This is a genomic window from Salinicola aestuarinus (assembly GCF_003206645.1).
Taxonomy (GTDB): Bacteria; Pseudomonadota; Gammaproteobacteria; order Pseudomonadales; family Halomonadaceae; genus Salinicola; species Salinicola aestuarinus.
In genome coordinates, this window is record NZ_PZJP01000001.1 from 1 (window position 1) to 57,671 (window position 57,671).

At 65.1% G+C, this 57,671-nt stretch carries 50 protein-coding genes, 2 tRNA genes and 1 riboswitch (1 of these 53 running past the window's edge); of the genes, 23 read left to right on the plus strand and 29 right to left on the minus strand.

What is annotated here, in order from left to right:
- Positions 1–462: 462 nt before the first annotated feature.
- The gene (locus DOM41_RS00005; RefSeq protein WP_110684800.1) at positions 463–999 is read right to left on the minus strand and encodes a gamma carbonic anhydrase family protein; all 537 of its coding nucleotides are present in this window, start codon (positions 997–999) and stop codon (positions 463–465) included.
- Positions 1,000–1,021: 22 nt separating this feature from the next.
- Positions 1,022–2,362: a sodium-dependent transporter gene (locus DOM41_RS00010; protein ID WP_110684801.1), complete on the minus strand. Its 1,341-nt coding sequence runs from the start codon at positions 2,360–2,362 to the stop codon at positions 1,022–1,024.
- 196 nt (positions 2,363–2,558) lie between these two features.
- Here DOM41_RS00010 and prlC point away from each other — a divergent pair, with 196 nt between their 5' ends.
- On the plus strand, positions 2,559–4,610 hold the full coding sequence (prlC, locus tag DOM41_RS00015) for an oligopeptidase A (protein ID WP_110684802.1): 2,052 nt from the start codon (positions 2,559–2,561) through the stop codon (positions 4,608–4,610).
- Positions 4,611–4,666: 56 nt separating this feature from the next.
- Positions 4,667–4,924, plus strand: a complete 258-nt coding sequence (locus tag DOM41_RS00020; RefSeq protein WP_110684803.1) for a YheV family putative zinc ribbon protein — start codon at positions 4,667–4,669, stop codon at positions 4,922–4,924.
- Positions 4,925–4,993: 69 nt separating this feature from the next.
- Here the strand turns inward: DOM41_RS00020 and DOM41_RS00025 are convergent, their stop codons facing one another.
- From DOM41_RS00025 to metK, 17 genes are all read right to left on the minus strand, one after another.
- Positions 4,994–5,665 carry a haloacid dehalogenase type II gene (locus DOM41_RS00025; protein WP_110684804.1) on the minus strand — a complete coding sequence of 224 codons (672 nt, stop codon included), beginning with the start codon at positions 5,663–5,665 and terminating at the stop codon, positions 4,994–4,996.
- Between the two features lie 115 nt (positions 5,666–5,780).
- The gene (locus tag DOM41_RS00030) at positions 5,781–6,452 is read right to left on the minus strand and encodes a metal-dependent hydrolase (protein ID WP_110684805.1); all 672 of its coding nucleotides are present in this window, start codon (positions 6,450–6,452) and stop codon (positions 5,781–5,783) included.
- 262 nt (positions 6,453–6,714) lie between these two features.
- Positions 6,715–7,242, minus strand: a complete 528-nt coding sequence (sodC, locus tag DOM41_RS00035) for a superoxide dismutase family protein (protein ID WP_110684806.1) — start codon at positions 7,240–7,242, stop codon at positions 6,715–6,717.
- Positions 7,243–7,329: 87 nt separating this feature from the next.
- Positions 7,330–8,334, minus strand: coding sequence for a cation diffusion facilitator family transporter (locus DOM41_RS00040; RefSeq protein ID WP_110684807.1), 1,005 nt, complete (start codon positions 8,332–8,334; stop codon positions 7,330–7,332).
- 70 nt (positions 8,335–8,404) lie between these two features.
- Positions 8,405–8,536 (minus strand): hypothetical protein, encoded by a 132-nt coding sequence (locus DOM41_RS17845; RefSeq protein WP_280951192.1) that lies wholly within the window; start codon positions 8,534–8,536, stop codon positions 8,405–8,407.
- Positions 8,537–9,103: 567 nt separating this feature from the next.
- Positions 9,104–9,199: transfer RNA gene (locus DOM41_RS00045), tRNA-Sec, on the minus strand.
- Between the two features lie 49 nt (positions 9,200–9,248).
- Positions 9,249–11,189 carry a selenocysteine-specific translation elongation factor gene (gene selB, locus DOM41_RS00050; RefSeq protein ID WP_110684808.1) on the minus strand — a complete coding sequence of 647 codons (1,941 nt, stop codon included), beginning with the start codon at positions 11,187–11,189 and terminating at the stop codon, positions 9,249–9,251.
- Positions 11,186–12,631, minus strand: a complete 1,446-nt coding sequence (selA, locus tag DOM41_RS00055; protein WP_110684809.1) for an L-seryl-tRNA(Sec) selenium transferase — start codon at positions 12,629–12,631, stop codon at positions 11,186–11,188. The genes selB and selA overlap by 4 nt, the downstream gene beginning before the upstream one ends.
- Positions 12,632–12,763: 132 nt before the next feature.
- Positions 12,764–13,747 carry a formate dehydrogenase accessory protein FdhE gene (fdhE, locus tag DOM41_RS00060; protein ID WP_157956800.1) on the minus strand — a complete coding sequence of 328 codons (984 nt, stop codon included), beginning with the start codon at positions 13,745–13,747 and terminating at the stop codon, positions 12,764–12,766.
- Complete coding sequence (locus DOM41_RS00065; RefSeq protein WP_110684811.1) at positions 13,734–14,378, minus strand: formate dehydrogenase subunit gamma; 645 nt, start codon at positions 14,376–14,378, stop codon at positions 13,734–13,736. The genes fdhE and DOM41_RS00065 overlap by 14 nt, the downstream gene beginning before the upstream one ends.
- On the minus strand, positions 14,375–15,385 hold the full coding sequence (gene fdxH, locus DOM41_RS00070) for a formate dehydrogenase subunit beta (protein ID WP_110684812.1): 1,011 nt from the start codon (positions 15,383–15,385) through the stop codon (positions 14,375–14,377). The genes DOM41_RS00065 and fdxH overlap by 4 nt, the downstream gene beginning before the upstream one ends.
- 9 nt (positions 15,386–15,394) lie before the next feature.
- Entirely contained in the window at positions 15,395–18,469 is a 3,075-nt protein-coding gene (gene fdnG, locus DOM41_RS00075; RefSeq protein WP_483435962.1) for a formate dehydrogenase-N subunit alpha, read from the minus strand.
- 265 nt (positions 18,470–18,734) lie between these two features.
- Positions 18,735–20,948: a TRAP transporter permease gene (locus DOM41_RS00085; protein WP_110685192.1), complete on the minus strand. Its 2,214-nt coding sequence runs from the start codon at positions 20,946–20,948 to the stop codon at positions 18,735–18,737.
- Between the two features lie 93 nt (positions 20,949–21,041).
- Positions 21,042–21,551: a DUF1850 domain-containing protein gene (locus DOM41_RS00090; protein WP_245391681.1), complete on the minus strand. Its 510-nt coding sequence runs from the start codon at positions 21,549–21,551 to the stop codon at positions 21,042–21,044.
- Positions 21,552–21,588: 37 nt separating this feature from the next.
- The gene (locus tag DOM41_RS00095; protein ID WP_110684814.1) at positions 21,589–23,025 is read right to left on the minus strand and encodes a TAXI family TRAP transporter solute-binding subunit; all 1,437 of its coding nucleotides are present in this window, start codon (positions 23,023–23,025) and stop codon (positions 21,589–21,591) included.
- A 123-nt stretch (positions 23,026–23,148) separates the two neighbouring features.
- On the minus strand, positions 23,149–24,402 hold the full coding sequence (locus DOM41_RS00100; RefSeq protein WP_110684815.1) for a cation:proton antiporter: 1,254 nt from the start codon (positions 24,400–24,402) through the stop codon (positions 23,149–23,151).
- 224 nt (positions 24,403–24,626) lie between these two features.
- Complete coding sequence (metK, locus tag DOM41_RS00105) at positions 24,627–25,847, minus strand: methionine adenosyltransferase (RefSeq protein ID WP_110684816.1); 1,221 nt, start codon at positions 25,845–25,847, stop codon at positions 24,627–24,629.
- 346 nt (positions 25,848–26,193) lie between these two features.
- On the opposite strand from metK, the gene DOM41_RS00110 reads away from it, so the two are divergent.
- From DOM41_RS00110 to DOM41_RS00120, 3 genes are all read left to right on the plus strand, one after another.
- Positions 26,194–27,315, plus strand: a complete 1,122-nt coding sequence (locus DOM41_RS00110) for a Gfo/Idh/MocA family protein (RefSeq protein ID WP_223160890.1) — start codon at positions 26,194–26,196, stop codon at positions 27,313–27,315.
- Positions 27,316–27,518: 203 nt separating this feature from the next.
- The gene (gene tkt / locus DOM41_RS00115; protein ID WP_110684817.1) at positions 27,519–29,513 is read left to right on the plus strand and encodes a transketolase; all 1,995 of its coding nucleotides are present in this window, start codon (positions 27,519–27,521) and stop codon (positions 29,511–29,513) included.
- A 155-nt stretch (positions 29,514–29,668) separates the two neighbouring features.
- Positions 29,669–29,869: riboswitch (FMN riboswitch) on the plus strand.
- Positions 29,870–30,012: 143 nt separating this feature from the next.
- On the plus strand, positions 30,013–30,510 hold the full coding sequence (locus tag DOM41_RS00120) for a 6,7-dimethyl-8-ribityllumazine synthase (protein ID WP_110684818.1): 498 nt from the start codon (positions 30,013–30,015) through the stop codon (positions 30,508–30,510).
- A 191-nt stretch (positions 30,511–30,701) separates the two neighbouring features.
- On the opposite strand, the gene DOM41_RS00125 is transcribed toward DOM41_RS00120, so the two are convergent.
- The 4 genes from DOM41_RS00125 to DOM41_RS00140 all read right to left on the minus strand — a co-directional run bounded on the left by DOM41_RS00125 (position 30,702) and on the right by DOM41_RS00140 (position 35,200).
- The gene (locus DOM41_RS00125) at positions 30,702–32,204 is read right to left on the minus strand and encodes a tripartite tricarboxylate transporter permease (RefSeq protein WP_110684819.1); all 1,503 of its coding nucleotides are present in this window, start codon (positions 32,202–32,204) and stop codon (positions 30,702–30,704) included.
- Positions 32,205–32,222: 18 nt separating this feature from the next.
- Positions 32,223–32,666, minus strand: a complete 444-nt coding sequence (locus tag DOM41_RS00130) for a tripartite tricarboxylate transporter TctB family protein (RefSeq protein WP_110684820.1) — start codon at positions 32,664–32,666, stop codon at positions 32,223–32,225.
- Positions 32,667–32,751: 85 nt separating this feature from the next.
- Positions 32,752–33,804 carry a type 2 periplasmic-binding domain-containing protein gene (locus tag DOM41_RS00135; RefSeq protein ID WP_110684821.1) on the minus strand — a complete coding sequence of 351 codons (1,053 nt, stop codon included), beginning with the start codon at positions 33,802–33,804 and terminating at the stop codon, positions 32,752–32,754.
- A gap of 343 nt (positions 33,805–34,147) precedes the next feature.
- A complete protein-coding gene (locus tag DOM41_RS00140) occupies positions 34,148–35,200 on the minus strand; it encodes a class I fructose-bisphosphate aldolase (protein WP_110684822.1) in 1,053 nt (350 codons plus the stop codon).
- Between the two features lie 503 nt (positions 35,201–35,703).
- Here DOM41_RS00140 and DOM41_RS00145 point away from each other — a divergent pair.
- The 3 genes from DOM41_RS00145 to DOM41_RS00155 all read left to right on the plus strand — a co-directional run bounded on the left by DOM41_RS00145 (position 35,704) and on the right by DOM41_RS00155 (position 37,645).
- Positions 35,704–36,072, plus strand: a complete 369-nt coding sequence (locus DOM41_RS00145) for a CidA/LrgA family protein (RefSeq protein WP_110684823.1) — start codon at positions 35,704–35,706, stop codon at positions 36,070–36,072.
- Positions 36,069–36,797 (plus strand): LrgB family protein, encoded by a 729-nt coding sequence (locus tag DOM41_RS00150; RefSeq protein WP_110684824.1) that lies wholly within the window; start codon positions 36,069–36,071, stop codon positions 36,795–36,797. The genes DOM41_RS00145 and DOM41_RS00150 overlap by 4 nt, the downstream gene beginning before the upstream one ends.
- A gap of 86 nt (positions 36,798–36,883) precedes the next feature.
- Positions 36,884–37,645 carry an alpha/beta fold hydrolase gene (locus DOM41_RS00155; RefSeq protein WP_157956801.1) on the plus strand — a complete coding sequence of 254 codons (762 nt, stop codon included), beginning with the start codon at positions 36,884–36,886 and terminating at the stop codon, positions 37,643–37,645.
- Positions 37,646–37,660: 15 nt separating this feature from the next.
- Here the strand turns inward: DOM41_RS00155 and DOM41_RS00160 are convergent, their stop codons facing one another.
- The gene (locus DOM41_RS00160) at positions 37,661–38,659 is read right to left on the minus strand and encodes an aconitase X (protein WP_110684826.1); all 999 of its coding nucleotides are present in this window, start codon (positions 38,657–38,659) and stop codon (positions 37,661–37,663) included.
- Between the two features lie 135 nt (positions 38,660–38,794).
- On the opposite strand from DOM41_RS00160, the gene DOM41_RS00165 reads away from it, so the two are divergent.
- Positions 38,795–39,847 (plus strand): type I glyceraldehyde-3-phosphate dehydrogenase, encoded by a 1,053-nt coding sequence (locus DOM41_RS00165; RefSeq protein WP_110685195.1) that lies wholly within the window; start codon positions 38,795–38,797, stop codon positions 39,845–39,847.
- Positions 39,844–41,007 (plus strand): phosphoglycerate kinase, encoded by a 1,164-nt coding sequence (locus DOM41_RS00170; protein ID WP_110684827.1) that lies wholly within the window; start codon positions 39,844–39,846, stop codon positions 41,005–41,007. Before DOM41_RS00165 ends, DOM41_RS00170 begins: the two co-directional genes overlap by 4 nt.
- Before the next feature lie 169 nt (positions 41,008–41,176).
- On the opposite strand, the gene DOM41_RS00175 is transcribed toward DOM41_RS00170, so the two are convergent.
- From DOM41_RS00175 to DOM41_RS00185, 3 genes are all read right to left on the minus strand, one after another.
- Positions 41,177–41,266, minus strand: a tRNA-Ser gene (locus tag DOM41_RS00175).
- 181 nt (positions 41,267–41,447) lie between these two features.
- Positions 41,448–42,530, minus strand: coding sequence for an isopenicillin N synthase family dioxygenase (locus tag DOM41_RS00180; protein WP_110684828.1), 1,083 nt, complete (start codon positions 42,528–42,530; stop codon positions 41,448–41,450).
- A gap of 137 nt (positions 42,531–42,667) precedes the next feature.
- Positions 42,668–43,090 (minus strand): thiol-disulfide oxidoreductase DCC family protein, encoded by a 423-nt coding sequence (locus DOM41_RS00185; RefSeq protein ID WP_110684829.1) that lies wholly within the window; start codon positions 43,088–43,090, stop codon positions 42,668–42,670.
- Positions 43,091–43,265: 175 nt separating this feature from the next.
- On the opposite strand from DOM41_RS00185, the gene DOM41_RS00190 reads away from it, so the two are divergent.
- Positions 43,266–44,207, plus strand: a complete 942-nt coding sequence (locus DOM41_RS00190) for an AEC family transporter (RefSeq protein ID WP_245391682.1) — start codon at positions 43,266–43,268, stop codon at positions 44,205–44,207.
- A 60-nt stretch (positions 44,208–44,267) separates the two neighbouring features.
- Here the strand turns inward: DOM41_RS00190 and DOM41_RS00195 are convergent, their stop codons facing one another.
- Entirely contained in the window at positions 44,268–45,077 is an 810-nt protein-coding gene (locus tag DOM41_RS00195) for a sugar phosphate isomerase/epimerase family protein (protein ID WP_110684830.1), read from the minus strand.
- A gap of 150 nt (positions 45,078–45,227) precedes the next feature.
- On the opposite strand from DOM41_RS00195, the gene DOM41_RS00200 reads away from it, so the two are divergent.
- The 12 genes from DOM41_RS00200 (at position 45,228) to DOM41_RS00255 (ending at position 57,059) form a co-directional block, all read left to right on the plus strand.
- The gene (locus tag DOM41_RS00200) at positions 45,228–46,604 is read left to right on the plus strand and encodes an SLC13 family permease (protein ID WP_110684831.1); all 1,377 of its coding nucleotides are present in this window, start codon (positions 45,228–45,230) and stop codon (positions 46,602–46,604) included.
- Positions 46,605–46,723: 119 nt separating this feature from the next.
- A complete protein-coding gene (msrP, locus tag DOM41_RS00205) occupies positions 46,724–47,743 on the plus strand; it encodes a protein-methionine-sulfoxide reductase catalytic subunit MsrP (protein ID WP_110684832.1) in 1,020 nt (339 codons plus the stop codon).
- Positions 47,744–47,853: 110 nt separating this feature from the next.
- Entirely contained in the window at positions 47,854–48,465 is a 612-nt protein-coding gene (msrQ, locus tag DOM41_RS00210; protein WP_245391701.1) for a protein-methionine-sulfoxide reductase heme-binding subunit MsrQ, read from the plus strand.
- A gap of 261 nt (positions 48,466–48,726) precedes the next feature.
- Entirely contained in the window at positions 48,727–49,713 is a 987-nt protein-coding gene (locus DOM41_RS00215) for a 2-hydroxyacid dehydrogenase (protein ID WP_110684834.1), read from the plus strand.
- 211 nt (positions 49,714–49,924) lie between these two features.
- A complete protein-coding gene (locus DOM41_RS00220) occupies positions 49,925–51,013 on the plus strand; it encodes a LacI family DNA-binding transcriptional regulator (protein WP_110684835.1) in 1,089 nt (362 codons plus the stop codon).
- A complete protein-coding gene (locus DOM41_RS00225) occupies positions 51,010–52,011 on the plus strand; it encodes a TRAP transporter substrate-binding protein (RefSeq protein WP_110684836.1) in 1,002 nt (333 codons plus the stop codon). Before DOM41_RS00220 ends, DOM41_RS00225 begins: the two co-directional genes overlap by 4 nt.
- A 10-nt stretch (positions 52,012–52,021) precedes the next feature.
- Positions 52,022–52,639, plus strand: coding sequence for a TRAP transporter small permease (locus DOM41_RS00230; protein ID WP_110684837.1), 618 nt, complete (start codon positions 52,022–52,024; stop codon positions 52,637–52,639).
- Positions 52,636–53,943 carry a TRAP transporter large permease gene (locus tag DOM41_RS00235; RefSeq protein ID WP_110684838.1) on the plus strand — a complete coding sequence of 436 codons (1,308 nt, stop codon included), beginning with the start codon at positions 52,636–52,638 and terminating at the stop codon, positions 53,941–53,943. Before DOM41_RS00230 ends, DOM41_RS00235 begins: the two co-directional genes overlap by 4 nt.
- A gap of 288 nt (positions 53,944–54,231) precedes the next feature.
- Entirely contained in the window at positions 54,232–54,912 is a 681-nt protein-coding gene (locus tag DOM41_RS00240; RefSeq protein WP_110684839.1) for an HAD family hydrolase, read from the plus strand.
- 95 nt (positions 54,913–55,007) lie between these two features.
- Positions 55,008–55,382: a translation initiation factor Sui1 gene (locus tag DOM41_RS00245; RefSeq protein WP_110684840.1), complete on the plus strand. Its 375-nt coding sequence runs from the start codon at positions 55,008–55,010 to the stop codon at positions 55,380–55,382.
- Between the two features lie 113 nt (positions 55,383–55,495).
- The gene (locus DOM41_RS00250) at positions 55,496–55,948 is read left to right on the plus strand and encodes a YbaY family lipoprotein (protein WP_157956802.1); all 453 of its coding nucleotides are present in this window, start codon (positions 55,496–55,498) and stop codon (positions 55,946–55,948) included.
- A 121-nt stretch (positions 55,949–56,069) separates the two neighbouring features.
- On the plus strand, positions 56,070–57,059 hold the full coding sequence (locus DOM41_RS00255) for an aldo/keto reductase (protein WP_110684842.1): 990 nt from the start codon (positions 56,070–56,072) through the stop codon (positions 57,057–57,059).
- Positions 57,060–57,075: 16 nt separating this feature from the next.
- On the opposite strand, the gene DOM41_RS00260 is transcribed toward DOM41_RS00255, so the two are convergent.
- On the minus strand, positions 57,076–57,671 hold the 3' portion of the coding sequence (locus tag DOM41_RS00260) for an NAD-dependent protein deacetylase (protein WP_223160891.1). Its footprint extends 316 nt past the window's final position; the window shows 596 of its 912 coding nt (coding positions 317–912); the start codon falls outside the window, past its right edge — the gene reads right to left on this strand; its stop codon occupies positions 57,076–57,078.

The window sequence follows — 57,671 nt, forward strand, 5'->3', positions numbered from 1 at the left end:
GTACTTTACGGACCCAACGTCGGCTTGGCAAGCGTTGATTTCAACTTTCCGCTGCGCGTTTTCCACCACCCGGCTGACAGCCCCGCCATGGCGGCATCAACAGCCGTTGCGGTGCATTGGCTCCACGGCCTCCCGTCTCTCTATCGGTGCTATATAGAGGCACTGTCAGTGCTTTATAGAGGTACTGTCTTCTATCCAGGAGGGCGGAACTGAAATAGAGCGAGCAGAGAGCCGGCTGCCTGGCGCTGCCCGGACGCGCTATCGGAGAGGCCCCCCCCTCGGCGGCGGTGTGTTGAAACGCATCCCGGTGAAGCCGGGCACGTTCGTCATCGTGCGCTCAGACTCGCGACACCCTCAAGGTCACAGGGTGACGCGATGAGCGTCTCGCTCCCTATCTCTGACGCCGACAGCGAAAGGCTCGAGACGGAAGCACGAAATCCACACGGTTGGGGGGATGGGGCTTCAGGATTCGCCGTCGCGATGTTGATCCTTCACCTTCACATAATTCGCCGCCGAGTAGGCGAAGAACTCGCGCTCGGAGTCCTTGAGCTCGCGCAGGGGCTTGGCGGGATTACCGCCATAAACGTAGCCACTTGCCAGCGTCCGACCCGGCGGGACCAGCGCGCCGGCGGCGACGATCACTTCACGCTCCACGGTCACCCCGTCGAGCAGAATGGCGCCCATGCCGATCAGCACCCGATCGGCGATCGTGCAGCCATGCAGCATTGCCTTGTGCCCTACCGTCACCTCTTCACCGATAGTCAGAGGAAAACCACCGGGATTGAAGTCGCTGGCGTGGGTGACGTGAAGTACCGCGCCATCCTGGATACTGGTGCGGGCACCGATGCGGATGCGGTGAACGTCGCCGCGTATGACGGCCATCGGCCAGACTGAGCTATCGTCGCCGAGCGCAACATCGCCGAGCACCACACTGCTCTCGTCGACGAAGACTCTCTCGCCAAGGCTCGGCGCCACGCCCTGATAGGTTCGAATCGTCATGACTCTCTCTTTCGTTGGGGTGTCAGATCACACTCGACAGTAGCACGACCGCCGTCAGCGGAATCGAGATGTAGCGCACGACGACCTGCCACACCGCGAAGCCAGCGGGGGAGACGCCCAGCGCGGAAGCCGCCGCCTCCTTAGGCATTTGCCAGGCGGCGAAGACCGCGATCAATAGCCCGCCGATCGGCAGGAAAATATCCGGTGGTACTGTCGTCACCAGCGCAAAGAAGTTCATGTCGCCTAACCAGTGCACGTCCTTGAGTGACGAAAACGACAGCACAGAGAGCAGCCCCACCAGCCAGACCAGCGAGCCGATCAGCGCAGCCGCCCGCCCGCGGCGCCAGCCCCGTCCGACCAGCATTGCCACCATGGGCTCGGCGAGATTGATCGACGACGTCCAGGTGGCGACCAGCAACAGCATGAAGAACGCTCCCAGCCAGATCTGGCCACCCGGGAGCTCACTGAAGGCCACCGGCAGCGTGACGAACATCAGGCCTGGCCCTTCGGTGGGGTCGAGGCCGTGACTGAAGACCACCGAAAAGATCGCGATGCCGGACAGCAGCGCCACCGCAATGTCCAACAGCGCCACGGCAAGCACTGCCTTGGGCAGGCTTTGATCAGACGGCATGTAGGCGCCGTAGGCCATCAGGGCACATGCGCCCACCGCCAGCGTGAAGAAGGCGTGCCCCATCGCATTGAGCACCACGGAGAGGTTGATCGCCGAGAGATCCGGGGTGAACAGCCAGCGAATCGCCTCGCCGAAGCCATCGGTCGTGACCGCATAGCCCCCGAGCACCAGCAGGATCAGATAGAGCAGCGGCATCATCACGTTGTTGAGCTTCTCGAGACCGCTTTTGATCCCCACGGCAACCACCGACATCGTGAGTAGCATGAACAACGTGTGATTGAAGGTCATGCGCAGCGGATCGAGCAGGAAGGCATCGAAGCTTGCGCCGATCTGGGGCGCCGACTGGGCGACGAAATCCCCGTTCACCGAGCCGATCAGATACTCGATCGACCACCCCGACACCACCGAGTAGAAAGAGAGAATGAAGAACGTCGTGATGGCACCGAACAGCCCCAGCCAGCGCCAGTGCGGCGTCACCCCCGCCTCCTCGGAGAGAAAGGCCAGTGCCTGCATCGGGCTTCTTCGGCCCGCCCGGCCGATCATGATCTCCGCCATCATCATGGGGAGCCCCAGCAGCAACACGAAAACGATGTAGAGCAGCAGAAATGCCGAGCCGCCGTTCTCGCCGGTCATGTAGGGGAAGCGCCAGATGTTGCCCAATCCCACGGCGGCGCCGGTGACGGCCAGAATGAAAGCGCGGCGAGACTGCCAGCGCTCGAAGGTCTCGTTCATCGTTGGGACGTCTCTCATGAGAATGGTGAATAAAGTAACGAGTGGGTGCGACAACGGGGGATGACGTGATGCGTGCGCGAAACCGCCGGCAGAGCCTAGCAGGGCGGATTTCGCCGGCCAATCCCGCTGGTGTGCATTGAAAGCCGGCACCAGGCCCCCCATCTAGAAGGCACTTATCGACTCGCCAGAGGTGATCATGTCGCACAACCCGCTGCTCGAACATCATACGCTGCCGCCGTTCGAGGCGATCCGTCCCGAACACGTGGTGCCGGCGATCGAGACGATCATCGCCGAGAACCGCCACGCGATCGACGCGCTCACCGCGCAGGACGAGATCAGCTGGGCGACGCTCGCCGCGCCGCTAGAGGCCCTGGACGACCGCCTATCGCAGGCCTTCTCGCCGGTCTCCCATCTCAACTCGACGATGAACAGCGACGCACTGCGCCAAGCCTACCAGCAGTGCCTGGCCATGCTCTCCGAGTACAGCACCTGGGTCGGGCAGAACACCGCGCTGTTTGCGGCATTCGAGCGCCTCAAGGCGAGCGATGAATTCGCCACGCTCGATGAGGGCCAGCGCAAATCGATCGACGATACCCTGCGCAACTTCCGGCTGGCCGGCGTCGACCTGCCGGACGACAAGAAGCGCCGGTATGGTGACATTCAGGCGCGGCTGTCTGAACTGGGTAATACGTTTTCCAATCAGCTGCTCGACGCCACCCAGGCATGGGACAAGTCACTTGATGACGCCACTCGCCTGGAAGGTCTCCCCGAAAGCGCCCTCGAGACGCTCAAGGCCTACGCCGAGGCCAAGGATCAAACCGGCTATCGCATTACGCTGGACGTTCCCAGCTTTCTGCCGGTGATGACGTTCGCCGAGGATCGCGAGCTTCGCCGCGAGGTGTATACCGCCTTCGTCACCCGCGCTTCCGATCAGGGTCCCAACGCGGGTGACAATGACAACGCCCCGATCATCGAGGAGACCCTGGCACTGCGTCAGGAGCTCGCCAGGCTGCTAGGCTTCGAGACCTACGCGGACTACTCGCTGGAAACCAAGATGGCGGACTCGCCACAGCAGGTACTCGGTTTTCTCGATGACCTCGCCGAGCGCGCTCGCCCCCAGGCACGTGACGACGTCGCCGAGCTCAAGGCGTATGCCAGTGACAGTCTCGGCCTCGAGACCCTCGAACCCTGGGACGTGGGGTTCGTGAGCGAAAAACTGCGTCAGGCGCGCTATGCCATCTCTCAGGAGCAGCTACGCCCCTACTTCCCTGCGCCGCGCGCGGTGGATGGACTCTTCAGCGTGGTCGGCCGGCTGTTCGGCGTCACCATGGCCGAAAACCCCGAAGCGCCCCGCTATCACCCAGACGTGCGCTACTTCGATGTGCTCGATAACGGTCAGCCCATCGCCGGTTTCTATCTCGATCTCTACGCCCGGGAAGGCAAGCGCGGCGGTGCCTGGATGGACGTCTGCCGGACCCGCAGACTGCGAGCCGATGGCGAGCTGCAGCTGCCGGTGGCCTATCTCACCTGCAACTTCACGCCCCCGGTGGCGGGCAAGCCGGCCCTGCTCACCCACGAGGAAGTGCTGACGCTGTTCCACGAGTTCGGGCACGGACTGCATCACATGCTCACCCGTCAGACCGTGGCCGACGTGTCCGGCATCAGCGGCGTGGCATGGGATGCCGTGGAGCTGCCGAGCCAGTTCCTGGAGAATTTCTGCTGGGAGCGTGAAGGACTGGATCTGATCGCCGGCCACGTCGACACCGGCGAGAAGATCCCCGATGAGCTGCTGGAGAAACTTCAGGCCGCGCGCAACTTCCAGTCCGCCATGCAGATGATGCGTCAGGTCGAGTTCTCGCTGTTCGACCTGAGACTGCACCACGAGCTGAACGCGCCCAGCGCCAGCGACGTCCAGGCGCTGCTCGATGAGGTGCGCGCGCAGGTCTCGGTGGTGCCAAGCGTCGCGTTCAACCGCTTCCAGAACGGGTTCGGACATATTTTCGCCGGCGGCTACGCGGCGGGCTACTACAGCTACAAGTGGGCTGAAGTCCTCTCGGCGGACGCCTACAGTGCCTTCGAGGAGGCCGGCATCTTCGATGCCGAGACGGGCCAGCGTTTCCGCCAGGAGATCCTTGAACGCGGCGGCTCACGCGAAGCCGCCGCGCTATTCGAGGCGTTCCGCGGCCGGGAACCGAGCATCGAACCGCTACTGCGACACTCGGGCATCGTCTCGCAGGACGCCGCCTAGTATCGCGACAACGCCCGGCAAACGGCGTCAGGCCGGTTGCCGGCATCGAGGAGACCATGACTCAGACCCCCAAACGCTTCATCGCCGGTGCGATCTGCCCCCGCTGCGCCGCCATGGATCGCGTGCGCTCCTGGGAGCAGAACGGCATCCGCTACCGCGACTGCGTCAGTTGCGACTTTTTCGAGCAGCTGCCGGTCGAGGACGAAACGGGCCAGGAGCTACCGACCCGCGTCAATCGCGAGCGAGAGGCTGCCCGCCCGGCCAGTGAGGAGATCTCGCCGGTGCGGATTCTCGATCCCAAGACACGCCACTGATCGGCAGGCGACGTCAGCGAAACGCGACACGCAACGGCGGCGACGCTCACTCGGGAGTCGCCGCCGTTGTCATTCCCTGCTCTCGGTCACGACTCGGCGCATCAGACGCTCAAGGTCGTCGTCGCGCCAGTCGGGAACCCCCTCCACGTCTGAATCCATCGCCTTGCCGGGGCGCGCGATAAAAGCCGTCTTCATCCCAGCGGCGTTCGCCCCCAGCAGATCCCAACCGTGAGCCGCGATCATCACCATCGCTTCGGTCGTCACTCCCCAGTGATCCGCCGCGTGGCGATAGGGCGCCGGGTCCGGCTTGTAGCGCGAGACGCTCTCGACGCTCAGCACGGCATCGAAATGCGCGATCAGCCCCGCCTGGGTGAGCTGGTCCCGGGCGGCGTCGAGCGCACTGTTGGTCAGCGCGGTCAGGGTATGGCCCTCGCGTCCGAGTCTCTCGAGGGTCTCGGCGGCGCCCGCGTGGGCCGGCATCGTCAGCACTCGCTCGACCAGTTCCTCCTCGTCCGCCGCGGTCACCTCGATCCCCCGGGCCGCGCCAAGCTGGCGGAGCGCACGTCGGGCCAGCGTCGCAAAGGGTTCGAAGCGGTCGGTCAGCGTCGTGGTCATCCACGCCTCCTGGAGCGTGAGAAACCACATCGGCCGCAGTGCAGCGTCGCCGAACCGTCGTGAGAAAAGCGGATCGAGTGCCGCCGTGTCGAGCAGCGTTTCGTTGACGTCGAATACCAGATACATCGTCTCGACTCCCTGTCGATGAGCAAGGTCTCTCAGTGTAAGAACGGATGCGGATGCACGCTCGATGACTGACCGTCATGTCCGGCGGAGGGCGCCGGGCATGGCGCGTTGGCGGTCAACGCCACAGGGTCAGCGACTGCGCCAGAACATCACGCAGCACGCTGAACGAAGGCAGCCAGGCGAAGAGATGGACCGAGGTGAGGATCAGCATCAGCGTGCTGCCGGGCGCGTGCCAGTCAAAAGGCTTGAGCGCGGTGCCGAAGGAGCGCTTGAGGCGCGCGCCGGTGAGATCGACACTGTAGAGCTCATCGAGGGTGAGATGGATGAGAAAGCCGAGCGTCAGCGCCAAGCCGTGAAGCCAGGCAAGGGGCGCGGGCTGATGCAGCAGAGTGAAACTCGCCGCCGTGGCGCCAAGCCCGCTCAGCGTCGCCGCCAGCAGCGAGTGCCAGAGACCGCGATGGACGGTGAAGCGCGCGAAGACGGCACTCGCCACATAGCGAACGCCGAGATAGGCCCCGCCGCAGGCGGCGAAGAGCATCGCCGGTGTCACCCGATGCTGTAGCACCAGAACCGTCATCACCACGGCAATCAGGGCGAGTATCTGAAAGATCAGTCGCACCGCCCGGGAGTTGTCGGCATCGATATCCGGCAGAATGCCGCCGAAAGCGATCAGCCCAGCGATGGCGCAGGCCTGCCAGAGCCCATACAGCGACGCTTGCCAACCCGCCTGAGAGACGAGCAGACCGCCGACGCTGGCGACTCCGAAGTGCGTGCGAAAATTGGCCATCGGCGCCAACGCCCCATAACTGGATAAATCAACAGATTATGCGGCCTGCGACTTAGCGAAAACAATAGCTTAGGCAGAACATTCCTGTCGGCGGCGTGCCGTCACCGAACGCGGTGGGTTAACGGCCCCCCCACACTGTCGGACCTGGGAATGCCAGCCTCGTCGACAGGGGCTGGCAACGCCCCTGAAACGCAACGGCCCCGCCAGAAGCGGGGCCGGGAGCGGTGCCGATATCGGCGACCGGCGTCGAGGTGCTGCGAGCTTATCCGAGGGTGCCGCAGGCGACACGACTGCCGCCGCCACCCAGCTTGGGCTCATCCGAGTAGTTGTCGCCGCCTTGATGCACGATGAAGGCGTGCCCAGCGAGATCGTCCTCGGTCAGCCGCGGTGCCAGCACCGGCGTGGTGGCGTTACCGTCGGCGTCGACCATCAGCGCCGGCAGATCGCCGAGGTGGCCGTCATCGCTGTAGGGCCCCTGGTGAGTCTCATTGCCCTGGGGATCGAAGTGGCCCCCGGCGGCCCCGGCCGGTGTAATCTCACCGTCGCTCTCGCTGGGTTCACAGCTGGCGTGGGTGTGCATGTGGAATCCGTGGATGCCGGGCGCGAGACCGGCAAGATCCGGTGTCAGCAACAGACCGTGCTCGGTCTCCTCGGCCGTGACCGTCCCTAGGCTGTCGCCCACGCCATCTTGAGAGACGCTATGCAGTTCGACGGTCGTTTCCGCCTGCGCCAACCCCGATACCGCAAGAAGCAGGCCCGCGCTCAATCCCATCAGTCCATTGCGTTGCATGTGCCATCTCCTTGCATGAGTGTCACGTTTCAACGTAGTCAAACGATGGCTTCCCTGCGATGAGACATTGGCACGGTACGCGCCGCACTAACGCGTCGACGCCTCCGCCTGGCAATCCCCTCCGGTCAGGCAGTGGCGTGTCTCGACCTGGAGCGTCGCGTGATCGATGCCGAATCGTTCGTGAAGCACGGCATAGGCAGCCGTTGTGACGGTATCGTGCTGCCCGGCCTCGCCAATGACCAGATGGGCGCTCAATAGCGGCGCCTGCGGTGTCAGGCCCCAGACGTGCATGTCATGCACGCTCTCGACCCCATCGACGTCGAGCAGTGCGCGACGGATCTCGGCACTATCGACCCCTTCTGGCGTCCCCTCCAGCAGGGTATGCGCCGAGCGACGGACGATCGTCCAGGCGGCACGCAGGATGAGCACCGCCGCCAGCATCGACAGCAGCGGGTCAATTGGCATCCAGCCCGTCAGCAGAATGACGACGGAGGCAGTGATGGCGGCCACCGATCCCAGCAGATCCCCAAGCACGTGAAGCAGCGCCCCGCGCAGGTTGAGGTTCTCCTGATCGCCGCCGTGAAGGATCTTGAACACCACCAGATTCACCACGAGCCCCAGCACGGCGACCGCCATCATCGGTCCCGCCATGACCTCGACCGGCTCGGTGAAACGCCGAATGGCAGCGACCACGATCCAGCCGGCGATCGCGAACAGCATCAGTCCATTGACGAAAGCCGCCAGCACCTGAAAGCGCTGGTAGCCGAACGTTCGACGCCCATCCGGCGACTTGTCGCCCATGGTAAAAGCCAGTAGCGCCAGGCCCAGTGAAAAGCTGTCGCTGAACATGTGTCCCGCGTCGGCGAGCAGCGCCAGCGATCCCGACACCAGACCGCCGATCACCTCCGCGCCCATGAAGCCTGCCGTCAGCAGCATCGCCCACTTGACCCGCTGCACACTATCCGCCGTTACCGTCGGAACGTGGTCGTGGTCGTGGTCGTGGTCGTGGTCGTGGCCGTGGTCGTGGCCGTGGTCGTGGCCGTGGCCGTGGCCATGCGCAGCGTGCGGATCAGAAGCGTGGGGTGAGGACATGATGAGCGTCCAGAAGAAGTGTTATGGCATGGTAGACCACACCCACGACGCTATTGTATTACGTGCGCCGTCATTGACGACGCTGGCGCCAGAGATCCCAGGCGATACCGCTGGCGATACCCGCGCCGATGCCCAGCGCCCACTCGGCCGTTGCTGCCCAGACGCCAAGTCCCACGACGATGCCGATCAACGATCCTTGCACGATCTCTCCCCCCCCCTCTTGCGTGCCCCATGACGACCCCGCCGGACCGCGAGCATGGTACAAAGCCGAAGCGTTGCACTCCTCAGACCTCGTCGGCGCCCGCATGCACTGGACACGCCCAGACGCAGCCGAATCTCAGCGGCAGGACATTAGCCGTCGTGCAGCGGCAGTGACGCGCGGGTGAAGCTGTTGGATAGGTTGCGAGAAGCGAGAAGCGAGAAGCGAGAAGCGACAGGAAGGGTCATTCGAAGGGCCGGCAAGCGCGCGAATCTGGCATGCCGGCAAGTGCCCACTCCCACAATCCCTTGCGGTCGTTGCCTCCTGGCTAAGTGAGCCAGCTCAGAATGGACCGGTGTCTTGACCTGTCCAAGGTTTTTATCGTTATCAAACTATCACTTCTACTTATGGGATGACTTTTTACCGATAGTTCAATGGTTTATAGGTGAATCCGCGTTCAACTACGCCCCAGTTATTTTTGCCTGGCTCCGTTACCCGTGCCTCGCTGGCGCGTCCGGCGCCTCGTGTCCGCCCAGTGGCTGGGGGCGCGGAGACAGATGGCGGAAGAGATGGCGGAAGAGAGTGGGAGTCGAACCCACCAGGGACCGCTGGCAGCCCCTCCAGGAGTTGAAGTCCTGGCGCCCCACCGGGGGACGATTCTCTTCCACTGGCGACACCCGTCGCGCTGACATCTTGCACGAGATGACCCGCGTCTTCAGTCGAACAGCATATCGCCTTGAATCACTCGGTGACCATCGCCGATGCGCCGCGTGAAGCCGATTCGATCGAAAAACTCGAGAATCGCCACCGCCAGTTTGCGCCCGCACCCCACCCGATCGCGAAACGCGGCCGCCGTCGCTCCCTCGGCAAAGGCGGCGTCCAGCTCGCGTATCTTGTCGGCAAACGTCACCACCGTCTCGGTGAGAAAGAAGTGGTCGCGGCGCAACTGATAAACCTCGCCAAGCAGCGCGACGTCACGCAACAGCCGCCGCGTCTCGCCCTCCTCCCAGCCAAGGGTCGTTGCGAGATCGCGTACCCGAGGCGGCTCATGCGGCGACGCCTCGAGCAGCGGCCGCACCCGCCGCCAGCGCCCTGCCTCTTCCTCGCCGAGCGCCGCGCGGTGGTCGGGAAGCGCGATGAAGGGACCGTGCTGAATCATCGCGCCGGCCGCCTTCCAGCGCTCGAGCAGTGGACGAAAGAGCGCGGGCGGGAGTGCCGGCACGCTCATGCGCCGTAGCCGATCGATCTCCACGCCGCGCATGGCGGGTTCCTGCTGATGAATCTCGGCGAGCCGGGCCGTGACCAGGGTTTCGAGCTCGGAGAGTCGCGCCGATGTGAACGCCTGCACCGCCGTGCCGCCAGCGATTACCTGCCACCCTGCGTCGAGCGCCGCCTCTCGCACCGCCTCAAGCTCCAGATCGACGTTGGCCGCCAGCGCGTCGAGAGCCACCCCCTCGGGAGGGTCGATCGTCGGCCACATCCGAGCGAGACGTATCGACGCCGCGCCTTCGGCGGGCAACTGCTCGAGCGCCGCGAGCCAGGCCAGCCGGGGCGGCTTGCGTGCCCCCCGGCGCGGCGGCGAGACGTCGAGCACACGCGCCCCGCCCAGGGTCAGGCGGGCGCCAGGGTCGCGCAGCACGACGGGGTCACCGTGGGCGGCCTGTAGCGGATCATCGAGCACGAGCTGAGCCAGCGCCGACGCACCCGGCCTGAGACTGTCCCCCTCGAGCAGCGAGACACGCCCGGTGACGTGGGCGCTGGCATGATGCAGGTAAACTCGAGTCCAGTGCTTGAGCGGCGACGCTTCGGGCAGCAGCCGCAGGCTGACATCCAGGCGCTGGCGATCAGCGATGCGAGACGCCGCGCCGACCACCCACTCGCCGCGCTCGAGACGCCCGCGCTCGATATCGCTGCCGCTTAGATTGATCGCGCAGCGCTCGCCGCGCCGTGCCGCCGTCACGTCCCGGTTCTGACAGCGAAGACCGCGCACGCGTGCCGCCAGCCCCGAAGGCAACAGGCGCACCCGCTCGCCAAGGCTGATGTGGCCTGCGCGGACCGTGCCGGTGACCACGATCCCGGCGCCGCGCTTGACGAAAACCCGGTCGACGGCAAGACGAAAGCCGCCTTCGGCATCGGCCGGCGCCATCGCCGCGGCGGCCGCCCAGAGCGTGTCACCGAGCGCGCTGACGCCCTCGCCACTGACGCTCGATATGGCAAGGACCGGCGCGCCGGCGAACGGCGTCGCGCTCAGCCAATCGTCGATCTCGCCGCGCACCTCGGCGACCCGTGCCGGCTCGACGCGGTCGATCTTGGTCAGTGCGACCCAGGCCCGCGTCACGCCAAGCAGCTGGAGAATGCGCGTGTGCTCGATCGTCTGCGGCATGATGCCGTCGTCGGCGGCGACGACCAGCAGCATCGCCTGGATGCCAGCCGCGCCGGAGAGCATGTTGGCAATGAAGCGCTCGTGTCCCGGCACGTCGATGAAGCCGAGCGTCACCCCGGCGAGTGCCGGAGGCGGCTCGGGATAGGCATACCCCACTTCGATCGTCAGTCCGCGCGCCTGCTCTTCCTTGAGACGGTCAGTAGAAACGCCGGTGAGTGCATGAATTAGTGCGGTCTTGCCATGATCGACGTGCCCCGCAGTGCCCACGATCATGCCGACGTCCAGCAGCGCGGCAGCGACTCGAGCTGACGGGCGAAGACCGCCTCGTCCGCCTCACTTGCCAGACAGCGCAGATCGAGCCACAGCGCGCCCTCGTGAAGCCGGCCGATGACTGGCCGGTCGAGGGCGCGCAGCGCCCGTTCCAGACGCACCAGGGCCCCGCTATTCGCGGCCCGCAAGACCAGCGCATGACTCTCGAGTCGATCCACCGGCAGCGAACCGCTGCCGAGCTGACTACGACAAGCCCCCACGCTCACCGCGGCAATCCCATCAAGCGCCACCGCGACTGCCGGTCTGAGTCGCTCGGCCTGAGCGGCAATCTCTGCCGCTGGCCGGGTCAACAGGCGCAGTGCCGGAACGTCGCGCTCGGGGGCGTCGCTGTCGCGATAGAGCCTCAGGGTCGCTTCCAGCGCGGCAAGGGTCAGTTTGTCGCAGCGCAGCGCGCGCTTGAGTGGATGCTGCTTGAGCTGAGCGATGGCCTCACGCCTGCCCACTAAGACCCCTGCCTGCGGTCCGCCGAGCAGCTTATCGCCGCTGAAGGTCACCAGGTCCGCTCCGGCAGCGATCGCCTCCGCCGGCTGCGACTCGTGCGGCAGCGCCAGGGCGCGAAAATCGGTCAGCGCCCCGCTACCCAGATCGATCATGAAAGGAATGCCGTGCGCGTGGGCGATCTCGGCAAGTTCGCTCTCGGCAACGCCACTGGTGAAGCCGGTCACCGCGTAGTTGGAGGTGTGGGCCTTGACGATGATGCCGCTCGCCGCGTTCAGCGCCTGGCGAAAATCGCGTGCATGGGTACGGTTGGTGGCGCCGACTTCCACCAGACGGCAACCGGCGGCCGTCATCACATCCGGCATGCGGAAGGCGCCGCCGATCTCGATCATCTCGCCACGGGAGATGATGGCCTCTCGCCCGGCCCCCAACGCGGTCAGCCCAAGCAGCACGGCGGCGGCGTTGTTGTTGACCACGGTGGCCGCCTCGGCGCCGGTCATCTCGACGAGAAGATCTTCCACCAGCCGGTCGCGATCGCCGCGGCGACCGGCCTCGAGGTCGTACTCCAGCGCGATCGGATGGCGTGCCGCCTGCACCACGGCGTCGATTGCGGACTCCGCCAGCGGGGCGCGCCCGAGATTGGTATGGATCACTGTGCCGGTGAGATTGAACACCGCCCGCGCGGCAGGCCGAACCCAGCGATCGACACTGTCCTGGATGCCCCGGATCAGCGCGACCTCATCGAGAGTCTCGGGCGCCGCCGGGGAGGCCAGCCGGCGACGCCACTCGGCTAGCGTCTCGCGAATGGCGCGGGTCAGCACGCGTTCGCCGTGGGCCGAGCGCGTCTGCTGGAGATCGCCATGCGCCAGCAGGGTAGTCACCCCCGGCAGATCGCGACGCAGGTCGGTGCGGGTGGCATCCATCTTGGCAGCATCAGTCTCGGACATGATTGACTCGACAGATCGAGGGAGGGCCGGCGGCGACGCCGAGCGCGACTCGCATCCAGCGTCGCGTGGCCATCGACACAAGAGACCCGAGGTGGTTGGACCTCGGGTCGACGGTGGGCGCGGTCCAGCGCATCAGCCCGGCGCGGGCTCGCCAAGCACGAGCAGCGGGTTAAAGGCGCGCCGCGCCAGGTCGCGGTCGGCGATCATCATGTCCAGCGCCAGACTCGCCAGATCGTCGGCAACCGGGTCGGCGCCGGCCTCCCACTCCCGCTGCACGACCTTGAGATAGCTGTGACAGCGGTCGCAGGTCTCCGCGTTCACCGGCAGTACGCGCTCACCGGAGTCATCCTCCAGGCCGCAGTAGCCCAGCGTCTTGCTGTCACCGCATTCCACGCAGCGGGCGCGCTCGGCGTACCACTCGGTCGCGCAGAGCCCACAGTGAAGATAGCGCACCTTGGAGCGTGCCATGCCGATCTGGATGACGCTTGCCACCGCCGGCGAACCGCAGCAGGGGCAGAACCGGCGCATTGTCTCGCCGGGGCGCCCCGGCGGGCGAGGCAGCATCCGCGCCTGCCGGGTCCAGGCCACCTGCAGCGCCGCCCCTACCAGCGGCGCCATCGCCATCGATTCGGCGTCGAGCGCACGCCCTTCGAAGATCGCGGTGACGAGTTCGCGACGCGCTGCCAGTGGCCGCGACTTCAAGCCCTCGAACCAGCTCCGCTGGGGCTCACCAATGCGCGCGTCGAGTTCGCCGATCAGCGCGTCCAGATCCTCGTTCCACGACAGGTCGCGCCAAAGCCCGTCGACCGCGAGCGGTGGCACGCCGTGCTGGATCGCCACCTCGGCGCTATCGATCATCGAAGGGCGCGACTGCATCGCGACCCGATGCTGGGCCTCGACCACTCCGGCCATGAAGCGCAGGTAATCCGCCATCGCCGGCAGTCGCTCGGCGAGTTGATGGAGCCGCTGCGCGCGCTCGACGAACCGCTTGCGCTCCGCCAGCACCACCATCGGCGGGGCACCGGGTGACGGTGGCGCTTCGCCGAAGGCATGCTCGCCGGTGGCGTCGACGGTCGCGTGCGGGATATCGCGAGAGCTATCGTCAGTGTCGTTCACGGCGCTCGTTTTCCTCCTTCTCGCGGGCCCAGAGGCCATGGTGGTGACGGGCCCAGGCGCGGGTGACCCAGCCCCTTGTCATCGCGCGCACGGAGCCCTTGACCCACAGCGCGGCGTAGATGTGCACGACGATGGTGACGATGGCGACAAACGCCGACAGCGCGTGAAGCAGACTGGCAAAGCGGATCAGCGGAATCGGAAAGTATCCCGCGAACCAGGGCCGCCACATGATCACACCGCTGATCAGCAGTACGGCGATGGAGACCACCAGCGCCCAGTAGACCAGCTTCTGGCCGGGGTTGTACTTGCCGATCTCGGGCAGCTTGTCGTCCCGGTTGTTGAGCACGTCACCAATCTGGCGCATCCACTGCACGTCATTCCCGCCGAGCAGGTTGTTACGCACGTGGCGTACGGCCATGGCGTAGAACAGCAGCACCAGCACCACCCCGATGAAGGGGTGGAGAATGCGCGCCCAGACGGGACCGCCGAGGGTATGCGTCAAGAAGAAGAACGCCGGATGGAAAAACGCCAGCCCAGAGAGGGCGAGCAGCAGAAACGCCATCGCCATGGTCCAGTGGTTGGCCCGATCCAGCGGCGAATAGCGCTGCAGGCGGTTGTGCGAGGTTTTCATCGGTCACCCCCGGGCGGGTGGCGCTGCGCATCGCTGGACGATCGCGAGGAACGCGTCGCATCGTAGCCGAGTGAGTGCGGGTCGGCGCCGGAGGAGGCGTCATGCCCGGCGTCCCCACCGCGATTCGCCGGCGGAGTCGCGTCGTCCGGCGCCTCCTCCGGCTCCTCTTTCGGTCCCTTGGTGACGTAGTGGATCACCCCGGCGAAGGCGGTGATGCCGATGATCGCGGACATGATCGGCTTGGTGATCCCTTTCCACGCCCCGACGAGCGGCGAGATGCGAGGATCCTTCGGGAGTCCCGCATAGCGGTTGGGGTCGTCGGCGTGGTGCAGCACGTACATCACGTGGGTGCCGCCGACCCCTGCCGGATCGTAGATTCCCGCATCGCGGAACCCCCGCGCCTTGAGATCGCCGACACGCTTCTCCGCCCGCGCCAGCATGTCCTTCTTGCTACCGAATTCGATGCAGTTGGTCGGGCAGGTCTTGACGCAGGCAGGTTCCATCCCCGCGTTGACCCGATCCGAGCAGAGCGTGCACTTGTAGGACTTGTTGTCCTTCGGCGAGATCCGCGGGATGTCGAAGGGGCAGCCGGTGATGCAGTAGCCGCAGCCGATGCAGTGGTTGGAGTCGAAGTCGACGATGCCGTTAGCGTACTGCACGATCGCCCCCGGTGCCGGACAGGCCGTGAGGCAGCCAGGCTCCGCGCAGTGCATGCAGCCATCCTTGCGAATCAACCACTCCAGATCGCCGTCGCTCGACTCGTACTCGGTGAAACGCATCACGGTCCACGACTCCGCAGTGAGATCCCGCGGATTGTCGTACGTGCCGTGGCAGTCGCCGACGTCGTCGCGAAGATCGTTCCACTCCATGCACGCGACCTGGCACGCCTTGCAGCCGATGCACTTGGAGACATCGATCAGCTTGGCCACCTCTTCGACATCGTTGCGCACCTGCGGCGGCGGGGTCGTGGTGGCGGAGCGGGCGATGATGTTCTGGGAATTATTCATAGGCCCTCCTCACGCCTTCTCGACGCGAACGGTGAACGACTTGTACTCCGGCGTCTGGGTATTGGCGTCACCGACGAAGGGGGTCAGCGCATTGACCAGATACCCCTTCTTGGCGACCCCGGTGAACCCCCAGTGCAGCGGAATGCCAACGTGATGGACCTGCTTGTCGCCGATCATCATCGGCCGCATTCGCTTGGTGACGACCGCCACCGCCTTGATGAAGCCGCGGTTGGAAATCACCTTGACCCAGTCACCCGCCACCACACCGATGTCGGCGGCGAGCCCTTCACCGATCTCGACGAACTGCTGCGGTTGCACGATGGCATTGAGCTCGGCGTGCTTGGTCCAGTAGTGGAAGTGCTCGGTCAGGCGATAGGTCGTCGCCGCATGCGGGAAATCCTCCGGTCTGCCAAGCGCAGCCCGGTCGCCGTCGAAGATCCGCGCCGCGGGATTGTTGCGCGCGCGCTCCTTGCCCGGATGGAGCAGGTTCTGCGGCACCGGCGATTCGAACGGTTCGTAGTGCTCGGGGAAAGGCCCGTCGACCATGCTCTGGGCGGCGAAGAGGTGCCCCACCCCCTCGGGCTGCATGATGAACGGCATTTGCCCACGGGACGGCGGCGACTGAACCGGGAAGTCCGGCACGTCGGCGCCGATCCAGCGGCTCTGTTCGCTGCTCCACCAGATGAACGCCTTGTTCGGCCCCCAGGGGCGACCCTGCACGTCGGCGCTGGCCCGGTTGTAGAGCACGCGCCGATTCATCGGCCATGCCCAGGCCCAGCCCAATGTGTTGCCGGTCCCGTAGGGGTCCGAGTTGTCGCGCCGCGCCATCAGGTTGCCGTCTTCGGTCCAGCAGCCGGTAAAGATCCAGCAGCCGGCCGCCGTCTTGCCATCGGCGGTCAGCTCGGCGAAGCCGGGAAGCTGCTCGTTGGCGCGCCGGGTGACATTGCCCTCCTCGTCGGTCAGGTCCTCGAGCGCCCGACCGTTGAACTCGCGGGCAAGCTCCTCCGCCTTCGGCTCACTGGGAATCCTGTAATCCCAGGTCAGGTTGACGATGGGGTCCGGGAAGACACCGCCCTCATCGAGATAGAGCTGCCTCACCTTCATGAACAGCTCGCCCATGATCCGGGTATCCGGTCGCGCCTCGCCCGGGGGCGGCTGCGCGGCCCAGTGCCACTGCAGCCAGCGAGCGCTGTTGACGATGGAGCCATCGTCCTCGGCGAAGCAGCAGGTCGGCAGCCGGAAGACTTCGGTATCGATCTGGCTCGGATCGACATCGTTGTATTCGCCGTAGTTCTTCCAGAACTCGCTGGTCTCGGTATTGAGGGGGTCCATCACCACCAGGTACTTCAGCGATGACAGCGCGCGGGTCACCTTGGCGCGATCCGGAAACGACGCCAGGGGATTGAAGCCCTGACAGAAGTAGCCGTTGAGTTCGCCCTTGGACATCCGCTCGAATGTATCGAGCACGTCATAGAGCGGGCGCTCGAGCTTCGGCAACCACTCGTAGCACCAGTCGTTGCCCTCGGTCGCGGCATCGCCGTACCAGGACTTCATCAGACTGACGTGGAACTTCTCGTAGTGCTGCCAGTAGGAGATCTGCCCTTCGACGGTGGGCTGCTTGGCCCGCTTGTCGATGTAGGCGGCGTAATCCTGCTCCTTGGCATTGGCAAGCGACATGTAGCCCGGCAACAGCTGCGAGAGCAGACCAAGGTCGGTCAGCCCCTGAATGTTGGAGTGTCCGCGCAGTGCGTTGACGCCCCCGCCCGGCAGTCCCATGTTGCCCAGCAGCAGCTGGACCATCGCCGCGGCGCGAATGATCTGCGAGCCAATGGAGTGCTGCGTCCAGCCGAGCGCATAGAGGATCGTCATGGTGCGATCCGGCACGGCGGTGGCGGCGATCTTTCTCCAGATGCGATCGATAGTGTCCACCGGAATACCGGTGATGCTGGAGACCATGTCGGGCGTGTAGCGGGCGTAGTGCTCGCGGACCAGCTGATACACGCAGCGTGGATTCTGGAGCGACTCGTCGCGACGCGCGAAACCGTCGTCGCCCATTTCGTACATCCAGGACTGCTTGTCGTAGCTGCGCGCCGACTCGTCGTAGCCGGAGAAGATACCGTCCTCGAAGCCGAAATCCGCACGCACGACCAGGGCCGCGTCGGTGTAGTTCAGGACGTACTCGTGCTGGATCTGGTCGGTCTCGATCAGAAAGCTGATCAGCCCGCCGAGAAAGGCGATATCGGTGCCGGTGCGGATGAACGCCTTGTCCTGCGCCACGGCGCCGGTGCGCGTGAAGCGCGGGTCGATGGTGATCAACTCGGCATTATTGTGCTCGATCGCCTCCGTCACCCAGCGGAAACCCACGGGATGCGCTTCGGCGGAGTTGCCACCCATCGAAAGAATCAGATTGGCATTGCGGATGTCGACCCAGTGATTGGTCATCGCACCGCGACCGAATGTTGGGGCAAGACCTGCCACCGTCGGTCCGTGTCAGACGCGCGCCTGGTTATCGAACGCTACCATGCCGAGATTGCGCACCACCTTGTGAGTGATGTAGCCGGCTTCGTTGGAGGAGCCGGAGGCCGCGAGAAAGCCGGTCGTGGTCCAGTGGTTGACCGTCTCACCCTGCGAGTTGCGCTGGACGAAGTTGGCGTCGCGGTCGTCCTTGATGTGGCGGGCGATGCGATTCAGTGCTTCATCCCAGGTGACACGCTGCCATTGATCGCTGCCGGCGGCGCGAATCTGGGGATACTCGAGGCGCCCCTTGCTGTGGACGAAGTCGAGCAGACCGGCGCCCTTGGGGCAGAGCGAGCCGCGAGAGACCGGATGATCCGGATCGCCCTCGATGTGGAAGACGTTCTGCTCGACGTTTCTCGCGCCATCCCCGTTGCTGTAGATCAGGATGCCGCAGCCGACCGAACAGTAGGTGCAGGTATTGCGGGTCTCTTTGGCGTGGGTCAGCTTGAACTGACGAATCGACGCCTCGGCGGGTTCGGGCGCAAAGCCCATCATCGCCAGGCTCGATGACGCGAGTCCCGCTCCGCCCAGTTTGAAAAACTGGCGCCGCGTGACATTGATAGCCATGGTCGCTCCTCGTTGGTCTTCTTCTCATGGACACCTCATTCGAGCCGGGCGCCCTAGTTTCGTTATAGCAAACCGTCACGCCCGCTGCCTTACCTGGGGACGCCTAATTCCGCTTGTGGGACCAAAGTCGCATGGGCATCCGTTCGCGCTGCCCCCGCCGACGCTTGCCGCGGAACGATCTGTTGCCTCAACGAAACGACGCCCGCCTCAATCGAGGCGGGCGTCGAAAAATCGCTGACGAAGACCCTTCGTCGACGAGCTGGCGCTAGCCGTGACGCGCCGTGGGAGTCGGGTCTTCGGGTGAGGATTTGGCTTTGGCTTTGGCTTTGGCCAACCCGAAGAGCACCAGCGTGATGGCGCCACCGATGATGTCACTGGTCAGACCCGGGAAGATCAGCGTCAGCGCCCCGACTGCCGCCAGCAGACGCCAGAACGGATTCAGCGGTCGACGCAGATACCCCTCGACCGCGATCGCCAACAGCAGCACCCCGACCACGCCAGTGACGATGACCCAGAGTGTATTGCCGAGGGTGGCATCGATCATCAGCATGCTGTGGGCGAAGACGAACATGTAGGGCACCACGAACCCGGCTACCGCGAGCTTCATCGCCTGAAAGCCCGTGGCGTTGGGCGAACCGCCGCTGATACCGGCACCGGCGTAGGCGGCCAGCGCCACTGGCGGCGTCAGGTTGGCAAAGAGCCCGAAGTAGAAGACGAACATGTGCGCCACGAAGATCGCCGTCTCGCTGCTGCCGGCGAGTTCGCGGAACAGCGGCAGGTTGAGCAGGATCGGCGCGGCCATGGTGCTGGTAATGATGTAGGTCGGGATGCTGGGCAGCCCCATGCCGAGCACGATCGACGCGACCATGGTCAACGCCAGCGTCACCACCAGCTGGAGCATCGGAATGGGAATCTGCTGGCCGAGTGTCACCACCGCGTCCGCCGCCTCCAGCGCCACGCCGGTCAGCGTGGCGACGCCCACGATGATCCCCACCGCGCCGCAGGCCACGGCGACCGGAATCGCGTTGCGCACGCCGTCTACCATGGCATCGCGACAGTCACCGACATCCATCTTTTCCGCCACCATGCCGAGCTTCGCCCGCAGGGCGTTGATGATCACCGGCAGCGCGATGATCGCGAACAGCGTCCAACGCCAGGTCGGGAAGTTGGGCAGCGGGTTACCGCCAATCAGTGCGCGAAGTTGCGGCTCCAGAATCAGAAGGACCAGTGCCACGCTCAGCCCCAGGGTGACGCGACGTGTCCCGCAGATCAGTACGGTGGCGGCGATCGACCAGAAGGCGGCGAAGAACGGGGCGCGACCGTCGAACAGCAGCCATAGCAGCACCGCCATAGGCACCAGCAGGTGCCCACGCTTGAGCATGACCTCCTTGAGCGGAGTGAGCTGCGAGCGGGGAATGCCCTCGAGCCCGTTACGCATGGCGCGCAGGTGCACCTGGAACAGCACGCCGAGGTAGTAAAGCAGTGCCGGAATGATCCCCGCCAGGATCACCTGGGTATAGGGCACGGCCAGCACCTCCGCCATGATGAACGCCGCCGCTCCCATGATCGGCGGCAGAATCTGCCCGCCGACGCTCGCCGACGCTTCCACCGCCCCGGCGAAATTGGGCTTGTAGCCGGTCCGCTTCATCAACGGAATGGTGAAGGCACCCGTGGTCACGACGTTGGCAATCGCCGAGCCGTTGATCGACCCGAGGAAGCCACTGGCGATAACGGCGACCTTGGCCGGGCCGCCACGAGAGTGCCCGGCAATCGCCAGCGCCAGATCGTTGAAGAGCTGGCCAAGCCCCGACTTGCCCAGAAAGGCACCGAACAGAATGAACAGAATGATGTAGCTGGCCGACACGCCGATGGCGGTGCCCAACAGCCCCTCGGTGATAAACACGAGGTGGGAGACGATCTGCCGGCAGGTGGCCAGCACGATCGCCTCGTTGATCTGCGGGTAGAACGAGAGCTTGGCGTAGAAGCCGTAGAGCAGGAACAGCGTCGCCAGAATCGTCAGGCCCCAGCCGGTAACGCGGCGCGTGGCATCGAGCACCAGGGCGATGGCGACGAAACCCACGATCATGTCGGTCTGGTTGATGCGCCCCGCCGACGCGATGACGCGATCGGAGACGACGAGCATGTAGAGGCCGATACCGAAGGCGATGAGGGCGATCAGCGCATCGCCCCAGGGCACCCGATCGCGCGCCCCCTTGCGAGTCAGCGGGTAGAGAATGAAGGCCAGCCCCAGCAGCGTGTAGAGGTGGATGCTGCGCTGGGCAACGTCGACCAGCGGCCCGGAAAAAGAGGTATAGAGATGGAAGAGCGCCAGCGCGACACTCAGCACCGTCACGAACTGGATCACCGCCTTCGGCAGGCGATCTCTGACCAGACTCTCACGGTCGAACTTCTCCAACGCCTGCTTCACCGCCGGATCTTCCGATCCGTCGGCTGCAAGCGTCACTGTCTTCTCTGTCATTTCGATGTCATCCATCGGTAGGTTTGCGATCACACCGGGGCGCGGGCGATCGCGGTTGTTGTTATGGCTGGCTTGCCGACTCGGCCGAACGCCTCAGCGTCCCGCGAGCCAAGTTCGCATCAATGCCGGTGTCGCGCGCCAGAGCGGGGCACGCACGACGACGAATTCAAGAATCGGGGGGGGCGCAGAATGCGACAGCGGTATGACGCGGCCGTTGTGAATCAGTCGATAGTGCTCGGCGGCAGCGGCCTGAACCAGCAGCGGGTCGACGATGCGGTCGATCCCCGTCATCACGACCCAGCCGTCCGCCAGATGCGTCTCGGTGCCGGCGCTGGCCGGCACGCCTGCGCCGAAGGTCTTGAACCGGGTGCCGGTGATCTCGATGGCCCCCGCGTCAGTGACCGAGAACCACTCTTCCCAGTCCTCTTTCTCGACCGAGTGCATCCAGCGCAGCGTGAACTGGGTGCCGCTACCACCGGGCAACGCCAGACGCCAGGCGGATCCCTCTTTCACCACCAGCCAGGGCAGTGGATAGACGACGACAGCCGCGATGATGACGAGCATCACCACGACTGCCAGGGTCTTGCCTTTGAAACGCTTCACAACGACGCTTTATACCCACGCGCGGTCATCACGGCCCTCAGGACTGGGGATCTTCATCCTGAGCGTTCTCTTCACCGTCATCTCCCTCGACATCGACGTTGTCTTCAGGGGTATCGGCGCTAGTCGCTTTCTCCGGCTCGGCCGTTGCACCGTCGGCAGCGGTCGTCGCCGCCTCGGCATTGGCTTCGCTGGAGGGCTCGGCGCCGGTGCCATCGGTACCGCCCTGATTGGCGTCTTCCACCGCGTTCACGTCGGCGGCACCGGCCGCCTCGCCGCTGTCGCCGGCGGCTGTCATCTCGCCTGCAGCGTCATCCGCGGCAGCATCGTCTTCGGCCGCCTCCGGCAGCGTGGCGTAGAAGGACTCGGCGCCCGGATTCAGCGGCACCACGAGATGAGTCCCCATCGTGCTCGGATCGAACTGACGCAGCGCGCCGACGGAGACCTTGTCGGACTCCAGATAATCGTGGAAACGGTGGGTCAGATCCTCGGCAACGTCTTCACGCATGTCGCCGCTGACGATCAGCAGGTTACGAATCGCCACGGTATTCACCGCCGTGTCGAGGTCATAGCGCTCGGCCGCATCGGCGGGGATTTCGTAGGTCTCGTAGTAGGGGTACTTCTCGAGCAGCGTGTCGGCGACATCGCCCGCCACCGGCACGAAGGTCACGTCGGTGCTCTGCATCAGCCCGGTAATGCTGGAGTTGGGCACGCCGGAGGTGAAGAAGGCGGCATCGAGGTTGCCGTTACTCATCTCGGTGACGCTGTCGGCGTAGCCGGTGTGGCTCACCTGCGCGAGATCGTCGTAGCTCAGCCCGGCGGATTCGATCACCTTGGCTGCGCTCTGTTCGACGCCCGAGCCCACCTTACCGACGCCAACGCGCTTGCCGGCGAGATCATCGATGCTGTCGATGCCGCTGTCGGCGGTCGCCACCACCTGCACCACATTGGGATAGAGTCCCGCCAGTGCCTGGATGTCGGCCGGATTACCGTCGAACTGGTTCTGCCCTTTCACCGCATCATAGGCGACATCGCTCATCACGATGGCGATCTGGTTAAGACCATCGGTGATGTTGTTGATGTTCTGCACCGAGGCGCCGGTCGCCACGACCTGCACGCCGCCGACCACGTCGCTCGCCTCGAAGACGCCCTTCAGCGCACCGCCGATCGGATAGTAGCTCCCCCCCGTGCCCCCGGTACCGAAGATGAGGTTGACCTGCTCGGCGGCCGCCTCGCCGCCGCTCGCCATCGACTCGTCTTCTTCAGCCGACGCGTCCGCGGTGTCGCTCTGTGCGACGTCATCGGATGACGACTCGCTGCCCCCGGCGCTGGTGTTCTCGCCGCTGCTCTGCTCGGCGCTCTGGGTCTGCGCCTGCGTCTCTTCCTGAGCCTGCTCGTCGTTATCGTCACCACAGCCTGCCAGCAGTGCGCCGGAAAGGCCCAGGGCCGCGACCGTCATTGTCGTGCGTAGCTTCATGTTCACCTCGTCTGACCACTCGTATTATTCGTGGATCCGGCGACGCGCGCCGGATCGAGTGCACCAAGAGTAAGGAACGGCCACCCGTGATACCACGGCCAACCCGACAACTAAGACTAAAGTCTAACCTTCTGGAGTGGCCGCTCCCGCATCGCCGGGCACGACCCGCCGGACCAGCGCGCCGATGGTCAACCCCTGAGTCACGATCGAAAACAGCACGATGAGATAGGTGACATTGAGCAGAATGTCACGGGATTCGCCGGCCGGCATCGACAGTGCCAGCGCGACCGAGATCCCGCCGCGCAGGCCGCCCCAGGTCAGTACGCGGATGGAGCCGGTTCGAAAGTGCGAGCGTGCCAGCAGCGCCGGTCCCGAGACGACGAGGCCGCGCACCGCCAGCAGCAGCGCGATCAGCGGTAGCGCCACCAGCAGATAGTTCCAGTCGAACGGCAGCACCAGCAGTTCGAGCCCGATGATCACGAACAGCAGCGCGTTGAGGATCTCGTCGATCAGCTCCCAGAAGTCATTGAGATGTTCGCGGGTACGGCTCGACATGGCGTGCGTCCAGGCGTGGTTGCCCACCACCAGACCCGCCACCACCATCGCGATCGGGCCGGAGACATGCAGATGCGTCGCCAGGGTGTAACCGCCCAGCACCATCGCCAGCGACAGCAGGACCTCGACCTGATACTGGTCCACCCGGCTCATCAGCAGATGGACGCCGTAGCCGAGCACCAGCCCGAAGAGCGCGCCGCCGCCGGCCTCCTCCGCGAACAGGGTGATGGCGTGCCAGCCCGCCAGCGACTCACCGCTCTCGGCGGCGCCGACCAGCAGCGTGAAGAGCACGACCGCCACGCCATCGTTGAACAGCGACTCGCCGACGATCCGCACCTCCATGTCCTCCGGTGCCCCGGCGCCGCGCAGGATACCCAACACCGCTACCGGATCGGTCGGCGATATCAGTGCCCCGAAGACCAGGCACCAGGGCAGCGCGACGGGCGCCCCCATCACGTCCAGAAGCCAGTGTGACGCGAAGCCGATCAGCAGCGTACTGACGAGGACCCCGAGCGTGGCGAGCAGCCCGATCGACAACCAGTAGCGCTTGAGCTTCTTGACGTCGACGTGCAGCGCCCCGGCGAAGAGTAGAAACGAGAGCATGCCGTTCATCAGCAGGCTGTCGAAGTCGAGCGCTTCGACCCAGCCACGGGTGACGGCAGCCGGCGCCCCCAGCCCCAACCCGGCGAGTCCCTGGATCGCCAGCGAGAGTAGCAGCGCGATTACCATGACTCCGATTGTCGCGGGCAGGTGGACGTAGCGTTCGTTGAACCAGGCCAGACAGGCGGTCAGGGTCAGAACGATGGCAGCGAGTTCGAGCAAGTCACTCTCCTTGTGGGTAACGGATGTGGGTAGCTGACAATGTGGGTGGCTGAGAATGTGGGTGGCATCTGGGGGCCTGACTCCGGGGACTGGCGTGAGTCACGAGAGAGCGCCACTGTGGCGGATCATCGGCGGCTAGCCGGAGGCATCGCGGATTGGCCAGACCCCAGACGCAAAAGGACCCGCCTGAGCGGGTCCGTTCAACGCGACATGGCGCGGCGACTTCAGAGGCCGGCGGCGGCTCTCAGCGACTCGGCCCGATCCGTCTTCTCCCACGGGAAGGCGGTAAAGGTCTCGGTCTGGGTCTCGCCGTTGACGTCGGTCCAGGTATAGCTCGACTCGAACGGCTCGCGACCGAAGTGGCCGTAGGCCGCCGTCAGCCGATACATCGGATGAAGCAGATCCAGCATCCGGGTGATCGCGTGCGGGCGCAGGTCGAAGTGCTCGCGCACCAGATCGATGATCCGTGCTTCGTCGATCTTGGCGGTGCCGAACGTGTTGATCGATACCGAGGTCGGCTCGGCGACACCGATCGCATAAGACACCTGGATCTCGCACTTGTCGGCGAGGCCGGCGGCGACCAGATTCTTGGCAACGTAGCGCCCGGCGTAGGCCGCGCTACGATCCACCTTGGAGGGGTCCTTGCCGGAGAAGGCGCCACCACCGTGCCGCGCCATGCCGCCGTAGGTATCGACAATGATCTTGCGCCCGGTCAGGCCGCAATCCCCGACCGGGCCACCGATGACGAACTGGCCGGTCGGGTTGATATGGAATCGGGTGCCTTCGTGAAGCCACTGGGCCGGCAGCACGTCACGGATGATCAGGTCCTCGACCGCCTTGCGCAGGTCTTCCTGCGAGATGTCAGGGTCGTGCTGGGTAGAGAGCACCACGGCATCGACGCCGGTGGGCTGGCCGGCTTCGTCGTAGGTAAAGGTGATCTGACTCTTGGCGTCAGGACGCAGCCAGGAGAGCGTGCCGTTCTTGCGCAGCTCGGCCTGGCGCTCGACCAGACGGTGCGAATAGTGGATCGGCGCCGGCATGAAGGAGTCGGTTTCGTTGGTGGCGTAGCCGAACATCAGGCCCTGGTCACCCGCGCCCTGATCCTCGGGCTTGGCGCGATCCACGCCCTGCGCGATATCCACGCTCTGCTTGCCGATCAGGTTGATCACGCCGCAGGTCTCGCCATCGAAGCCGACTTCCGACGAGGTGTAGCCGATATCGAGAATGACCCGGCGCACCAGATCTTCCAGATCAACCCAGGCGCGGGTCGAGATCTCGCCGGCAACGATGGCGACGCCGGTTTTCACCAGCGTCTCGCACGCCACTCGCGCCTGCTTGTCCCGCGCAATGATTGCATCCAGCACCGCATCGGAGATCTGGTCGGCGATCTTGTCGGGGTGCCCCTCGGAAACGGATTCAGACGTGAATAGAGAGTATTCGCTCATGGCGTACGGAAGTCCCTTACGTTCTCTGGTGGCGACTCGCGACGGCGACCCGCAAGGCATTCGACGCGCCGGCGCCGGGAAAAACACGGTGAGTCAACGGCGACGGGCGTCCGCGCGACGGTCGCCGGGCGGGGCGGAAATTCTACACAGTCCATCGCTGACTGCCTATCGTCCAGACCGAGGGTGAGCGATGCCCGGCGTTGCCGTTACTTCATCGGCTGTCCGGCATCAGATCTTGAACTAGCCTTGGTGAGGATCCCGATCGCCGAGAGGTAGCGGCTCTGACAGTCAGTCCGTCTGAGCGAGCTTGTCGGCGGCCAGCGAATTGCGTTTCAGGAGACACGACATGACACAGTCACACGACATGGCACGGTCAAAGGTGCGTTATGCGGTGGTGGGTGGCGGCGAGATCTCGCAGCGCGCCTTCATGCCGGGTATCGCTCGCAGCGAGATCTCCGAGATGACCGCCCTGGTCACCGGTGACCCGAAAAAAGCCGAGGTGCTGGGCGAGCGCTATGGCCTCAAGGTCTACGGCTACGACGACTACGATACGCTGCTTCGCTCCGGCGAGATCGACGCCGTCTATGTCGCCACGCCCAACTTTCGCCACCACGACGACAGCATCCCGGCACTCGAGGCGGGGATTCACGTGCTGCTCGAAAAACCGATGGCGACATCGGTCGCCGACGGCGAGGCGATGATCGAAGCCGCCGAGCGCGGCGGCGCCAAACTGATGATCGCCTACCGCCTCCACCACGAGCCGGGCACGCTCGAGATGATCGACCATATGCGCCGCGGCACCATCGGCGCGCCGCTGGCGTTCTCGTCGCAGCTAACCCAGGACCTGCATCCTGCGAACCACCGCGCCAAGCACGGCTACTGGGCCGGGCCGGTACCGGACATGGGCGCCTATCCGATCAACGCGGTTCGCCACCTCTTCGGCCAGGAACCGATCGAAGTCAGCGCCATGGGGGACGATCGTCCCGGGCGCGACTACGACTGCACCGACAGTGTCAGCGTCAGCCTGCGCTTCCCCGAGGGCCGTCTGGCGCAGTTTTTCGTCAGCTACTCCGCCAGCGGGCTCAACGCCCTGAACGTCGTCGGCGAGAAAGGCACACTCTTTTCCCGGCCCTGTTACGCCTTCGGCCCCGATGTCTCGATTACCTACGAACTCAGCGTCGACGGTCAGACCCAGTCGCACTCGGCAGGCGCCGTGGAACAGTTCGGCGGTCAGATCGACTACTTCTCGCAGTGCATTCTCGACGGCGTCGAGCCCGAAGCCGACGGTATCGAAGGTCTTCGCGACATGCGGATTCTCGAAGCGATCGAACGCGCGCTGGACAGCGGCCAGCCACAGCCCCTGGAACCGCTGGCCTACCGCGACCGCATGCGCCCGGACCAGGTGAGACGGTTCGCAACGGTCGAGCGCCCCGAGGTGGTCAGCGTCGCGACCATCACCGGCGACTGAGCCGACACGGCTACCGGCGGTTGGAGAGCAGCCCTGTATCCGCTGCCTGACGGTGCTTATACTGACCCCAAGTATGGCGTCCCGCCGATGTGCCAGCGGGTCGCGCCAGCCGCGTTCGCGCCGCCGACTTCATTGCCCGGTTCGAGGTAACGGTGCCGGGCGCAACGCGGTCATTCATTCCGATTCAGGAGATCCGATAGCCAATGCCATCTCGTCGTCAGTTAGCCAACGCCATCCGCGCGCTCTCCATGGACGCCGTCCAGCAAGCCAACTCCGGCCATCCCGGCATGCCGATGGGCATGGCCGACATCGCCGAAGTGCTCTGGAACGACCATCTGAAGCACAACCCGGGCAACCCGGACTGGGAAGATCGCGACCGCTTTATTCTCTCCAACGGCCACGGTTCGATGCTGCACTACTCGCTGCTGCATCTCACCGGCTACGACCTGCCACTGGAAGAGCTCAAGAACTTCCGCCAGGTCGGCTCGAAGACGCCCGGCCACCCCGAGCATGGTTTGACCCCCGGCATCGAGACCACCACCGGCCCGCTCGGCCAGGGTCTCGCCAACGGCGTCGGCATGGCGGTCGCCGAGCGCGCGCTCGCCGCCCAGTTCAACCGTGAGGGACACGAGATCGTCGATCACCGGGTCTGGGTCTTCGCGGGCGATGGCTGCCTGATGGAAGGCGTCAGCCACGAAGCGTCCTCGCTGGCGGGCACGCTCGGGCTCGGCAACCTCACCGTGTTCTATGACGACAACGGCATCTCCATCGACGGCGAGGTCGAGGGCTGGTTCACCGATGACACCGCCAAGCGTTTCGAAGCTTACGACTGGCACGTGGTACGCGACGTCGACGGCCACGACGCCGAACAGATTAGCCGCGCGATCGAAGAAGCCAAGTCGGTGACCGACAAGCCCTCGCTGATTATGTGCAAGACCGTCATCGGCTTCGGTTCCCCCAACAAGGCAGGCAAGGAAGAGAGCCACGGTGCCGCCCTGGGTGAAGACGAAGTCGCGGCGGCGCGCAAGGAGCTCGGCTGGGAGTCCCCCGCGTTCACGATCCCCGACGAGTACTACCAGGCGTGGAATGCCCATGAGCGCGGCCAGAAACTCGAGGCCGAGTATGACGCCAAGCTCGCCGCCTATGAGAAGGCCCACCCCGAACTCGCCCAGGAGCTGAAGCGTCGCTACAGCGGTGCACTACCGGAGAGCTTCGATGGTGATGCCCTGGTCAAGCGCGCCCAGGAGAAGTCCGAGAAGCTCGCCTCGCGCAAGGCGTCTCTCGCCGTGCTCAACGAACTCGGCCCGGATCTGCCGGAGCTGTTTGGCGGCAGCGCGGATCTCGCGCCTTCGAACCTGACGCTGTGGAAAGGCGCCAAGGCGATCAGCAAGGAGGACTTTGACGGCGACTATCTACACTACGGCGTGCGTGAGTTCGGCATGGGCGCCATTGCCAACGGCATCGCGACCCACGGCGGATTCATCCCCTACGACGCCACTTTCCTAGTGTTCATGGAATACATGCACAACGCCGTGCGCATGTCGGCGCTGTCGCACACCCGGATCATTCACGTCTACACGCACGACTCCATCGGCGTGGGCGAGGACGGACCGACCCACCAGCCGATCGAGCAGCTTGCCGATCTGCGCAACCTGCCGGGGCTGGCGACCTGGCGCCCCTGCGACGCCACCGAGACGGCGGCGGCCTGGGTCGAGGGCCTCAAGCGTGAGACCGGGCCGACCGCGCTGATCTTCTCGCGTCAGGATCTGCCGGCGCAGTCCCGCGACGACGAGCAGCTCAAGCAGATTCGCCGCGGCGGCTACGTCCTCAAGGACGCCGAGGGCGGCAAGCCCGAGCTGATCCTGATCGCCACCGGCTCAGAAGTGGGTCTGGCAATGGACGCGGCAGCGGAACTCGAGGGCAAGGGCCGCAAGGTCCGTGTCGTTTCCATGCCCTGCACCACTGAGTTCGATCAGCAGGACGCCGGCTACCGCGAATCCGTGCTGCCGAGCAGCGTGCGCCAGCGGCTGGCGATCGAAGCCGCGATCCCCTCGACCTGGTACAAGTACGTGGGCCTTGACGGCGACGTCATGGGCATGACCACCTACGGCGAGTCCGGCAAGGGTGGCGATCTGTTCAAGCACTTCGGCTTTACCGTCGATAACGTTGTCGAGCGCGCCGAGAAGCTGCTGGGCTGATCCCCGCTGGGGCTTTCGCGCTGAACCTAACGCCCGGCTTCCTGCCGGGCGTTTTGCGTTTCGTGCCTGCCCCGCATCGCGACCGTTCTTGGAAAGCTAGTTTCTCACTGCCAGCGACCGTAAACTGGCCAGGTGTCGCCAGATTCGATCTGGCGACGCGTTCTCAGGGCGGGGTGAAAGTCCCCACCGGCGGTGATGACGCGAGACTTTCGGAAGGATATCCGGGCCTGGCTCGAGATGACGACCTGGATGATCGCGTTGAAGCCCGCGAGCGCTCGAGGCCACAGGCCACGAGGTCAGCAGATTCGGTGTGACTCCGAAGCCGACGGTTAAAGTCCGGATGAAAGAGAACGGTTTTCTCAGCCAGCGACGACGCGGCCAGTCGCCGAGCACACTCGCGAGTCAGCGGGCTCGACGACGCCCTATCCCGCCCCGCCGAGCGGACCGAAGCCCTGATTCTGGTTCCCGTGACGACTGTCACCGACTCAAGGAAACGACCATGAATCAGCCCAGTCCCCTAACGCTATCCGCATCGCCCCGCGGCGCGCGTATTGCCTTCATCCGCGCCGACTGGCACGGCGATATCGTCGAAAATTGCCACGCGAGCTTTCTCGCCACCCTCGCCGAGCACGGTTTTCCCACCGATCAGGTCGAGACGTTCACTGTCCCGGGCGTGTTCGAAATCCCGCTGCAGGCGAAGCTGCTGGCGAAAAGCGGGCGCTATGGCGCCATCGTCGCGTCGGGTTTTATCGTCGACGGTGGTATCTACCGCCACGACTTCGTCTCCACTGCCGTCATCGATGCCATGATGGCGCTGCAGATGGAGCAGGAAGTGCCGGTCATTTCCGCCGTACTGACACCGCATCACTTCCACGAGCACGACGCCCACCTGCAGTTCTTCCGTGACCATTTCCTCAGCAAGGGCCGCGAAGCCGGCGAGGCGTGTCTGAAGACGCTGGAAAACCTGGCTCAGGTGCGCAAGCTCAGCGCGGATTGAGCGACACCGCGCTGGACGTTGTGTCACGAGTGGACAAAGAGAAGCCCCCGCCATCGATGATGGCGGGGGCTTTTTCCTATCGGACGCCGGGTGTCAGCGACGTCCTGCAGCCAGGGTGCGGAGCCATGGCCAAACCGGCTGTGGACAAGATAAGCCGGATTGCGCTTTCGCCTTAGCGCCTCTCGGCTTGCCTAGCTCTGCATACTGGCATGGCGGCGATTTCGAATATTGACGTAGATCGCGAAGGCCAGCGACATGGCGATCAGCACCCAAAGCATCATCGCAATCGGGCTCTTGGTGAAGAAGATCGAGAAGTTGCCGTAGGACTCGAGACTCTTCACGAAGTAGATCTCTGCCGACTTGCCGAGGATGAAGCCGATAATCAGCGGCACCGTTTCCAGTCCGATCTTGTGGGCGACCCAGCCGAAAATCCCGAACAGCAACAGCGTCCACACGTCGAACATGATGCCGTAGTTGATCGCGTAAGCCCCCACCACACACATCATGATGATCAGCGGGTAAAGAATGTACTTGGGTACCTCGATCACCTTGGCGATGGGCTTGATCGCCAGGTACATGATGGCAAACATCAGCAGGTTGGCGGCCAGCAGACCGATGATGATGAGATACCAGGTATCCATGTTGTTGCCGATGAACAGCGGCCCGACCTGGATCCCCTGCAGGGTGAAGGCACCGATCAAAATCGCGGTAGTCGAATCCCCCGGTATCCCCAGCGATAGCAGCGGCACCAGCGCACCGCCGGTCAGTGCATTGTTGGAGGCTTCTGAAGAAACGATACCCTGCGGCGCGCCCTTGCCCATCTGGGAGGAGTCCCGCGAGAAATTCTTCTCCTGGCTGTAAGCCAGCACCGAGGCTGCGCTACCGCCGACACCGGGCAGCATGCCCACAAAGGTGCCGATGCTCGACGAGCGCACCAGATTGATGAACTGACCCTTGAAGACGGTGAAGGAGAACTTCTTGCCGTTCTTTAGTGAGATACGGCCCTGGTTCGAGTCATTCTTGAAGCTCTTTTCCGCGTCCAGCAACACCGTCGTCAGACCGAAGATCCCGATCAGTACCGGCAGCAGTGAGAAGCCATCGATCAGGTAGTACTCCATCCAGTCGAACATCAGGCGTGTTTCGCCGTTGCCGCCATCCATGATCGAGTAGGTGCCGATCAGGCTCAACCAGACGCCGAGCACGCCGCTGAAGATCCCCATCAACAGGTTGGAACAGAGCGAGGCGATGACCGTCAGCGCCAGCAGGATGATCAGGAATTTCTCGACGTTGGAGAACTTGATCGCGAAGTCGGCGAGGATCGGCGCAAAGAAAAACAGCACCGCGGCACTGAAGAGACCGCCGAAGATCGATGCAACGATACCGGTCTTTAGCGCGCGCTCGCCCTCGCCGCGCTGTGCCATGGGATAGCCGTCGAACGTGGTGGTAATCGACGACGGCGTCCCGGGAATGTTGAGCAGAACCGCCGGTACCATGCCGCCGGAAATCCCCCCGACGTAAAGACCCAGCAGAAGTGCAACGCCGTTCTCGAGACCGAAGGCATAGGTCAGCGGCAGACACACCGCCACCGCCATGGTAGCCGTCATGCCAGGGATCGCGCCGAAGATGATGCCAACCAGCGTACCGGCGGCGATCAGGCCGAAAAACATCGGCGTGAGGTGAGACAGAATGTCCATCGTGTACGTCTCCGAAGATCAGGGCAACGTGATGCGAAACAGTTGCGCCAGCACGTACCATGCAAGCGTCGGCGCGATCAGCGCGTTCAGAACGACGATCAGCAGCAGTCGTCGCGAGAAGTGATCGATATAGAGCAGCGACAGGGCCAGCACGAAGACGATCGAACAGATCAGAAAGCTGTAGCCGGTGTTGGGAAAGACATCGCTGAGCTCGCCCATCATGTAGAAATAGATCGTGGTCAACACGATCGTGCCGAAGAAGCGCTTGCGATCGAACTCGCCGCTGCGGCCGGCCAGAACCCGCCCGGCGTTCTTGATGCCGGGCACCACATGGCGATAGCGCGTAAGCAGGATCACGCCCAGCAGGACCACCAGAATCCAGGTCACGATGCGCGGAAAAAAGAGATTCGACTGTCCGAAGTCAATGCTGACATCGAACAGAGATAACCAGTGGCTTTCCATGGAAAGCGTCTCCTACGTCGACACCTCGTCGACAGCAGCAGGGAAAGAAGGGGCGTCGGCCGGTAGGTAGCCGACGCCGAACGGATCAACCCTGAAGGTTGTCGATGATGGCTTCGTACTCGTCGTTTTTCTGCTTGATCGACTCGACGGCCTCGGCGGCAGGCTTGAAGTCAGGCACGAAGAACGCGCGCTTGAGCTGCTCGTTGACTTCGCCTTCCTCAAAGACTTCGGACAGCGCGGTGTCGATGCAGTCGACGGCGGCCTGATCCATGTCCTTGTTGTAGAGGAAGAAGAACTCTTTATCGAAGGTGAAGCTGTCGTCGCTGTCAGCGCTCATCGGCATGTTGACGCCGGCGTACTGCGTCAGCTGTTCGCGAGTCGTGTCACCCATGCCTTCTTCGTTGGTCTGGGCGATGGTCTCTTCCGGCGAGGTCAGCCAGATGAAACGCATGGATTTCTGATCGTCTTCGGGCAGGTTGGTGTACTGCTCGTTGGCCTGTACCGATCCGTTGATCACATCCACCGCGCCGTCGAACAACAGCTGGTTCTTGTCGGCCTGCGAACCGGTGTTGACTGCGACGATGTTGCCTTCCTGACCCGGATGCTCGAGGCGAACCGCGTTCTTGAGCGCGGAGAAGCCCAGCTCGGAGACGCCGCCCGGCTGAATCGCCACGCGAATCCGCTCACCGTTGCCGGCGGCTTCGATGATGTCGTCCATCGTCTGATAGTCAGAGCCCTTGGGCACCAGGTAGGCATTGCCCGGGTTGATGGCGAAGGTGGGGCCGACGGTATAGTTCTCGAAGATATCGGGATAACCGTTCACGCCGTAGAGGTTGCCGAGGTAGCTGCCATCGTGGAAGACCATGATGGTGTTACCGCGACGGTCGCGCTCGAGCGCGCGGAAGGCGCCCATGACGCCCACGGCATCGACCTTGGCGTTGATGTCGAGGTGGTCGGCGAGCTGGTCGACGACGATGCTGGATGCCTGATAGGTGTCGCCGCCGGTCGAGGTCGAACCGATGACCACTCGCAGATTGCTCGGCAGCGGGCAGTCGTCCTGCGCTTGAGCGGTCGCGGTCACGCCGAGTGCGGCAGTGGTCAGAGCAACGACGCAGGCCTTGCTGAAAATCGTAGTCATGATACGTCTTCCTTCACCGTGGTCTCGCTTCAGTGCGCAGACGGCCGCATCGAAGCGAATTGGAATGATAGCGTTATCATCAGTCTCGTCAGCGAAGGTAATGAAGGCGACTTTGTCAGACAATTCAACTTAGGTCTGCAGACTAAAGTCTTACAACAAAAAAAGGACGCCAGGCAGACACCTAGCGGTAATCATCGGCAGAACGGCGGGAAGATCAAGGGCAAAAAATTGAAGTTGATGAGAATCGGTGCCGCGGACACCGGGCGGGCAAAAAAAGAGCCCGCTGTCGCGGGCTCTCGGATCGACTCGACGCCACTTGTCGTCGACCTGCCTGACATCACCCTTAGGCGATCGTCACGTCCTTGGAGAGATAGACGTCCTGGACCGCATTGAGCAGTTCGACGCCTTCGTTCATCGGTTTCTGGAACGCCTTGCGTCCGGAGATCAGGCCCATGCCGCCGGCACGCTTGTTGATCACCGCCGTGCGCACCGCTTCGCCAAGATCGGAATGCCCCTTGGAGCCACCGCCGGAGTTGATGAGGCCCGCACGCCCCATGAAGGAGTTGGCCACCTGGTAGCGCGCCAGATCGATCGGGTTGTCGCTGGTCAGCTCGCTGTAGACCTTGTCGTGGGTGTGACCGAAACCGATCGCCTTGTAGCCGCCGTTGTTCTCCGGCAGCTTCTGTTTGACGATATCGGCCTTGATCGTCGCCGCCAGGTGCACCGCCTGACTCGTGAGGTCGGAAGAGACGTGGTAGTCGGTCCCGTCCTTCTTGAACTCCGGGTTGCGCAGGTAGGACCAGAGCACCGTCACCATGCCCAGCTCGTGGGCGCGTTCGAAGGCCTCGCTCACCTCCTGGATCTGACGGCGGCTATCTTCCGAGCCGAAGTAGATCGTCGCCCCCACCGCGATGCAGCCCATGTCGTGAGCCTGTTCGATCTGCGCGAACATGGTCTGCTCGTACATCGCCGGCAGTGTGAGGCTCTCGTTGTGATTGAGCTTGAGCATCATCGGGATCTTGTGCGCGTAGCGCCGCGCCACCGAAGAGAGCACGCCCAGGGTCGAACAAGCGCAGTTGCAACCGCCCTGCACCGCCAGTTCCAGAATGTTCTTGGGGTCGAAATACTGCGGATTCGGCGCGAACGACGCGCCGGCCGAGTGCTCGATGCCCTGGTCCACTGGCAGGATGCTGAGATAGCCGGTGCCGCCAAGGCGACCGTGATTGAACAGTGTCTGCAAGTTACGCATGACGTGGGGGCTGCGATCGGAGTCGGAGAAGACACGATCGACGAAGTCCGGGCCGGGCAGGTAGAGATCTTCTTTCTTGAAGCCGGTACAGCTATGGCTCAACAGCGTCTCGGCTTCGGCGCCCAGCAGCTTGGCGATATCGGTCATGATGCGGTTCCTCTCTTCTCAAGATGGCGAGTCCGCGCGAGATAGCGTGCTCGTGCGAACGTCCTGTACGTTCTGATGACGTCTTGCGCGCCACTGACGGATCAAAGTGTGCGCGACTGAATGTTCACGTCTCGAGACGCGTCATCGCGCAGTCTCGAAAAAGGTCGTGAGGGGCCGCCCACGCCGCCCGAAGCCTCAGGTGACGCTGGGCACGCCGACAATCGACGGGTGCCGAGGCAGGGTTCGACCGAGACCTGCCGTTGCCGTTCCACGCCCTGGCGTGCGACGGCGCCGCCCAAGAATAAGCGACATTGCGCCGCAGTTCACCCACTCCCGGCGCGACGTTACGTCATCGCAACACAGCGTCCGGATCGGAAAGCCTGCCACGAATCGGCAGTGGGATACGGTTGAAAATCGTCAGCGAAAGGTGTCCATCCTGCGTGGCGACCCTGACCCGCTCGGCTTTGTTAAGATGCAGGACTCGTCATTTCAAGGGGTGACTCATGCAGGTGCTGCGCGGTTTTCTCTGGCTGCTGGTCGGCCTGCTGTTCGGCCAGAGCGTAGTGCCATGGCTTCCGGTCGCCCTCCCCGCGGGCGTGGTGGGGATGCTCGCGCTCACCCTCGTCTTCTTGCTGCGTGGCGGTATCGACGCCGACATCGCCGCCGTCAGCCAGCCGCTGATCGGCATGCTGGCGCTCCTCATCATGCCGGGGGTCGTCGAGATCTTCTTCGTGGCCGGCCGCTTCGCCGATCAGGCCGCAGCAATCCTCGTCGCCCTGCTCGTCGGGACGCTGGCGAGCGTCGCCTCCACCCTGTGGCTGCTCAAGCGCTGCCTGCCCGCCACCGAGGCCGACACGAGTACGGCGCCATGAACGACGCCGTGATCACCCTCACCGAGCTGCTCACGCGCTGGTTCGACACGCCGATCGCGGCGATCGCGCTGACTCTTGCCGCCTATTTTCTCGGCATGCAGGTGTTCAAACTGCTGGGCCGCCCCAACTGGTGTCCGGCGATGCTGATCGCTGCGCTGCTCATCGCCGCCGTGATCGCCTTGCTGCCCGTGGGAATCGACGACTACCAGCGCGGCGCGGCCTGGCTGATGCTGCTGCTCGGGCCGGCGACAGTGGCCCTCGCCGTGCCGCTCTATCAGCAGCTGGGCCAGATCCGTGCGCTGTGGAAGCCAATCGTGATGACGCTGCCGCTGTCCGCCACGCTGGCGTCCCTCTATGCGGTGCTGATCGCCTGGGCGATGGGCGCGCCTCCCGAAGTACTCGCCTCGCTGGCGCCGAAGTCGGTCACGTCGCCGATCGCGCTTAGCCTGACCGAAGAGCTCGGCGGCTCGACGGCCTTGCTGATGGGCGCACTGATGCTGACCGGTCTCACCGCGATCTTCGCCGTCGAGTGGCTATGCCGGTTGATGGCGATTCGCGATCACCGCCTGATCGGTCTGGCGCTGGGCATCAACGGCCACGCGCTGGGGACCGTGCGCGCCTTCGAGATCAGCCACCAGGCCGGCGCCTTCGCCTCTCTGGGGCTGAGTCTCACCGGGGTATTCACCGCCATCGTGCTGCCGGTGGCGTGGCATCTGCTGTTCTAGACCGCCCTCGCCTCCCGATGTCATGCACTACGCTGAAGGCTGATCCGACGGAAGATTCCGATTTTCGATGGCCAGGAGGCCGCTACATGACGATTGCCAGCGACAGCGGACAGGGCAGGCCCACTCTGGTACTGATGCATTTTTTCGGCAGTTCCCACCATGAGTGGCAAGAAGTGATCGACGATCTCGAACCTGACATCCGTGTCGTCACGCTGGACATGCCGGGGTTTGGCGCTGCCAGTGACGTGCCGGGGTTCGACGGCGTGTCGATGACCCGCCACGTCATCACGCACATCGAAGCCGCGGGGCTTACCGACGTGGTGCTGGTAGGCCACTCCTTTTCCGGCCGCATCGCCATGACCGTCGCCGCCGAACAGCCGGACTGGCTGCGGGCACTGGTACTGATCGCTCCCTCGCCGCCCGGGCCCCAGCCGGTGAGCGACGAGGAGCAGCGCTTTCAGCTCGATTTCGACTTCAGCGAGGCCCAGGCCAGGGAATTCATCGACGGCGCCTGCCGCGTAGCGCTCGATCCAGCGCGCCACCGGCAGGCCGTCGAGGATGCAGTCAACGCCAACCCGTCGGCGTGGCGCGCCTGGCCCAGCGAGACCTACGCCGAGGACTGGCGCGAACGCGTGGGCCAGCTGAGTCTCCCGAGCTGGGTACTGGTCGGGGACGGTGATCCGTCGCTGCCACCCTCGGTGCAGCGCGAGTCCGTCATGCCACACCTGAGCAACGGCTCTCTCGAGATCTACCCCGGTTACGGCCATCTGCTGCCGATGGAGATGCCGGAAACCCTGGCCGAGCGCCTCAACGCCATCGCCGCCCAGGCCGCTTCCGGCCGCGTCTGACCCGGCGCCGGCGACCTAACTCGCCGGCGATACGGCGGCCCGGATCATCGGCGCCCGTCCCGTGAGCGCCGCACAAAGGCCGAACCATTCGGGTACCTCGTACCACAAAGCGCCGTCGCCATCCTCCAGGCGCAGCCAGGCCCCGCCGCCGTCAGGTAACGTGGGCGATCTCTCCCTGACCGCACCGAATGCCGCCAGCGCAGTCGATCTCGTCTCGCCAGCCGCGCCGTCGAATGTCGTCGGTACCGCAACCCGAGCGCCGAGCGCCGCCAGCCGCGATAGCGCCGTCTGGCTGCCTTGCCCCGCGGTCTCACCGCCGGGAACGCTCTCACCGAGATGCACCCCAAGCACGTCGACGAGATGCCCCACATCATGCAGCGCCGCCAGACGTATCAGGATCTCCATCGCCGCCCGCGTCCCGGCGCCTTCGTTACCGTCCAGTCGGTCACGGTCGCGTGACGACAGCGTCACCGCATCGTTGGCGGCCTCTCGCGCCGCCGACTCGAACGCCAGCGCCCCGCCGCCGGTGACGTTGGCGAGCCCGGCGAGCCGGGGACCGGTGAGTATCAGCCGTGCATCCGCCTCTAGCGTTAGCGTGTGGGAAGAGGCCGCCAGCGCGAAGTGCAGGGAATCGAGCACCACCAGAGCCGGGCCCCGTTCGCGCAATGTGCGCGCAACCAGTACCGCCAGCGCGATCGACAGATCGATGCGGTCGAGCACGATCAGCGCCGGTGCCACATCTGACTCGATCAGGTCGAGCAGCGCCGCGGTGACGGCGTCCGCCTCTGCCGCAAGCGCCTCTCCCCCCGCGCCGGCAGCGATCAACAGCGCCCGCTGCGCGAGCGTCTCGCCGAAGGCGACGTGGTGTGGCGCGCTCACCCGAGCCGAGCGCCGATCGACCTGCGTCGAGAGATCCAGCCGGGACACGCTCAAGGTGCGTCCGGTGGCGTGCACGACCACGCCCCGCCCCGAAGCCGGTGGCGTGAGCATCAGTGATTCGAGACGGCGTGTCACGATGGGGCTTCCTTGATTCAGTCGTCGGCGATGTCGCTTCCGCCAGGAGCGTCACGCATCGGCGCACGCAGCCTGCGGCAATCTCAACGATACGCTAGCATGCGTCGTCTTCTAGCACTCGAACGGGGGAGCGACATGACCTACCGCGTCGCCATCAACGGCTATGGCCGCATCGGCCAGAGCGTACTGCGGGCGCTGGTCGAGCGACCGGAACTGCCACTCGAAGTCGTCGCCATCAATGAGCTCGCCGATCTCGATACCCTCGCCTACCTGACCCGCCACGATACGACCCACGGCCGCTTCCCAGGCCGCGTCGAGACCCGGGAAGGCAAGCTTGAGATCGACGGCCGACCGATATCGGTGTTCGCCGCCGCCGAGCCCGCAGACCTCGACTGGCAGGCAGCCGGGGTCGACCTGGTGCTCGAGTGCTCCGGCAGTTTCAAGGATCGCGCCACCGCCGAACATCATCTGGCGGCGGGTGCGCCACGCCTGCTCTTCTCGCAGCCGGCCGAGGCGGACGTCGATGCCACCGTGGTCCATGGCGTCAATCACGACGTGCTTCGCCCCGAGATGCGCATCGTCTCGGCGGCCTCCTGCACCACCAACGCACTGATCCCGATTCTCACGGCGCTCGACGCGGCGTTTGGCGTCGAGCACGGCGTCACCACCACCATCCACTCGGCGATGAACGACCAGCCGGTGATCGACGCCTACCACCACAGCGACCGGCGGCTGACCCGCTCGGCGCTGCAGTCGATCATTCCGGTGGATTCCGGACTCGCCCGCGGCATCGGCCGGCTGATGCCGCATCTCGCCGAGCGTTTCGAGTGCCTGCACGTGCGGGTGCCGACGATCAATGTCTCCGCCATGGACCTGGCGATCACCCTGGGCCGCGACGTGACCGCCGCCGAGGTCAACGCCTGCCTGCGCCGGGCCAGCCTTGCCGGCTTCGCCGGGGTGCTCGGCTACACTGACGAGCCGATGGTCTCGGTCGACTTCAACCACGATTCACGCTCGGGTATCGTTGATGCTACCCAGACCCGCGTGGCCGGCGGCCGCCTGCTCAAGGCGCTCTGCTGGTTCGACAACGAGTGGGGGTTCGCCAACCGCATGCTCGACGTCGCCCGCCACTGGCTCGAACTCCCGTCGCCCTCCGTCCCACTCCATCGCAAGGAAAGGATCTTATGACCGTAAGCAAGATGACCGAGCTGGACCTCTCGGGAAAGCGCGTGCTGATTCGCGAGGATCTCAACGTCCCCGTCAAGGATGGCAAAGTCACCAGCGACGCGCGCATTCGCGCCTGTCTGCCGACCATTCGCGCCGCGCTCGACGCCGGCGCCCGCGTGCTGCTGATGAGCCACCTGGGCCGCCCCACCGAGGGCGAGCCGGCGGACGAATTCACCCTTGCCCCGGTCGCGGAACACCTGGCGACGCTGCTCGGCCAACCCGTGCGTCTGGAGAAGGACTACCTCGACGGCAACGTCGACGTGAGTGATGGCGACGTCGTGCTGCTGGAGAACGTGCGCTACAACAGCGGCGAGAAAAAGGACGACGAGGCGCTCGCCAAGACCTACGCCAAGCTCTGCGACGTCTTCGTGATGGATGCCTTCGGCACCGCCCACCGCGCCCAGGCCTCGACCCACGGTGTTGCCCGCTTCGCCGACAAGGCCTGCGCCGGCCCGCTGCTCGCCGGCGAGCTCGAGGCGCTGGAGAAGGCGCTCAGCGCCCCGGCGCGACCGATGGCCGCGATCGTCGGCGGCTCCAAGGTCTCGACCAAGCTCGACGTGCTCGAGGCGCTTTCGCAGAAGTGCGATCAGCTGATCGTCGGCGGCGGCATCGCCAACACCTTCATCGCCGCTGCCGGTCACAACGTCGGCAAGTCGCTCTATGAAGCCGATCTCGTCGACAAGGCGAAGGAGCTGATGGGCCGGGTAAAGATCCCGCTGCCCACCGACGTGGTCGTGGCCACCGAGTTCTCCGAATCCGCCGAGGCGACGGTCAAACCGGTCGATCAGGTCAACGACGACGAGATGATTCTGGATATCGGGCCGGAAACCGCGCAACACCTCGCCAGCCTGCTCAAGACCGCCGGCACCATTCTCTGGAACGGCCCGGTGGGCGTGTTCGAGATCGACCAGTTCGGCAAGGGCACCGAGACGATCTCTCGGGCGATCGCCGAGAGCCCGGCGTTCTCCATCGCCGGCGGTGGCGACACCCTGGCGGCGATCGACAAGTATGGCATCGACGAGGAGGTCTCCTATATCTCCACCGGCGGCGGCGCCTTCCTCGAGTATGTCGAAGGCAAGACCCTGCCCGCCGTGGCGGCGCTGGAAGCGGCGTCGCACTGACGTCGGCCAGCACATCGGGGCGATTCGGCGGGGCCCTGCCGAATCGCCCGGTCGACGCCCCGCAGCGCCCCTGACTCGGCCGCCGCGCTGGGACGACACAGACGCGTCGAGCAGACACAAAACGAGCAGGCACAAAAAAGCCGGCCCCTGGGGCCGGCTTTTCCGAATCTGGCGGAGAGGGAGGGATTTGAACCCTCGATACCCGCGAAGGTATGCCGCATTTCGAGTGCGGTGCATTCGACCACTCTGCCACCTCTCCGAATCACGATCCGCGTCGTCGCGTTCTCCCGTGGTGGTGACCACTACCGGGTCAACCCGACGCCGCATCGCGCGGCGTACTATACAGAAAACGCCCCCGGATTGGGAAGGCGTGATCGTGTTCGACATCGACGCGAGCGACCGATGCCACCTGGCAACCGCCCCTCTCGCGCCGGGCAGGCTCAGCCCGGGTCCATTCCCTCGTGCCGACCCTCGCGCAGATGCGCATAACTCGCCGCGTAGCGGGCGAACTTGTGCGCCCCGCTGACGTAAGGGGCATAGCGCGGCGGGTCGTCATCGCGAGTGCAGATCGGCAGCACCTCGACAACGGCGTCATAGTCGAGATCGAAGAAGAACGGCAGCGAGTAGCGCTCGCGACCGCTGGCGTTGACCACCCGATGCAGCGTCGACACGTAGCGGTCGTTGGTCAGCGTCTGCACAAGGTCGCCGATATTGACGACGAAGGCTCCCTCGATCGGTGGCGCACTGATCCAGCCGCCGTCGCGATGGCGAATCTGCAGCCCGCCCACGGCGTCCTGAGCGAGAATGGTCAACAGCCCATAGTCGGTGTGCGCACCGATGCCGATCTCCTCTTCTTCGATCACGCCCGCCTGAGAGGGATAGTGCAGCAGCCGCTGGATCGCCATGGGCCGTTGCTGGTGGGCGGCGAAATGGTCTTCCGCCAGGCCGAGACTCAGTGCGATGGCCCCCACCAGACGATGCCCCAGCGTGAGCATCTCGGCATGGTAGCGCTCGAACACTGCCTGGAACGCCTCGGGCTTCGCCGGCATGCGGTTGGGACCGAAGAACGGCGACACCTCGGTCTCGTCGCCCCCCAGATCGAAGCACTCCTTGAAGTCGCGACTCTTGTCGGGGTCGACGTTTTCTCCGAAAAGTGGGGTATAGCCGCGCAGCGCGAGTCCCGAACCCACGATGTGGAGTGCGTCCTTCTCCGCCAAGGGCCGCGCGAAGAATCGGGCCGCCATCTCGAACGCTCTGGCCACAAGCTGCGGATCGACCCCATGCCCCCGAACGTAGAAAAACCCGGTCCGCTCGCAGGCGTTGCCGATCGCGTCGGCCACCCCCATCGGATCGCTGCGATCGATCAACGGACCGATATCGATGACGGGGATGTCCGCCGGAGGCAAGACTCGGCTCGTCAACGCCGGCGCCAGCGTCGACGCCGCGCCAGCGCTCGCCTCATCGACGTCTGCGTGATCCCGCCAACCCGCCCGATCGTCGAGGGGCGATAGGTCGCCGCACATAAACGGGGTCCTTGTTATCGATGCCGAAAAAAACCACCGCGCCGGACAGCGACGCGTCAGACCCGTCGCTGGCGGGGGAAGACGATCGCTCGGACGTCACTTCGCCTAGCGGTCGATCTGACTGCCGCGGTGACCGCTCAGTCGGCACGCCGCGATGGTTTCTCACCCACCGCGCATTGACCGCCTTCACAGGGCGCGCAGCGCTGACGACCCGTCAGCCAGCCGGAAATCCGATAGCGGCGCGGCGCGAACCAGCGATAGACGCGATCCGCCACCGGCCGGATCAGCGGCCAGCGCAGCGGCGCGGTGAGCCAGCCGCGCCCCACCAGCGACCAGGCACGGTGGGTCACATCCAGCCCCTGCAGCGCTTCGCCGCGGTAGTATCCCTGCAGAATTGCGCTCGCCTGCTCACGATCGACATCCGGCCAGCGGTGACTGAAATCCTCGGCCTGGATATCCTCGAAGCGGATACGCCGGTGGCGGTCCAGACGCCGCAGATGCGTGATCTCGTGGACACAGAGCGGGCAGGCGCCGTCATAGAACAGGGTGAGGTCGGTCATGGACTCCTCCGTCGCGGGATTGTCGGTGCGTTCAAGCGCTGCGCGTCAGGTCGACGAGGCTTGCCGCGAACGGCCGCCAGCGTCATGCTATTGGGCGAAAGTCTAACCTCGACGCCGCGCCTCACGGGCCCCAGCGTCGTTCAACGCTCTTCGCCACCCAAAGCGTAACGTCCTCTTGAGCACCATTCTCGGCGCCATCGTACCCATCTTTCTGGTCATCGGCATCGGCTATCTGGCCGTGCTCAAGCGCGTGGTCGACAAATCCCATATTCAGGGGATGGGCCGCTACGTCATCAACATCGCGCTGCCGGCGCTGGTGATCCAGGCGCTGCTCGCTCGCCCGCTCGACGAGGTTTTCAACGTCCCCTACCTGCTGGTCTACGGCCTGGGCTCGGGCGTTGCGTTTGCCGCGATGTTCGCCTGGTTGAGCGTGCGCTCGGCGCGGTCGCTGGTTCAGCGCGCGATGTTCTCGCTCGGCGTGTCGGCCTCCAACAGCGGCTTCATCGGCTATCCCGTGGCCGTGCTGGTGATCGGCCCCACCGCGGGCATCGCGATGGCGCTCAACATGCTGATCGAGAACCTGCTGGTGATCCCCACGGCGCTGGTACTGGCCGAACTGAGCAAAGGAGCGAGGGGCGGTATCTGGAAGACAATGAAGCCGGTGGCGCTGCGCATCCTGCGCCACCCGCTGATCCTCGCCATCGTCGTGGGAACGCTGCTCGCCGCCCTCGATCTGCATCCGCCCGGCCCGTTGGAGAAGATGCTCGACATGCTCGCCGCCTCCTCCTCTCCGGTGGCACTGTTCGTGATCGGCGGCACGCTCTGCGGGCTTCGCGTGCGCGGCATGGCCAAGGCGGTGTCGCAGATCGCGCTAACCAAGCTGATACTGCACCCGCTCTGCGTGATCGGGATGATTCTGCTGGTACCGGGGATCGATCCGGTCTTCGCCGCCGCGGCGATCCTGTTCGCCTGCGCCCCGATGCTCTCGATGTATCCGCTGCTGGGCCAGCGCTACGGCTTCGCCGAGATGGGGACGGCGGCGATGGTCATGGCAACCGTGCTCTCGTCACTGACACTGGCCGTTGGCATCTGGCTCTCTCACGCCTGGCTCCTGTAACGCGAGGTGCCGTGAGGCACCCGCGCCGCTGACAATAGGCCGCAGCCAAGCGTCACGCCATCACCCCTGCTCGCCCAGCACGCGGTCGAGCTTCTCCTTCCCCTCGAGGGCCGACATGCCCGTCGGCATCACACTGAGAATATCGCTGAAGATCTCCAGCGAGATCGGCCCGGCGTAGCCGGTAACCGCCAGCGCCGTGAGAAAGCCGGGCACGTCGAGCGCGCCGTCTCCCGGAAAGGCGCGACGGTGCCGGCTGAGATTCTGTAGATCCTCTCCTTTGGGGTCTGGCGCATCGGCCAGCTGCACCAGGCCGATCTTGTGCGCGGGAATACCCGAGAGGGTCTCGAGCTCGAGCCCCATGGCCAGCACGTGGAAGCTGTCCAGCACCAGCGTGAGCGCGGGGTGATCGACACGCTCGACGACCTCCCAGGCGGTGCGGTAGTCGTCGATGTAACGGCCCCAGGCGAGCGCCTCGTAGGCCACGCTCATCTGCCGCGTCGTCGCAAGCTCGGCGAGATCGTGCAGCGTGTCCGCGGCTGCCGCGGGGGAAGGATCGGCGGAGGCCAGCGTGGTGCTGCAGGCCAGCAGCCGCGTGCCACCGAGCTCGGCGAGCCGGTCGAAGTGGCGCTCCGCTTCACCCAGCATTTTGCGGTGGGCGTCGCGGCGCTGCGACTCGGCGTCGCGGAAGGGCTGTAGCGCAACCACGTCGAGCCCGAGATCACGACAGTGCTCGCCGATGCGCCGCGGCGAGTGGCTGTCCGCCATCAGATCGTCGAGGAAGATCTCGACGCCGCCAAACCCCGCCCGGGCGATCGCCTCCAGCTTGGGCATCAGTTCGCCGCTCAGACAGAGCGTTGCCATCGCGCGCATGGGGGTCTCCTCTTCGAATGGCGATACGCGTTCAAGCGTAGACGCTACGCGCGCCGGTGCCTCCCGCGGCCCCTGGAGACCCGAAGGCGCCCTGCTATACTCCGCAGCCTTGCGATCCGCGCCTTTCACCGTTCGATACGAGGGTTTCCGATGCCGTTTTGCGCGTTCTCTCTGCCCTGGCGCCAGGCCGCTTCGCTCGTCGCCACCGGGACGGCGCTCGCGCTGCTGCTACTGATCCCCGCCGGCTCGTTTCTCCAGACCGGCGTGATCGTCGCCCTCGGCATTGGACTCTGGGCAACGGGCTGGCTGCCGCAGTGGCTGACGGCGCTGATCTTCTTCACGCTCTGCATGGTGGCGAAGGTCGCGCCGGCCTCGGTGATTTTTGCCGGCTTCGAGTCGGCGGCGACCTGGCTGGTCTTCTCGGGCATGGTGATCGGCGCGGCGATCCATCACACCGGGCTCGGCGATCGCGTGGCCGCCACGCTCGGCCCACGGCTCGCCACCGGCTATCCCCAGGCGGTGATCGGCGCCGGACTGCTGGGTCTCATCGCCGCGTTCTTCATGCCATCGGCGATGGGCCGGATCGTGCTACTGGTGCCGGTACTGCTGACGCTCATCGGGCGCCTCGGCTATGCGGAAAACGATCCGGGCCGCCACGGCATCCTGCTCGCCGGCATCATGTCCTGCTTTCTGCCGACCTTCACCATCCTGCCCGCCAATGTGCCCAACAACGTCCTGATGGGCGCCAGCGAAGCCGTGCTCGGTTACTCGCCGAGCTATGGAGAATATCTATTGCTCCACTTTCCGATTCTCGGACTCCTCAAGTGGATGCTGATGATGGCCGTGATCCTGTGGCAGTTCCGCGGCGGCCCACCGACGTCGATCCCGCCGGCGCGCGCAGGCCATCGGCCACCAGAGGTCGCCACCATGGCGGCACTTCTCGCTTTCGCCGTGGGCATGTGGATGACCGATGCCTGGCACGGCATCTCACCGGCGTGGATCGGCATGCTGGTGGCACTGGTGTGTCTCTTTCCCGGTAGCCGCCTGATGCCGGAGAAGCCGCTGTCGACCATGAGCCTTGAACCGTTCGTCTACGTGGCGGGGATCGTCAGCCTTGGCGCACTGGCCCACGAAAGCGGCCTCGGTGAAGCGCTGGCCGGGCGGCTGGTCGAGGTGCTGCCACTCGCCGACGGCGCCGATGCCGGCAACTTCGCCTGGCTTGCCGTGATCGCAACGACCCTGGGCCTGCTGGTGACGCTGCCCGGCGTCCCCGCCGTGCTGACGCCGCTGGCCCCGCAGCTCGCCGACGTCACCGGCTGGTCCGCCGAGGCGACGGTGATGTCGCAGGTGCTCGGCTTCTCGACCGTCGTGCTTCCTTATCAGTCGCCGCCGCTGGTCATCGGTCTGCTCACTTCCGGACTGAGCATGCGTCATGCCGTCCGGGTGACCCTGCCGTTGGCGTTGATCACCGTCGGACTGCTATGGCCACTGGACTATCTATGGTGGCAATGGCTCGGCGTCATCTAGGCTACTAGCCACAGGGGGGCGCCTGGATCTGCGCGGCCTCGCGTGGCACCGTCGCATCCAGCGGCCGGCGCCGGGCGTATCACGCTCCGGCTACCGGCGAAGACGAAGGGGAGAGACCCATGTTGATCAAGATCACCCGACCCAGCGACCTGCGCGAAAGCGACGTCACGCCGGAGTCGGTCTACCTGACCCGCCGGCGTTTCATGGGCGGGCTTGCCGGTATCGGCGCAGGGCTCGCGTTGACGGGGCGGGCGCGCGCCGCCACGGCCGACTACGCCGACGTTCCCGCAGGCAGCCCGCCCGATTGGCTCGCGCCGAAGCTCGCCGATGCCGAGCCACGGGTCGTAGCCCCCGCCGACCCCGAGCTCGACAAGCTCACCCCGTTCGACGATGCCTCGAACTACAACAACTTCTACGAGTTCGGCACCGGCAAGAGCGACCCGTCACGGCGCGCCGATCGTCTGGAGACCCAGCCCTGGAGCGTGGTGATCGACGGCGAGGTCAACAATGGCGGCCGATTCGCGCTGGAGGACCTCGTGACCCCGTCCCGGGTGGAAGAGCGCATCTATCGGCTGCGCTGCGTCGAGGCGTGGTCGATGGTCATTCCGTGGCTCGGCATCTCGCTGGGTGACGTGATCCAGCGTGCCGACCCCACCTCGAGGGCGAAGTACGTGCGTTTCGAGACCCTGGTGCGCCCTGAACAAATGCCGGGCCAGGACTCGTCTTTCGCATTGATCGACTGGCCCTACGTCGAGGGACTACGACTCGACGAGGCGATGCATCCGCTGGCGATTCTCGGGGTCGGCATGTATGGCCGTGAGCTGCCCAACCAGAATGGCGCGCCGTTTCGGCTCGTGGTGCCGTGGAAGTACGGCTTTAAGAGCATCAAGTCGATCGTGCGTATCTCGCTGGTGGAGCAACCCCCGGTGAACTCGTGGCAGGCGATCGCGCCCAACGAGTATGGCTTCTATGCCAACGTCAATCCGAATGTCGACCACCCGCGCTGGAGCCAGGCCACCGAACGGCGTCTGCCCAACAGCCTCTTCAGCCCCAACATCATCGACACCCGGATGTTCAACGGGTACGAAGAGGAGGTCGGCAGCCTCTACGCCGGCATGGACCTGACGAAGCAGTACTGATGGCACAGGTATCGAGGGAGAGCGACGTGAGCGTGACGGAAGCGCCGACAGCGGGACGGACGTCCACCCGGCGGTCGACGTCGAAATCCGCCAGGGCAAGGCGACAGCCGCTGCTGACGCTGTGGCGCCTGCTCGTCTTCGCCGTCGCACTGACACCACTCGCCTACTGGTCCGCCCAGGTGGCACTCGGCAATGCCGGGCCGGAGCCGGGTCGGTACCTGCTGCTCAACATCGGCCAGGCGACGCTCTGGATGCTCTTTGCCACGCTGTCGCTGACGCCGCTGACGAAGCTCACCCGCTGGAAGGGCTTCGCCCTCATCCGCCGTCAGCTCGGGCTCTGGACGCTCGCCTACGCGGTGTCCCACCTGCTCTGCTATGCCTTGTTCATTCTCGGTCTCGATCTCTCGCGGCTTGGCAGCGAGATTATCCGCCGGCCTTATATCATCGTCGGCATGCTGGCTCTCACCGGCCTCGTCGTCATGGGCGTGACCTCCAATCAGTGGTCGATGCGCCGGCTGGGCAAGCGCTGGAAGACGCTGCACAAGCTGGTCTACCCGGTATTGGCGCTCGGGCTGCTGCACTTCTTCTGGGTGGTGCGTGCCGACATGGAGCAGTGGAGCCTCTATGCCGCCACCGGCGCCCTGTTGATGATCCTGCGCTTGCCGGTCGTGGCTCGGCAGCTGCCGAGACTGCGCCAGCGCACCCAGCGGCGCCCGGCCTGAACCCGCGCCGCGCGTCGGCTCGACAGACCGGCTCGTCGAAAGCCCCTTGGATGGAAAGCCCCTGTCGACTGACCGCCCTGCGTTGACCGTTCGCGCTTTCCACTGCCCCCCCCTCCTTTCTCCTCATCGCTCGAGAGCCGCTAGACTTTCGTCGATGGGCACGGCGCCTGACCCGCGCCGTCGGTTACGCTCGTCCCCCCCCCCTATCGGGATCGATGTCACGGTCCTCGGGGTTCCTTTGCACGCAGCCGGAGAATTGTCATGAGCAAGCGTATCCTCGCTTACCGCCGTCTCGACGATCAGCAGCTCGAGCAGCTTCGCGAGAAGTATCACGTCGACTATTTCGGCAAACTCGAATCCCCCGACGACCCGGCGTTTCTCGAAGCGCTCGGCGAAGCCCACGGGCTGATCGGCGCCGGGGTCAAGATCACCCCCGAACTGCTCGACGCCGCACCCCATCTGGAGGCGATCGCGAGCATCTCGGTGGGCGTGGACAGCTATCCCGTCGACGAGCTGACCCGCCGCGGCGTGCTGCTCTGCAACACCCCGGACGTGCTCACCGAGACCACGGCCGACACCGGCTTCTCGTTGATCATGGCCAGTGCACGGCGCGTGGTGGAGCTGGCAAACAGGGTCAAACGCGGCGAGTGGCAGGCGAGCATCGGTCCGGAACTCTTCGGCAGCGACGTCCATGGCAAGACCCTGGGCATGGTCGGTTTCGGCCGGATCGGCCAGGCGATCGCCCGACGCGGCGCGCTGGGTTTCGGCATGCAGGTGCTCTACTCGAACGCCTCGCCCAAACCGGAGATCGAGCAGGAACTTGGCGCGCGGCGCTGCGAATTCGAGACGCTGCTGGAGAGTGCCGACTTCGTCTGTACCATCGTGCCGCTGACCGACGAGACTCATCACCTCATCGGTGCCGAGGCGTTCGCACGGATGAAACAGAGTGCGATCTTCATCAACCTCGCCCGCGGTGCAGTAGTCGACGAGCCGGCGATGATCGAGGCGCTGCAGAGCGGACAGATCCGCGCCGCCGGGCTCGACGTCTTCGAGCAGGAGCCGCTGCCGTCGTCATCGCCGCTCACGCAGATGGAGAACGTCGTGGCGCTGCCGCACATCGGCTCGGCCACCATGGAGACGCGCACCGCCATGGCCCAGCGCGCCGTCGACAACATTCTGCTCGCCCTCGACGGTCAGCGTCCGCTCAGCCCCTTCAACGTCGAAGCCTGGGGTAAGCGTCTGACATGAGTCGCGACCGCCCATCATGGGTGGCGGGAGCCACGCCATCGTGCCAGGCGCGGGGCCTCGCTAAGGTCGGCGAGGCGACGCTGAGGTCGGTTCAGAGCGCTTGCTGTAGTTTCCCTACACTCTCTTCCACCAAAGGCGGATAGGCGCCGACGCCTGACGGGACTAGTCTCGGCGGATTCTTTTGGATCGATCCAAATCAGGGAATCCGCCGATGTCTCAGGAACGCGATGCTGACCGGTCGCCCGCCCTACCGCGTACCGAGCGCTGGCACACTCGCGTCACGCTCAAGGAGATCGCCGCTCACGCCGGCGTTTCCCGCTCGACCGTGTCGCTGGTCATGCAGGAGAGCCCTCTGGTAGCGGAGACGACACGGCAACGGGTTCGCGAGAGCGCCGAGACACTGGGCTACGTCTACAACCGGGGCGCGGCGACGCTGAGAAGTGCGCGGACCGCGACCGTTGGCGTCATCGTTCACGACGTCGCCAACCCCTTCTTCGGCGCCCTGGTTGCGGGCATCGACGAGGTGCTGGAACCCGCAGGTTACGTGCCCTTTCTTGCCAACAGCGACGACAGCCAGGAACGTCAGGCAAGGTTCTTGAGTCGCCTGCGCGAACAGCGGGTCGACGCGCTGCTGCTCTGTCCCGCCGAACACACGCCCGCCGCGCTGATCGACCAGCTCGGCGAGTGGCAGCTGCCCTGCGTACAGATCATGCGCCACGTGGGAGAGACGCCTCTAGGCGACTATGTGGGCGCCGATATTCGCCGCGGCGTGGGCGAGGCGGTCGCTCATCTGGTGACTCTCGGCCACCGGCGCATCGCCCTGCTCGCCGGCGAGAGCGATCACTCCGCCGATCGCGAGCGTCTCGATGGTTATCGCCAGGCCATGCGGGCCGCGGAACTCGACGCCAACCTGATGCTCTCCCGCGGCGGACTCTCCCGCCGTGCCGGACGCGAGCGGACGCTCGCGCTGTTCGCGCAGACGCCGGCACCGACCGCTCTGATCTGCCATAACGACCTGGTCGCGCTCGGCGCGCTCCTCGCGCTGCGCCATCTTGGCCTGCATCCCGGCATCGACTGCGCCGTGGTGGGTATCGACGACGTCGAAGAAGCCACGCTGACCGAGCCGGCACTCACCAGCATCGCCACGCAGCCGAGAGCCTGCGGCCGTGCCGCTGCCGAGCTCGCGCTCACTCGGATCGCGTCGCCCCTCGGGGCCCCGCGCCAGATCGTGCTACCGGCCACACTGCACGTTCGCGAAACCACCGCTGTCCCGCCTGTCGACGCCAAGGAGTCTTCATGAGTCAACGCTCACTTACCTTTCAGCTCCTGCAAATCGCGCGGTTCGCCACAGTGACGCTATTCCTGGCGAGCGCTGCGGCACCGACGGCGATGGCCCGCGAGCTGATCTTCGCCCACGGCGCCACCGAAGAGACCGCCTATCACTTGAGCGCGATGCGCTTCGCCGAGCTGCTGGAAACGAAGAGCGACGGCGACCTCACCGTGGGGCTCTACAGCAACGGCGTGCTCGGCCACGAGACGGAGATGTTCGAGCAGCAGACCGCCGGCGCACTGGACCTCTCCATCGTCAATCCCGGGCTGATCTCGGAGTTTTCGCACACCGCCAGCATCTTCTCGATCCCGTTTCTGTATCGCGACATCGACCACTGGGAGCACGTGCTCGACGGAGAGGCGGGCCGCGAGATCGCCGAGCGCATCGAGGCGGAAACCGGGGTCAAAGTGCTCGCTTACTACGGCGGCAGCACGCGCCAGATCGTCAGTACCCGGCCGCTGGAGACGCTCGACGATCTCGAGGGCATGAAGCTTCGTACCAACCCGACTCGTCCCACCGTCACCGCCTGGGCGGCGCTCGGCACGCAGCCCACGGTGATGGCCTACCGCGAGATCTATACCGGGCTTCAGCTCGGCGCCATCGACGGTCTGCTCAACGAAGCCGAGTGGATCCTGCGCATGCGCTTTCACGAGGTGGCGCCGCACATCGGGCTCTCCGGCCACGACATCACCGTGCGCCTGCTGACCCTGTCCGGGGAGACCTGGGCATCGCTGACCCCGGCGCAGCAGCAGGCCGTGCAGGCTGCCGCCGACGAGAGCGAGCAGTACGCCCGCGACCTGCAGATCCGGCTCGACCGGGAGTCGCGGGCGCAACTGAAAGCCGAGGGCGCCACCTTCTACCCCATGGATCGCGAGCGGATGCAGACGCTCGTCGCCGCGCCGCTGGGTGAGGTCATCGATGACATGGGATTGCGTGACATCTACCGCCTGATCGTCGAGACGGAGTGAGGAGAGAGCCATGACATTCGCAACGGCGCTGGGCCGTATCAACCGACAGCTGGAACGAGCGCTCAACGTCGTGCTGCTGTTTCTGCTGGCCAGCTTCATCGTGCTGATCGTCTATCAGATCGTCAGCCGCAACCTAGGCTTCTTGCCGCGGATCTACTGGACTGAAGAGCTCAGCCGCTTCGCCTTCCAGTGGATGATCCTGCTCGGCACCGCCATCGGCGTGCTGCATGCCGATCACTTCGTGCTGGAGGCCTTTCCCCGCGGTTCGCGGGCGGATCGCCTCACCCGTGTCATTCGTGACGTCGCCTGCTGCGTCGTCGGGGCGATCTTCGTCCTCTTCGGCTTCGACTTTCTGCTCTCCGGCTTCCAGCGAACCGCCAGCGCGTCGCAGCTGCCGATGGTCGTGACCTACTCGGCGTTCTTCGTCTGCGGACTGCTGATCGTCTCCTTCAGTCTGCAGCGCCTTCTGCTCACCGCCGCTCATGGCGTCGACTCCATGCAGCGCGAGCTGGACACGCCGTCCGAGATCGACGAACTCGGCACGGCGCCGCCGACCCAGGAGCTCACCACCGCCTCGACGACCCGTTCCCCGCGCAAGCCCCATTCCCCGCAGGAGTCCCAGCCATGATGCCCACCGACTGGTTGCCGCTGCTGCCGTGGCTGCTGTTCGCGCTGCTCGGCGTTCTGATCGTCGCTGGCGTGCCGATCGCGATGTCGCTGGTGCTGACGTCGTTTTCGATCATCCTGCTCGACCCGCGCCTGACGCCCTGGATCCTTTTCCAGCGCATGTACTACGGTATGGATTCGTTCGTGCTGCTGGCGGTGCCGCTGTTTCTGCTCGCTGGCAACCTGATGAACGCCGCACGTATTACCGACCGGTTGATCACGCTCTGCCTGCATCTGGTCGGCCACGTCAAAGGCGCGCTCGCCCACGTCAACGTGCTGGTGAGCATGCTCTTCGCCGGCGTCTCCGGCTCCTCCACCGCCGACAGCGCGGGGATCGGCACGGTGCTGATCCCGGCGATGAAAAAGGAGGGCTACCCGGCGCACTTCAGCGTCGCGGTGACCGCCGCCTCGTCCGTCATGGGGATCATCATCCCGCCGTCGATCAACATGATCGTCTGGGGGGCGCTCACCAGCACCTCCATCGCCGGGCTGTTTCTGGGGGGGATCGTCCCCGGCATCCTGATCGCCGCCGCTCAGCTCGCCATGAATCTCGGCTACGTGCGCCGCTACGACGTGCCGACGCGAAAGCGCGCCACGCTCAGACAGCTTGCCAGCTCCGGCAAGGATGGCCTGCTGGCTGCCGGTATCCCGGTGCTGATCATCGGCGGCATCACACTCGGTCTGGCCACCCCCACGGAGGCGGCGGTGATGGCGGTGCTCTATGCGCTGCTGCTCGGCTCGATCGTCTACCGTGAACTGACCTTCAAGAGCGTGCTCGACGCCTCCACCGATACCGTCAGACTCTGTTCGCTGTCACTGTTCAGCCTGGTGGGCGCGGCGATCTTCGGCTATCTGATCAGCTTCTATCGCATCCCGCCGCAGCTGATGTCGGGCGTGGCGATCACCGATCCCACGACCCTGCTGATCGTCGCCACCATTGTCATGCTGCTGGTCGGCACCTTCATGGACTCGCTGCCGGCAATGGCGATCCTCGCGCCGATTTTCCAGCCGCTGGCCGCGCAGGCCGGGGTCGACCCGCTGCAGTTCGGCGTGATCAGTGTGATGGCCCTGGGTCTGGGGTTGATCACGCCGCCCTACGGCCTCTGCCTGATGATTTCCGCCAAGATCGGCGGGATCCCGCTGTTCAAGGCACTGGGGACGACGATGATCTATCTGGTGGTGATGCTCGCGGTAATCGCCTTGCTGATCTTCTTCCCCGACCTGATTCTCTACCTGCCGCAGACCTTCGGTCCGGATGCCGGCTGATCATGAGCTCGCTGCCGCCACACCCCGGCTGCCTCGCTCGGGTTGGCGGCCAAAAGCCCCGGGAGGCGCGAATGTGACGAGGAAAATGGCGCCGCTGGCATCTTGCCAAGCCATCCCTGCGTGGCTAGAGTGAGTCGACGGAGATTTAAAACAGTGTTCCGTAACTCCACTGCCACGTAGAGGCGTTACGGAAACCTGCGTTAGGGTACCGAAGTTTTTCGGTTGCGGGCCGATAGTCAAAGTGTCCGCCGTTCCCACTCACCGACCGCGCCCTCGAGGCGATCCACCATGCCCGATCCCCTCTGTCTGCTGTTCGACTGCGACGGCACCCTCGTCGACAGCGAGCCGTTGCTGGCCGACGTGATGGCCAAATATCTCAATCGCGCCGGCTTGCCGTTTACGCCGGACGACTATCTCGAACGCTTTCGGGGTGCTCGCTTCGCGTCCATCGTCGCGCAGCTGGAAAAGCGATACGGCGCGCTAGACGACGCAGTTCGCCAGCGCACGGAGACCGACATGCGTGCCGAGATGCACGAGCGCATGCTGACCGAGCTCACGCCGATCGAGGGCGTGATCGACACGCTCGACACGCTGGGTTCGCTGCCGCGCTGCATCGCCTCCAACGGTCCCGATTACAAGATTCGGCGAGCGCTAGACAGCACCGGGCTTCGCGGCTTCTTCGACGAGCGCATCTACAGCGCCTATAGCGTGGGCAGCTGGAAGCCGGACCCGGGGTTGTTCCTCCACGCCGGTCGCGACATGGGTTTTTCCCCGAGCGATTGCGTGGTGATCGACGACGCCGAGGTCGGCGTGCGTGCCGCCCTGGCCGCCGGCATGCGCGTGGTGCACATCAACCGATTTCCCCAGCACGAGCGCACGCCCGCCGGTGCCGTCACGATCCACCACATGCGCGAGCTCCCCGCCGCGCTCGCCAGACTCAGCCCGGCGCTCGCCGTGGGTCACCGCTAGGCGTCGATCGCCCCGCCCCCGCCGCACGCCGAATGCGTGAATGCACCGCGGGGGCCGCGTTATCATGCGGCTTCGTCGAACGCACCGGAGCCAACATGTCATCGCTACAGGATCAACTTCGCGGCCTGGTCTACTCCACCGAACACGGCGAGACTTGCCCGACCTGCCGCCGCCCGCTCGCCGAGTGCGAGTGTGCCGCCCAGGCCGAGTCGGCGCGCATCGCCGCGCTCGACGGTATTGTCCGCATTCGCCGGGAGACCAGCGGCCGCAAGGGCAAGGGCGTCACCACCGTGAGCGGCGTGCCCCTGGCCGACACCGAGCTCAAGGCGCTCGCCAAGACGCTCAAGAAGCGCTGCGGTACCGGTGGCGCGGTCAAGGAGGGGGTGATCGAGATTCAGGGCGACCATCGCGACGTACTCAAGGCCGAACTCGAATCGCAGGGTTTTCAGGTCAAGCTCGCCGGAGGCTGAGCCCTGCAGGCGGGGCGGAACGTCTCGCGCCCCGCCCTGTCTGAGACTCGTGATGTCCTACTCTGCGCCGGGCGCTGCGCCCGGCCGTCGCCCCCGTCTCGAGGAAGCCCGCCGTGAGTTACCCGCTACGCTCTCTTCTTGCCACTCGCCCCGTCCGCACCAGCACGGCGGCAGGGCTGGCCCTGCTGATCGCAGGCTGTGCCAGCGGGCCGCAGTTCGAAACGCTCTCCGCCCGCGTCGTCTCCGAGTCGCCGGCGCCGCTTGCCCCGGATGCCACGCTCGAGGTTCAGCTCGAGAACGCGAGCACCGGCGACGTCCTGGCCAGCAGCCGGGTCGAACACCTCGGCGCGTTTCCCCTGCCGGTCACGCTGCGGTATGCGCCCCAGTCGATCCGGTCAGACGATCTCTACCAGCTCGACGCCCAGATTCGACGTGATGGACGCATCGTCTATCTCTCACCGGAGCCGCTGGCAGTCTTCGGCGCCGACGCGCCGGAAACGCTCGATATTCGCGTCGAGCCCACCGGCACTGGCGCGATCGAGCATTCGTCCACTGACGATACCTGAGGTTTTCTGCGTGCCGAGAGAGCCCTGGCACTTGCCGGACGCCACGGCGCGAACCACTGTGTCTTGACGGATGTCAGCCGATTCCGGCGCAACAGCGCCGATTTGACCCTAGGGAGAGAGCATGGAAACGCGCAAGCTACCCGGTACGAACCTCGAGATGTCGCGCATTGGCCTGGGCACCTGGGCGATGGGCGGGCGCATGTGGGGCGGCACTGACGACGCCAACGCCGCGCGCACGATTCACGCCGCGATCGACCGTGGTGTCACGCTGATCGACACTGCCCCCGCCTACGGCTTCGGCCACTCGGAGGAGGTGGTGGGCAAGGCAGTGGCCGACAGCGATCAGCGCGACCGGCTGGTGCTCGCGACCAAGGCGGGCCTGGAGTGGTCGGAGAGTGGCGGTCCGGCACGCAACGCGACCGCCCAGCGTCTGGAGAAGGAGCTGGACGACTCGCTGCGCAGGCTCAGGACCGACCGTATCGATCTCTATCAGATCCACTGGCCGGACCCGCTGGTGGCGGTCGAGGAGACAGCAGAAGCGATGGCGCGCTTTTATCGCGCGGGCAAGATCCGTGCGATCGGCGTGAGCAACTTCTCTCCCGAGCAGTGCGACGCCTTCCGCCAGGTGGCTCCGCTGCACACGGTTCAGCCGCCCTACAATCTGTTCGAGCGGGACATCGACCGCGAAATCCTGCCCTACGCCGAGCGTAACGACCTCACGCTACTCACCTACGGCGCGCTATGCCGCGGGCTGCTCACCGGCAAGATGCGCACCGGTTACACCTTCAACGGTGACGACCTGCGCAACAAGGACCCGAAGTTTCAGTCGCCACGCTTCGCGCAGTACCTTGCTGCCGTCGACGCCCTTAGAGACGTCGCGGCGCGTCACGACAAGACGGTCCTCGAACTCGCCGTGCGCTGGATTCTCGACCGCTCGCCGAACATCGTTGCCCTCTGGGGGGCACGCAAGCCGGAACAGGTGGAGCCGCTGGACGGTATCACCGGCTGGTCACTCAAGGACGAGGACATGGCAACGATCGATGCCATTCTCAGCGAGCAGATCACCGATCCCGTCGGGCCCGAGTTCATGGCCCCGCCCACTCGTGGCTGAACGCGGAAACGGCGCGTTATCGCGCTGACGATCCCGCGTCGACGCGGTCCGGGGGTCCGGCGGTTTCCGCCGGGCCCTTTGGCATCTGCCCGGCGAGTCCGGTGACGAGCGCGTCGAGCGTCGGTGCGACCGGCGCGGCAACCTTCAACGTAAATAGATCATCGGCGCGGGTCGCCCCCAGATTGACGCAGGCGATGGGCTGGCCGGCGCGAGCCGCATGCCGCGCAAAACGAAACCCCGAGTAGACCATCAAGGAAGACCCCACCACCAACATGGCGTCGGCGGCGTCGAGCGCCGCAAAGGCAAGCGCCGCCCGGGGTTTGGGGACATTGTCGCCGAAGAAGACCACGTCGGGCTTGAGAATGCCGCTCCGGCAGCGCTGGCAGGCCGGCACCTCGAACGTCGAAAAGTCGTAGCCGTCGAGATCGGCGTCACCGTCCGGGCCGACCTCGGCGCTCAGCGCCAGCCAGGCGGGATTGCGTCTCGCGAGCTCGTCATGCAGCGCATGGCGCATCATCGTTGCGCCACAGCTCATGCACTTGACGGTATCCGCCTGACCGTGAAGATCGGTCACCCGACGCGAACCGGCGCGCTGGTGTAGCCCATCGACGT

What these genes read in the sequence shown, in the direction of transcription:
- DOM41_RS00005 (WP_110684800.1), bottom strand. Translation starts at nt 999, where the DNA reads ATGACGATTCGAACCTATCAGGGCGTGGCGCCGAGCCTTGGCGAGAGA.
- DOM41_RS00010 (WP_110684801.1), bottom strand. Translation starts at nt 2,362, where the DNA reads ATGAACGAGACCTTCGAGCGCTGGCAGTCTCGCCGCGCTTTCATTCTG.
- prlC (WP_110684802.1), top strand. Translation starts at nt 2,559, where the DNA reads ATGTCGCACAACCCGCTGCTCGAACATCATACGCTGCCGCCGTTCGAG.
- DOM41_RS00020 (WP_110684803.1), top strand. Translation starts at nt 4,667, where the DNA reads ATGACTCAGACCCCCAAACGCTTCATCGCCGGTGCGATCTGCCCCCGC.
- DOM41_RS00025 (WP_110684804.1), bottom strand. Translation starts at nt 5,665, where the DNA reads ATGTATCTGGTATTCGACGTCAACGAAACGCTGCTCGACACGGCGGCA.
- DOM41_RS00030 (WP_110684805.1), bottom strand. Translation starts at nt 6,452, where the DNA reads ATGGCCAATTTTCGCACGCACTTCGGAGTCGCCAGCGTCGGCGGTCTG.
- sodC (WP_110684806.1), bottom strand. Translation starts at nt 7,242, where the DNA reads ATGCAACGCAATGGACTGATGGGATTGAGCGCGGGCCTGCTTCTTGCG.
- DOM41_RS00040 (WP_110684807.1), bottom strand. Translation starts at nt 8,334, where the DNA reads ATGTCCTCACCCCACGCTTCTGATCCGCACGCTGCGCATGGCCACGGC.
- selB (WP_110684808.1), bottom strand. Translation starts at nt 11,189, where the DNA reads ATGATCGTGGGCACTGCGGGGCACGTCGATCATGGCAAGACCGCACTA.
- selA (WP_110684809.1), bottom strand. Translation starts at nt 12,631, where the DNA reads ATGTCCGAGACTGATGCTGCCAAGATGGATGCCACCCGCACCGACCTG.
- DOM41_RS00065 (WP_110684811.1), bottom strand. Translation starts at nt 14,378, where the DNA reads ATGAAAACCTCGCACAACCGCCTGCAGCGCTATTCGCCGCTGGATCGG.
- fdxH (WP_110684812.1), bottom strand. Translation starts at nt 15,385, where the DNA reads ATGAATAATTCCCAGAACATCATCGCCCGCTCCGCCACCACGACCCCG.
- DOM41_RS00085 (WP_110685192.1), bottom strand. Translation starts at nt 20,948, where the DNA reads ATGACAGAGAAGACAGTGACGCTTGCAGCCGACGGATCGGAAGATCCG.
- DOM41_RS00095 (WP_110684814.1), bottom strand. Translation starts at nt 23,025, where the DNA reads ATGAAGCTACGCACGACAATGACGGTCGCGGCCCTGGGCCTTTCCGGC.
- metK (WP_110684816.1), bottom strand. Translation starts at nt 25,847, where the DNA reads ATGAGCGAATACTCTCTATTCACGTCTGAATCCGTTTCCGAGGGGCAC.
- DOM41_RS00110 (WP_223160890.1), top strand. Translation starts at nt 26,194, where the DNA reads ATGACACAGTCACACGACATGGCACGGTCAAAGGTGCGTTATGCGGTG.
- tkt (WP_110684817.1), top strand. Translation starts at nt 27,519, where the DNA reads ATGCCATCTCGTCGTCAGTTAGCCAACGCCATCCGCGCGCTCTCCATG.
- DOM41_RS00120 (WP_110684818.1), top strand. Translation starts at nt 30,013, where the DNA reads ATGAATCAGCCCAGTCCCCTAACGCTATCCGCATCGCCCCGCGGCGCG.
- DOM41_RS00125 (WP_110684819.1), bottom strand. Translation starts at nt 32,204, where the DNA reads ATGGACATTCTGTCTCACCTCACGCCGATGTTTTTCGGCCTGATCGCC.
- DOM41_RS00130 (WP_110684820.1), bottom strand. Translation starts at nt 32,666, where the DNA reads ATGGAAAGCCACTGGTTATCTCTGTTCGATGTCAGCATTGACTTCGGA.
- DOM41_RS00135 (WP_110684821.1), bottom strand. Translation starts at nt 33,804, where the DNA reads ATGACTACGATTTTCAGCAAGGCCTGCGTCGTTGCTCTGACCACTGCC.
- DOM41_RS00140 (WP_110684822.1), bottom strand. Translation starts at nt 35,200, where the DNA reads ATGACCGATATCGCCAAGCTGCTGGGCGCCGAAGCCGAGACGCTGTTG.
- DOM41_RS00145 (WP_110684823.1), top strand. Translation starts at nt 35,704, where the DNA reads ATGCAGGTGCTGCGCGGTTTTCTCTGGCTGCTGGTCGGCCTGCTGTTC.
- DOM41_RS00150 (WP_110684824.1), top strand. Translation starts at nt 36,069, where the DNA reads ATGAACGACGCCGTGATCACCCTCACCGAGCTGCTCACGCGCTGGTTC.
- DOM41_RS00155 (WP_157956801.1), top strand. Translation starts at nt 36,884, where the DNA reads ATGACGATTGCCAGCGACAGCGGACAGGGCAGGCCCACTCTGGTACTG.
- DOM41_RS00165 (WP_110685195.1), top strand. Translation starts at nt 38,795, where the DNA reads ATGACCTACCGCGTCGCCATCAACGGCTATGGCCGCATCGGCCAGAGC.
- DOM41_RS00170 (WP_110684827.1), top strand. Translation starts at nt 39,844, where the DNA reads ATGACCGTAAGCAAGATGACCGAGCTGGACCTCTCGGGAAAGCGCGTG.
- DOM41_RS00180 (WP_110684828.1), bottom strand. Translation starts at nt 42,530, where the DNA reads ATGTGCGGCGACCTATCGCCCCTCGACGATCGGGCGGGTTGGCGGGAT.
- DOM41_RS00185 (WP_110684829.1), bottom strand. Translation starts at nt 43,090, where the DNA reads ATGACCGACCTCACCCTGTTCTATGACGGCGCCTGCCCGCTCTGTGTC.
- DOM41_RS00195 (WP_110684830.1), bottom strand. Translation starts at nt 45,077, where the DNA reads ATGCGCGCGATGGCAACGCTCTGTCTGAGCGGCGAACTGATGCCCAAG.
- DOM41_RS00200 (WP_110684831.1), top strand. Translation starts at nt 45,228, where the DNA reads ATGCCGTTTTGCGCGTTCTCTCTGCCCTGGCGCCAGGCCGCTTCGCTC.
- msrP (WP_110684832.1), top strand. Translation starts at nt 46,724, where the DNA reads ATGTTGATCAAGATCACCCGACCCAGCGACCTGCGCGAAAGCGACGTC.
- DOM41_RS00215 (WP_110684834.1), top strand. Translation starts at nt 48,727, where the DNA reads ATGAGCAAGCGTATCCTCGCTTACCGCCGTCTCGACGATCAGCAGCTC.
- DOM41_RS00220 (WP_110684835.1), top strand. Translation starts at nt 49,925, where the DNA reads ATGTCTCAGGAACGCGATGCTGACCGGTCGCCCGCCCTACCGCGTACC.
- DOM41_RS00225 (WP_110684836.1), top strand. Translation starts at nt 51,010, where the DNA reads ATGAGTCAACGCTCACTTACCTTTCAGCTCCTGCAAATCGCGCGGTTC.
- DOM41_RS00230 (WP_110684837.1), top strand. Translation starts at nt 52,022, where the DNA reads ATGACATTCGCAACGGCGCTGGGCCGTATCAACCGACAGCTGGAACGA.
- DOM41_RS00235 (WP_110684838.1), top strand. Translation starts at nt 52,636, where the DNA reads ATGATGCCCACCGACTGGTTGCCGCTGCTGCCGTGGCTGCTGTTCGCG.
- DOM41_RS00240 (WP_110684839.1), top strand. Translation starts at nt 54,232, where the DNA reads ATGCCCGATCCCCTCTGTCTGCTGTTCGACTGCGACGGCACCCTCGTC.
- DOM41_RS00245 (WP_110684840.1), top strand. Translation starts at nt 55,008, where the DNA reads ATGTCATCGCTACAGGATCAACTTCGCGGCCTGGTCTACTCCACCGAA.
- DOM41_RS00255 (WP_110684842.1), top strand. Translation starts at nt 56,070, where the DNA reads ATGGAAACGCGCAAGCTACCCGGTACGAACCTCGAGATGTCGCGCATT.